Annotated in this window: 54 protein-coding genes, 1 tRNA gene and 1 pseudogene (1 of these 56 running past the window's edge); 18 read left to right on the forward strand and 38 right to left on the reverse strand. The window is 69.9% G+C overall.

The window, feature by feature from the left end; translation table 11 throughout:
• Both ABZ484_RS16145 and ABZ484_RS16150 read right to left on the reverse strand, forming a co-directional pair.
• Nucleotides 1-372: pseudogene (locus tag ABZ484_RS16145) on the reverse strand (hypothetical protein); the annotation flags it as partial.
• A 166-nt stretch (nt 373-538) separates the two neighbouring features.
• Entirely contained in the window at nt 539-1108 is a 570-nt protein-coding gene (locus ABZ484_RS16150; RefSeq protein WP_358866516.1) for a response regulator, read from the reverse strand.
• Nucleotides 1109-1244: 136 nt separating this feature from the next.
• Between ABZ484_RS16150 and ABZ484_RS16155 the strand changes: the two genes are divergently transcribed.
• Nucleotides 1245-1316, forward strand: a tRNA-Arg gene (locus tag ABZ484_RS16155).
• Nucleotides 1317-1488: 172 nt separating this feature from the next.
• Here the strand turns inward: ABZ484_RS16155 and ABZ484_RS16160 are convergent.
• The 14 genes from ABZ484_RS16160 to ABZ484_RS16225 all read right to left on the reverse strand — a co-directional run bounded on the left by ABZ484_RS16160 (nt 1489) and on the right by ABZ484_RS16225 (nt 9584).
• Nucleotides 1489-1872, reverse strand: coding sequence for a DUF6083 domain-containing protein (locus tag ABZ484_RS16160; RefSeq protein WP_358866517.1), 384 nt, complete (start codon nt 1870-1872; stop codon nt 1489-1491).
• Between the two features lie 194 nt (nt 1873-2066).
• Nucleotides 2067-3440: a tyrosine-type recombinase/integrase gene (locus tag ABZ484_RS16165; RefSeq protein ID WP_358866518.1), complete on the reverse strand. Its 1374-nt coding sequence runs from the start codon at nt 3438-3440 to the stop codon at nt 2067-2069.
• Nucleotides 3437-3610 carry a helix-turn-helix domain-containing protein gene (locus tag ABZ484_RS16170; protein WP_358866573.1) on the reverse strand — a complete coding sequence of 58 codons (174 nt, stop codon included), beginning with the start codon at nt 3608-3610 and terminating at the stop codon, nt 3437-3439. The genes ABZ484_RS16165 and ABZ484_RS16170 overlap by 4 nt, the downstream gene beginning before the upstream one ends.
• 11 nt (nt 3611-3621) lie before the next feature.
• Nucleotides 3622-4995 (reverse strand): replication initiator protein RepSA, encoded by a 1374-nt coding sequence (repSA, locus tag ABZ484_RS16175; protein WP_358866519.1) that lies wholly within the window; start codon nt 4993-4995, stop codon nt 3622-3624.
• Entirely contained in the window at nt 4992-5651 is a 660-nt protein-coding gene (locus ABZ484_RS16180; protein ID WP_358866520.1) for an SAM-dependent methyltransferase, read from the reverse strand. The genes repSA and ABZ484_RS16180 overlap by 4 nt, the downstream gene beginning before the upstream one ends.
• A gap of 5 nt (nt 5652-5656) precedes the next feature.
• Nucleotides 5657-5839, reverse strand: coding sequence for a hypothetical protein (locus ABZ484_RS16185; RefSeq protein WP_358866521.1), 183 nt, complete (start codon nt 5837-5839; stop codon nt 5657-5659).
• A 91-nt stretch (nt 5840-5930) separates the two neighbouring features.
• Nucleotides 5931-6248 (reverse strand): SpdD-like protein, encoded by a 318-nt coding sequence (locus ABZ484_RS16190; RefSeq protein WP_358866522.1) that lies wholly within the window; start codon nt 6246-6248, stop codon nt 5931-5933.
• Nucleotides 6249-6269: 21 nt separating this feature from the next.
• Nucleotides 6270-6425, reverse strand: coding sequence for a hypothetical protein (locus ABZ484_RS16195; protein ID WP_358866523.1), 156 nt, complete (start codon nt 6423-6425; stop codon nt 6270-6272).
• Nucleotides 6426-6435: 10 nt separating this feature from the next.
• Nucleotides 6436-6627, reverse strand: coding sequence for a mobile element transfer protein (locus ABZ484_RS16200; RefSeq protein ID WP_358866524.1), 192 nt, complete (start codon nt 6625-6627; stop codon nt 6436-6438).
• 19 nt (nt 6628-6646) lie between these two features.
• Nucleotides 6647-7324 (reverse strand): DUF2637 domain-containing protein, encoded by a 678-nt coding sequence (locus ABZ484_RS16205; protein ID WP_358866525.1) that lies wholly within the window; start codon nt 7322-7324, stop codon nt 6647-6649.
• Between the two features lie 76 nt (nt 7325-7400).
• Nucleotides 7401-7586, reverse strand: coding sequence for a hypothetical protein (locus tag ABZ484_RS16210; RefSeq protein WP_358866574.1), 186 nt, complete (start codon nt 7584-7586; stop codon nt 7401-7403).
• A gap of 2 nt (nt 7587-7588) precedes the next feature.
• Entirely contained in the window at nt 7589-7795 is a 207-nt protein-coding gene (locus tag ABZ484_RS16215; RefSeq protein WP_358866526.1) for a hypothetical protein, read from the reverse strand.
• Nucleotides 7796-7877: 82 nt separating this feature from the next.
• A complete protein-coding gene (locus ABZ484_RS16220) occupies nt 7878-9230 on the reverse strand; it encodes an FtsK/SpoIIIE domain-containing protein (protein ID WP_358866527.1) in 1353 nt (450 codons plus the stop codon).
• A gap of 3 nt (nt 9231-9233) precedes the next feature.
• Nucleotides 9234-9584, reverse strand: a complete 351-nt coding sequence (locus tag ABZ484_RS16225; protein ID WP_358866528.1) for a hypothetical protein — start codon at nt 9582-9584, stop codon at nt 9234-9236.
• A gap of 155 nt (nt 9585-9739) precedes the next feature.
• Between ABZ484_RS16225 and ABZ484_RS16230 the strand changes: the two genes are divergently transcribed.
• Nucleotides 9740-10471, forward strand: a complete 732-nt coding sequence (locus ABZ484_RS16230) for an XRE family transcriptional regulator (RefSeq protein ID WP_358866529.1) — start codon at nt 9740-9742, stop codon at nt 10469-10471.
• 38 nt (nt 10472-10509) lie between these two features.
• Nucleotides 10510-10980, forward strand: a complete 471-nt coding sequence (locus ABZ484_RS16235) for an NUDIX domain-containing protein (protein WP_358866530.1) — start codon at nt 10510-10512, stop codon at nt 10978-10980.
• Here ABZ484_RS16235 and ABZ484_RS16240 read toward each other — a convergent pair.
• From ABZ484_RS16240 to ABZ484_RS16260, 5 genes are all read right to left on the reverse strand, one after another.
• On the reverse strand, nt 10968-11528 hold the full coding sequence (locus ABZ484_RS16240) for an HD domain-containing protein (RefSeq protein WP_358866531.1): 561 nt from the start codon (nt 11526-11528) through the stop codon (nt 10968-10970). The two genes, ABZ484_RS16235 and ABZ484_RS16240, sit on opposite strands and share 13 nt — an antisense overlap.
• A 548-nt stretch (nt 11529-12076) precedes the next feature.
• On the reverse strand, nt 12077-12268 hold the full coding sequence (locus tag ABZ484_RS16245) for a hypothetical protein (RefSeq protein ID WP_358866532.1): 192 nt from the start codon (nt 12266-12268) through the stop codon (nt 12077-12079).
• Between the two features lie 761 nt (nt 12269-13029).
• Complete coding sequence (locus ABZ484_RS16250) at nt 13030-14277, reverse strand: hypothetical protein (RefSeq protein WP_358866533.1); 1248 nt, start codon at nt 14275-14277, stop codon at nt 13030-13032.
• A 479-nt stretch (nt 14278-14756) separates the two neighbouring features.
• Complete coding sequence (locus ABZ484_RS16255; RefSeq protein ID WP_358866534.1) at nt 14757-15836, reverse strand: restriction endonuclease, SacI family; 1080 nt, start codon at nt 15834-15836, stop codon at nt 14757-14759.
• Between the two features lie 18 nt (nt 15837-15854).
• Entirely contained in the window at nt 15855-17027 is a 1173-nt protein-coding gene (locus tag ABZ484_RS16260) for a DNA cytosine methyltransferase (RefSeq protein ID WP_358866535.1), read from the reverse strand.
• A gap of 609 nt (nt 17028-17636) precedes the next feature.
• On the opposite strand from ABZ484_RS16260, the gene ABZ484_RS16265 reads away from it, so the two are divergent.
• Complete coding sequence (locus tag ABZ484_RS16265) at nt 17637-18377, forward strand: hypothetical protein (RefSeq protein WP_358866536.1); 741 nt, start codon at nt 17637-17639, stop codon at nt 18375-18377.
• Nucleotides 18378-18550: 173 nt separating this feature from the next.
• Here ABZ484_RS16265 and ABZ484_RS16270 read toward each other — a convergent pair whose 3' ends face one another.
• On the reverse strand, nt 18551-20590 hold the full coding sequence (locus ABZ484_RS16270; protein ID WP_358866537.1) for a TerD family protein: 2040 nt from the start codon (nt 20588-20590) through the stop codon (nt 18551-18553).
• A gap of 159 nt (nt 20591-20749) precedes the next feature.
• Entirely contained in the window at nt 20750-20950 is a 201-nt protein-coding gene (locus ABZ484_RS16275) for a DUF397 domain-containing protein (protein ID WP_358866538.1), read from the reverse strand.
• Between the two features lie 77 nt (nt 20951-21027).
• Here ABZ484_RS16275 and ABZ484_RS16280 point away from each other — a divergent pair, with 77 nt between their 5' ends.
• Nucleotides 21028-21387, forward strand: coding sequence for an ATP-binding protein (locus ABZ484_RS16280; protein ID WP_358866575.1), 360 nt, complete (start codon nt 21028-21030; stop codon nt 21385-21387).
• A gap of 57 nt (nt 21388-21444) precedes the next feature.
• On the opposite strand, the gene ABZ484_RS16285 is transcribed toward ABZ484_RS16280, so the two are convergent.
• From ABZ484_RS16285 to ABZ484_RS16305, 5 genes are all read right to left on the reverse strand, one after another.
• On the reverse strand, nt 21445-22215 hold the full coding sequence (locus ABZ484_RS16285; RefSeq protein ID WP_358866539.1) for a hypothetical protein: 771 nt from the start codon (nt 22213-22215) through the stop codon (nt 21445-21447).
• Nucleotides 22212-22766, reverse strand: a complete 555-nt coding sequence (locus ABZ484_RS16290; protein WP_358866540.1) for a SigE family RNA polymerase sigma factor — start codon at nt 22764-22766, stop codon at nt 22212-22214. The genes ABZ484_RS16285 and ABZ484_RS16290 overlap by 4 nt, the downstream gene beginning before the upstream one ends.
• Before the next feature lie 73 nt (nt 22767-22839).
• A complete protein-coding gene (locus tag ABZ484_RS16295; protein ID WP_358866541.1) occupies nt 22840-23460 on the reverse strand; it encodes a hypothetical protein in 621 nt (206 codons plus the stop codon).
• A gap of 314 nt (nt 23461-23774) precedes the next feature.
• Nucleotides 23775-26663, reverse strand: coding sequence for an AAA family ATPase (locus ABZ484_RS16300; protein ID WP_358866542.1), 2889 nt, complete (start codon nt 26661-26663; stop codon nt 23775-23777).
• 262 nt (nt 26664-26925) lie between these two features.
• The gene (locus tag ABZ484_RS16305; RefSeq protein WP_358866543.1) at nt 26926-29100 is read right to left on the reverse strand and encodes a M4 family metallopeptidase; all 2175 of its coding nucleotides are present in this window, start codon (nt 29098-29100) and stop codon (nt 26926-26928) included.
• Between the two features lie 703 nt (nt 29101-29803).
• Here ABZ484_RS16305 and ABZ484_RS16310 point away from each other — a divergent pair.
• Entirely contained in the window at nt 29804-31624 is a 1821-nt protein-coding gene (locus ABZ484_RS16310; protein WP_358866544.1) for a beta-ketoacyl-[acyl-carrier-protein] synthase family protein, read from the forward strand.
• A gap of 592 nt (nt 31625-32216) precedes the next feature.
• Here the strand turns inward: ABZ484_RS16310 and ABZ484_RS16315 are convergent.
• Entirely contained in the window at nt 32217-33278 is a 1062-nt protein-coding gene (locus ABZ484_RS16315; RefSeq protein WP_358866545.1) for a Ku protein, read from the reverse strand.
• A gap of 72 nt (nt 33279-33350) precedes the next feature.
• Here ABZ484_RS16315 and ligD point away from each other — a divergent pair, with 72 nt between their 5' ends.
• A complete protein-coding gene (gene ligD / locus ABZ484_RS16320) occupies nt 33351-34232 on the forward strand; it encodes a non-homologous end-joining DNA ligase (protein ID WP_358866546.1) in 882 nt (293 codons plus the stop codon).
• A gap of 53 nt (nt 34233-34285) precedes the next feature.
• Here the strand turns inward: ligD and ABZ484_RS16325 are convergent, their stop codons facing one another.
• A complete protein-coding gene (locus tag ABZ484_RS16325; protein WP_358866547.1) occupies nt 34286-35131 on the reverse strand; it encodes a nuclease-related domain-containing protein in 846 nt (281 codons plus the stop codon).
• A gap of 358 nt (nt 35132-35489) precedes the next feature.
• Here ABZ484_RS16325 and ABZ484_RS16330 point away from each other — a divergent pair, with 358 nt between their 5' ends.
• From ABZ484_RS16330 to ABZ484_RS16350, 5 genes are all read left to right on the forward strand, one after another.
• Nucleotides 35490-36341 carry a hypothetical protein gene (locus ABZ484_RS16330; RefSeq protein ID WP_358866576.1) on the forward strand — a complete coding sequence of 284 codons (852 nt, stop codon included), beginning with the start codon at nt 35490-35492 and terminating at the stop codon, nt 36339-36341.
• Nucleotides 36338-37666, forward strand: coding sequence for a HAMP domain-containing sensor histidine kinase (locus ABZ484_RS16335; RefSeq protein WP_358866548.1), 1329 nt, complete (start codon nt 36338-36340; stop codon nt 37664-37666). Before ABZ484_RS16330 ends, ABZ484_RS16335 begins: the two co-directional genes overlap by 4 nt.
• A gap of 191 nt (nt 37667-37857) precedes the next feature.
• Nucleotides 37858-38421 carry an SH3 domain-containing protein gene (locus tag ABZ484_RS16340; protein WP_358866549.1) on the forward strand — a complete coding sequence of 188 codons (564 nt, stop codon included), beginning with the start codon at nt 37858-37860 and terminating at the stop codon, nt 38419-38421.
• Nucleotides 38422-38503: 82 nt separating this feature from the next.
• Nucleotides 38504-39886, forward strand: a complete 1383-nt coding sequence (locus ABZ484_RS16345; RefSeq protein WP_358866550.1) for an FtsW/RodA/SpoVE family cell cycle protein — start codon at nt 38504-38506, stop codon at nt 39884-39886.
• Between the two features lie 31 nt (nt 39887-39917).
• Nucleotides 39918-41387, forward strand: coding sequence for a penicillin-binding transpeptidase domain-containing protein (locus ABZ484_RS16350; protein ID WP_358866551.1), 1470 nt, complete (start codon nt 39918-39920; stop codon nt 41385-41387).
• Nucleotides 41388-41487: 100 nt separating this feature from the next.
• On the opposite strand, the gene ABZ484_RS16355 is transcribed toward ABZ484_RS16350, so the two are convergent.
• On the reverse strand, nt 41488-42600 hold the full coding sequence (locus tag ABZ484_RS16355) for a ferritin-like domain-containing protein (protein ID WP_358866552.1): 1113 nt from the start codon (nt 42598-42600) through the stop codon (nt 41488-41490).
• 161 nt (nt 42601-42761) lie between these two features.
• On the opposite strand from ABZ484_RS16355, the gene ABZ484_RS16360 reads away from it, so the two are divergent.
• The 4 genes from ABZ484_RS16360 to ABZ484_RS16375 all read left to right on the forward strand — a co-directional run bounded on the left by ABZ484_RS16360 (nt 42762) and on the right by ABZ484_RS16375 (nt 46281).
• The gene (locus ABZ484_RS16360) at nt 42762-43700 is read left to right on the forward strand and encodes a diiron oxygenase (RefSeq protein ID WP_358866553.1); all 939 of its coding nucleotides are present in this window, start codon (nt 42762-42764) and stop codon (nt 43698-43700) included.
• 120 nt (nt 43701-43820) lie between these two features.
• Nucleotides 43821-44477: a TetR/AcrR family transcriptional regulator gene (locus ABZ484_RS16365; protein WP_358866554.1), complete on the forward strand. Its 657-nt coding sequence runs from the start codon at nt 43821-43823 to the stop codon at nt 44475-44477.
• A gap of 10 nt (nt 44478-44487) precedes the next feature.
• A complete protein-coding gene (locus ABZ484_RS16370; RefSeq protein WP_358866555.1) occupies nt 44488-44796 on the forward strand; it encodes a hypothetical protein in 309 nt (102 codons plus the stop codon).
• 105 nt (nt 44797-44901) lie between these two features.
• Nucleotides 44902-46281, forward strand: a complete 1380-nt coding sequence (locus ABZ484_RS16375) for an NlpC/P60 family protein (RefSeq protein WP_358866556.1) — start codon at nt 44902-44904, stop codon at nt 46279-46281.
• Here ABZ484_RS16375 and ABZ484_RS16380 read toward each other — a convergent pair.
• Genes ABZ484_RS16380 through ABZ484_RS16400 form a run of 5 tightly spaced genes read right to left on the reverse strand, consistent with a single transcriptional unit; the run spans nt 46245 to nt 52294 of the window.
• Complete coding sequence (locus tag ABZ484_RS16380) at nt 46245-47507, reverse strand: styrene monooxygenase/indole monooxygenase family protein (RefSeq protein WP_030170380.1); 1263 nt, start codon at nt 47505-47507, stop codon at nt 46245-46247. The two genes, ABZ484_RS16375 and ABZ484_RS16380, sit on opposite strands and share 37 nt — an antisense overlap.
• Before the next feature lie 15 nt (nt 47508-47522).
• Nucleotides 47523-48134, reverse strand: coding sequence for an ATP/GTP-binding protein (locus ABZ484_RS16385; RefSeq protein WP_358866557.1), 612 nt, complete (start codon nt 48132-48134; stop codon nt 47523-47525).
• The gene (locus tag ABZ484_RS16390; protein WP_358866577.1) at nt 48115-48564 is read right to left on the reverse strand and encodes a DUF742 domain-containing protein; all 450 of its coding nucleotides are present in this window, start codon (nt 48562-48564) and stop codon (nt 48115-48117) included. The genes ABZ484_RS16385 and ABZ484_RS16390 overlap by 20 nt, the downstream gene beginning before the upstream one ends.
• Nucleotides 48565-48584: 20 nt before the next feature.
• A complete protein-coding gene (locus ABZ484_RS16395) occupies nt 48585-49088 on the reverse strand; it encodes a roadblock/LC7 domain-containing protein (protein WP_358866558.1) in 504 nt (167 codons plus the stop codon).
• Nucleotides 49085-52294: a nitrate- and nitrite sensing domain-containing protein gene (locus ABZ484_RS16400; protein WP_358866559.1), complete on the reverse strand. Its 3210-nt coding sequence runs from the start codon at nt 52292-52294 to the stop codon at nt 49085-49087. Before ABZ484_RS16400 ends, ABZ484_RS16395 begins: the two co-directional genes overlap by 4 nt.
• 414 nt (nt 52295-52708) lie before the next feature.
• Here ABZ484_RS16400 and ABZ484_RS16405 point away from each other — a divergent pair, with 414 nt between their 5' ends.
• On the forward strand, nt 52709-53497 hold the full coding sequence (locus ABZ484_RS16405; RefSeq protein WP_358866560.1) for a protein phosphatase 2C domain-containing protein: 789 nt from the start codon (nt 52709-52711) through the stop codon (nt 53495-53497).
• 58 nt (nt 53498-53555) lie between these two features.
• On the opposite strand, the gene ABZ484_RS16410 is transcribed toward ABZ484_RS16405, so the two are convergent.
• A complete protein-coding gene (locus tag ABZ484_RS16410; protein WP_358866561.1) occupies nt 53556-54059 on the reverse strand; it encodes a MarR family transcriptional regulator in 504 nt (167 codons plus the stop codon).
• Nucleotides 54060-54341: 282 nt separating this feature from the next.
• On the opposite strand from ABZ484_RS16410, the gene ABZ484_RS16415 reads away from it, so the two are divergent.
• Nucleotides 54342-55160, forward strand: a complete 819-nt coding sequence (locus ABZ484_RS16415; RefSeq protein WP_358866562.1) for a lysozyme — start codon at nt 54342-54344, stop codon at nt 55158-55160.
• 79 nt (nt 55161-55239) lie between these two features.
• Here ABZ484_RS16415 and lon read toward each other — a convergent pair whose 3' ends face one another.
• Nucleotides 55240-56354, reverse strand: partial view of an endopeptidase La gene (gene lon, locus ABZ484_RS16420; RefSeq protein ID WP_358866563.1) — the end only. The gene runs 1309 nt beyond the window's last position; the window shows 1115 of its 2424 coding nt (coding positions 1310-2424); its start codon lies beyond the right edge, outside the window — the gene reads right to left on this strand; its stop codon occupies nt 55240-55242.

The following is a 56354-nucleotide window of genomic DNA, read 5'->3' on the forward strand; positions in this document are numbered from 1 at the left end:
AACGCTCCGCCCGGACCCCTGCTCGACGTGGCCGAAGCGGGCACCGCACTCCAGCACCTCGGCGACGAGACGACCGAAGCCGCCGGCCGAGTCACGAAGACTGATGTTGAGAAACCCTGGCCCGGAGACGGACACGTCGTCGATGCCGTCGCAGGCGACAAGATGCCGGCGCAGCACCTGGGCGACGTGCTGGGCGGGCTGCCCGGCGGGCCGGGCGAGCTGGAGGGCGACGTTGGTGGCGTAGTCCCCGCACCCCCCGGGCCCCGGCGGCCCGACGACCACCCGCTCAGGAACGCTCACCCGCAGATCCCCCACGTCCACAGCACGGCGCACCGCGTGCAGCACGGTACGAGAGAGCTCGACGGGGGTCACGGGACAAGCGTAGGGGAGGAGGGGGGTGGGTAGGCGAACCGGTTTCGCCGGGATATCGGGATGTGGACGCCGGCGCGCGGTACCCGCACGGATCACCGACGACTCACAGACGGCTCGCCGATGACTCACAGACGGATCACCGACGGCTCACCGACGACGGCCGAGCTCACCCACTGCTACTGCCGTACCCGGCCCACTCGCCCCCACCGCCCCCGGAGGACCCACTGGGACCACGGTGACCACAGTGACCACCTGCCCCATTGCCACTGCCACCACAGGACCCACTGGACCCACTGGACCCGACACCGGCCCGCCGCCCCTCGACCAACCCCAGCACCAGCCGGACGAGTTCCGAGGGCTCGAAGGGCTTGGCGAGGAAGGCGTCGACCCCGACCCCGAGCCCGGCCTCGACCTCGTGCTGCGTACAGGCACTGACGATGGCGAGCGGAAGGTCACGCGTACGAGGATCGGCACGCAGTTGGGCCGCAGTCGTGAGCCCGTCGAGCCGGGGCATGACGACATCGAGGGTGACGACATCGGGCCGCACCTGGTGCACGACATCCAGACACTCGGCACCGTCGGCCGCGGTCACGACCTCGAGACCCTCGAGCTCGAGGTTGACCCTGATCAGCTGCCGGATGACCTTGTTGTCGTCCACAACAAGCACCCGGCCGGAAGCCCCTGGCACAACTCGAGAGTAGGTCCAGACCGGCCACCGCGTCCGGGTTTTCCCCACTTCCACCCCCTCCGGGGGACACAACCCCACGGAGTGGACACCGTCCCCACCCGACCCCCCGGAAAACGTTCATGACCACCCCGCGAGAGCTGGTAATGTTCTACCCGTCGCCGGGCGCACACACCGCGCCCGACCCGCCCCCGTAGCTCAGGGGATAGAGCAACGGCCTCCGGAGCCGTGTGCGCAGGTTCGAATCCTGCCGGGGGCACCTCGAAGAAGGTGCCAAAAGACCCCGCCACCAGCGCAAACGCTGAGGACGGGGTCTTCTTGTATGTGCAGCCGTATGCAGCGTTGAGCGGCCCTATGACGGGGTCTGTGGACTATTTGTGGACAGGGTCTTGGAGCATCCGCCCAGGTCAGCCCCCGCATTCAAGGAACCGTTACCCGGCATCCGGCCATTGCTCCGGGGGCTCTGGCGGCTCTGGATCCGCCAATCGCTCCGCTCGCCGCGCGTTCTCGTCACGCAGTGCCGTCAGCCACGGCCAAAGATCCGGCAGCGGTTGTTCCGAGCACGCCAGCCGGTGTTCGACACGGCACCGCTGAAACGGATCCGGCGGACACACGCCGTAGACGGTCACTCGTCCATCGGACAACTCGATCCACCGATGCTCCGCCGGCACCGTGTGGGCCAGCGGGGCCATGTCCGGCTCCAGCAGCACCACATCGTGCTCAAGCGTCAATGCCCGGTCCCCCACCAGCCCGCAGTACGGGCACCGGGACCGCCCACTACCGAGCCGACGCGACCACTCCTCAGAAGCCCCCATACCGTGAGGGTCAACAGCCCAGCCGCGAATGCGTAGACCGCGAATCAGACGGGACTCCTGGGAAAATCGCCTATTGCTGAAACAGAACACGACGCGGCAGGTGCATCTAGCAACCACCGACTGCCGGAATGCGGCTGAGAGACGACGAAGCCCCCGGCCTGTGTGGGCTGGGGGCTGCCATCGTTTGAGCGCGATCACTCGTATTCGCGCAACAGCTCTTCAATCTTGCGGTTGGCGATCTCCTGCCGCCCATCGATGCACTTGGCGTAGCGGCTCAGTAGGACCTCAACACTGTTCCCGGCCCGTTCGGCGACCTCGGTCGGGTCGACTCCGGAGTTGAGCCAGGTCGACAACGCCGAGTGTCGAAGGTCGTACGGACGAGAAGCGAGCGGAGAAGCAACCGCGGCCGGCGGGAGCGCCAACGCCCGAGCCTCCTGCCAGACACGGTAGTACGTCGAGGAGCCGACCACTCCCCCACGCTCATTGGTGAACAATCGCCCGTCCTCGGCAGTCCCGAACGTGTCGAGGTGCTGCCGAAGGATGGCGACGAGCTGGGGTGGGATCGGCACGATCCGGACCTCTTCGGCCGGCCGGTTCTTGAGACCTCGGTCATCGTGGGTCTCTCCGGAATCCGTCCACTGCTTGCCGACACTGGGGCGCGTCCGATTCAGCAGGGCTGTCCCCCAGCCGGTCTCTGGCAGCTTCAGATCTGCCTTCGTGAGGCCGACAGCCTCAGCCGGGCGGAAGGCTCCGTAGTACATGCAAGCGAACAGGCCGACGAGTCGACGACCCCGCGCACGGCGGAACCCACCGACGTACGAGACAGCAGCAAGCAGCGAGCGCGCCTGCTCTGGGTTGGCCACTACTCGGGGATCAACCTCCCCGGCCACCTTCGGTTTCTTCCAGCGGATACCCGTGATCGGATTCTCTTTGAACTCTCCGAGATCTACCGCGTAGTGCATTGCATTGACGAGAGTCCGTCGCTTGCGCCGTACGGTCTCCGCTGCCGCCGCTGTCCCGTCAAGCTTCAGCTTGAGGGAGTCCAGCACAGCCCTACCGATCGCAGGGTCACCGAGGTCAGAGAGAGGGCGCGACGCCTTGGCGACCCAGTGCAACGTGTTCGCCACCTCAGTCGGCAAATCACGACCCTCCGGGCCCGGAAGGACGAAAGCCCAGTTACGAAGCGCCTTCCTGAGCTCGTCATCGGACGGCCGCCCAGGGCGATCGTCGAGGAGAGCTACAGTCACGGCGGTCAACGACTCGTTGATCCCACTGCGGGTGTTCGGTGCCGCGTGTGGCCACTTCATCGCCAGGTAGTCCAGCGCGAAGGCATACCAGGTCTTCGAAGGTGCCTTTTCGACCAGTGAGTCAGGCAGCCCGGCCACCGTGTCGAACTCTTCGCCCTCACGGGTGGCAAGGAGGAGCTTGGAACGGAAATGGTCCGCAAGGCCCTTGGTCCGGAACTGCTCGGAGAACACGCTGCCGGCAACATTCCATCGGACGTCATAGGAAGGCTTCTTGGTGTTCCGCTTCCGAACGCTCCAGACCTTCACGTCGAGTGACTTCATGCCGCAGCCCCCTCTCGGCTGTTGAGCCAGGCGGTGAAGTCGCTCCGCCACACGCGCAGCTCGCCGTTGGGCAGTTTGAAAGCTCGTGGAGCCTGCCCCAACTCTCGCCAGCGGTAGAAGGTCCGACGCGATATCCCTTTGAGTTCGGCGAGGATTTCCGGAACGGTCATCAGCTCGTCTTTCACGCCAGTTCTCCTTCCAAGGCTTCACGAGCGGTTTCGCGGTTGAGTTCAAGGTCCCGCCGGATAGTGGCAGCGAGGACGGACTCGCCGGGCGTATGGCCGTGTCCGGCGAATTGCCAATCGGCGAGGATAAGCACGGTGTCTGGCTCGACATCGTCCAGGCCGAGGGCGGCGCGCTCCTGTGCGGCGCGGTAGTCGGCGCGTGTCTGGCGGAGGGCGCTGAGCGTGGTGGAGTAGCGGCGGGACTTGGTCGAGAAGTGCCCGCGGAAGCCGAGCATGTGAGCCCAGGCCCACAGACGCCGGTCCGGGTACAGCTCATCCAGGTCTCGGCACGCGGTGATCAGACGCCGGGCGTGATCGGGGACGCCGTGGCGGTCGAGTTCGGAGAGTTCGCCGACGCGCCGGTCCAGGGTGCCCGTGTTCTCGGCCGCCTTGGTGGCGTACTTGGCCACGTAGGAGGCAACCGCCTGTTCCGTGAGGTCGGAGCCGTCCCCGAACGCCTTGACCGGCCGTACGTCGAGCTGTCGGCCCCACTGGAAGGTGCGGGCGGGTTCGTCGCCGGCGGCGGGGACACTGACGCGGCTGTACGGGTGTGCGGCGGCAGCGCGGATGGCCTCGGTGAGCAGCTCGGTGGTGGCCCATGACGGCGGGGCGGAGTCGGCTCCGTCGGGACCGTCGAGGCGAATCACGGCATGGAAGTGGACGGTGCCCCGCTTCTGGAACTCGGCGACCTTGCCGTAGGACAGCCGACAGGTCTCGGCGAGTTCGCGCTGTGTCAGCCCGGCCCGCTTGGCAATCTCACGGCGAAGCCGGTTGATGGTGCGCATCCACAGCTCACCCGCGTGGTTGTTGAACAGCACGGCGCCGGCGTAGTCGTACGTGCTCGGGTCGAGCGCCGTACCGAGGGCGGAGTCGTCGGCAGAGTGGCGGGTGCCGCAGCGGCAGGCGCCACGGTCGGGCCGGTTGTGGACCGGGCCGAACGAGGGCGCGGTGAAGGTGGCGAACACCCGCGGGTGGTCGCGGACGGTGGCGGGGATGTCCTTGTCCGGGTCGCCGGCGAGCCCGGCGCGGATCAGGTGGTAGGTGTCACCGGCGTAGGTCCAGGCGCAGGCGGGGCAGCGGGAGGCCCGGCGGTTGCCGCAGGCGACGCGGAGCCGGCCGCCGGGCTCGTTCTCGGTGCTGTAGCGGTGCAGTGTCTCGCCGGTGACCTTGTCCTTGTGGACCACCCAGCCACGCAGGTGGATGGGGTCGGCGCAGCCACCGGTGCGCTTGATCTGGTCTTGCCAGCGGTCGAAGCCGGGGAGCCCGGCCACCCGGAAGAGGTCCCCCAAGGTGACCGGGTCCAGGCCCGCGAAGGTCGCGGTGTCGGTCACGCGGCGACCTCCAGCAGGGAGGCATACAGGGCGGTACCGATCCACTGGGTGTAGGCGGGCGGAATGCACTCGCGGATGCCGTCGCGGTTCATCCAGGGCACCCCCATGTCGGCGCGGGCTTCCTGGACGCCGGAGAAGTTGCCGACGTAGTGGTCGAAGTGCCCCTCAGCCCGGGGGCGGCCCATCTTGGTCAGCGGTGCGGTGTGCCGACGGTGGCGGGGCGGGGTGAAGGTGAAGCCGCCGCCGGTCTCGAACAGCCGGTGCCTGTAGGTGCGCATCCCGAAGACGGCCGCGCACATCGTGACCGGGTCCCGCAGCTCAGGGGCTGCTTCCTCCACGTTCTCGATCACCCAGGGGCGGCCGGTGGCTTCGAGCGCGGCGCGGGTAGGAGCGATCAGGTCGGGGTGGTCGCGGTGCTGGATGCGCTGGGCGAGGGTGTAGCGCTGGCAGGGCGGGGAGGCGTGGATGAAGTCGAACTCTGCTCCGTGCTTGCGTACGAACTCGATCGCGTCGGCCTGGACGAACCGGAAGGGGTAGCGGGGCTGCGCGTCCTTGTCGACGCCGGTTACCTCGAAGCCGGCGAGGTGGTAGCCCCAGGCCGCGCCGCCCTGGCAGCAGTACAGATCCAGTACTCGCAAGCCGTTGGGGAGAGTCACGGCGGTCACCTCCCAGTGCGGGCGAGGGCGGAGGCGGGGGCGGTGTGGCCGGTGCCCTTGCAGGTGGAGCAGTCGACGCGGAGGGTGACGCGGGTGCCGTCGGTGTGGCGGATGCCGATGTCGATGGCGACGGTGGCGAAGCCGTCGCAGTCGCGGCAGATCGGCAGGTTCGGGTTGCTCTGGGGCATGATGGGCCGTGCCTTTCTGGTCCGGTGGATCGGGAAGGGAAGGCGCCCGGAGCGGCGGAAGTTTGGCGACCGAGGCCGCTCCGGGGGCCGGTCAGCGCCGCTTGGTCTCGGAGGCGAGCAGCGAGCGCAGGACGACGGCGACCACGGCGACCGAGACGCCCGTGATGGCGACCGCCAGCAGCATGGAGACCAGGACGGCGCCGACGACCAGGACGACGGCGGTACCGCCGCCGACGAGGGCGAGCACGGTGCCAGGGGTGAGCTGCACCACCGGGCGGGACGGAGCCGGGGCCGTCGGGGCAACCGGCGGGCTCTGAACGCTGGGAACGATGGCGGTCGGCTCGACGACGGCGGGCGGGGTGACGTGCCCGGTCGGGGTGGGCATGGTCGGGATCTTCGGGCGAAGCATCGGTTAACTCCCTTCCGAGGGCTACTTGATGAGGCCGTTGATGGCGGGGGCGAGGACGCTGTCGGCGAGGAGGAAGCCGCCGAGCAGGAGCACGGCGATGAGCCAGGCCGGCGGGCGGATGAGCTTGACGCCGAGGTAGCCGACGACGAGTAGCGCTAACCAGAGCGGGACCTGCACGGGGAGCCTCCTAGCGGACGCGGCAGCGGTGGGTGCGGGCGGCGAGCTGGGCGGCGGACTGGCTGCAGTAGTCGGCGGACCAGCCGCAGTCGTCGGAGGTGCACACGGCCGCGTGTTTGGTATGGCCGTGGCGATCGCGGTGGGTGCCGATCTGCACCGGCCCGATCTGCATCACGGAGCGGAAGAATTCGCGCATGGGCATGGCTGAACTCCTTTTTTATTCAAGCGAGTTGGGCGGCGATGGCGTCGGCCATGGGTGCGGGGACGCCGAGGCGGGCGCGGAGGGTGTCGGTGTCGATCGGGGAGCCGGTACGGGCCTGGTGGTCGGCGGCGACCTTGCGCGCGTGAGCGACCAGCGGAGCCGGGACCGCCACCTCAGGAATCGGAGCGGGGGCGGGGGCGGGGGCCGGGTCGGCGGCGGGTAGTGCCGGGGTGTCGTCGGCGGCGGTCACCTGCTCCGGAGCGGGCTCCGGTTCGGCGGTGGGCTCGGGATCCGGTTCGGTGGCCGGGGCGGGAGCCGCCGTTGCGGGTGCCGGGTCGGTGGTCGAGTGGGCGAGCAGGGTGCCGCCGAGGAAGGCGAGTGCGGGCCATCCGGCGATGCCAAGGCGAAGCAGCGCGGGCGGGTTGGCCAGGTCGAGGAAGCCGGCGGTGGCGACGTTGGCGCCGAGCGAGGCGAACAGCGCGATCAGGAACCAGCACCAGGCCAGCCGGGACGGGCCGCTGTTGCGAAGCCGACGCCAGGCGGCGACCAGGAGCAGGTCGACGCTGATCGGGTAGGCCCATGCCTTCCAGCCGGACTGTCCGGCGGCGGCGGCCAGGTCGTGAAGGTGGGCGAAGGACAGAGCGCCGGCTATGACGGCCTGTACGAGGACGGCGTCCGGGCGGATCGAGCGGGTCATGTCGTCACCTCCCTTTGCGGGTTGGGCCAGGGGCGGGGCGGGGATCGAGGTCCTGCCGCCCAGCCCCGGCAGGGGTTCAGTCGGTGGTCGCTTCGCCGGATCCCCAGCAGGTCAGGCACAGCCCGGTCTGCCGGTCGTCGGTGGCACGGCCCTTACGTGCGCCGACCCGGACGGTTTCGGTGATCTCGCCGGTGCCCTTGCAGTCGGGGCACTTCTTCGGCCGGGGCTTGCGGCGGGCGGCGGGCTTCTTCGCGGTCGGCACGGTCACCACCCCTCGCCGGGGTACTCGGGGCCCTCGTTCGGGTCGTAACCGGGCGGGAAGGAGCCGGGCGACGGCTCGGGCAGCGACGCCGCCAGGCACGAGCCCACGGTGTCGATGAAGTCCTGGTCAGCGCCGATCCTGTCGGCGTACAGGGCCAGGTCGCCGAGCATCACCACGGTGCGGGTGAAGTCCTCGCAGTCGGGGCACATGGCGGGCGATCTCCCTTCTTCTGGCATGGCTCGGGTAGGGACCTGACGCGATGCGGTCGCGCCGACCGTGGAGCGGGAGGGATCAGGCAGTGGCCCGGACGGACTCGACGGCCGGCGCGTCGGCAGGCTTCGGGATGCCGGGCAGGGGCCGGAAGGGGGCCAGGGCGGGCAGGTCCGGGGCCAGGTCGGCGTACCGATTGCAGATGTTGACGGCCTGACGGAGCGAGGTGTGCGGGGCACGGATCCGGGCCCAGCCGCCGGTCGAGTCGCCGGTGATGGCGACACCGGGCATGTCGGTGGGGATCTGGATGGCGGCGAGGACCGCGTCCGGAGCGATGTCACCGAATGCCATGTTGGCGCTGGACTGATCATTGACGCGGTGTGCGGTCCGGCCGGTGAGCTGGGCACGGAGCATGGTGATGCCGTCGCCGAGTTCGGAGCCGAAGCGCTGCCCGCAAATCTCCAGGTAGATGCCGGCGGCTCGACCGAGCTGGGCCAGACGGACCAGGGCCTTGATGATGCGATCGCGGCGCGGGTCGTTCTTCTTCGTACTCAGTGCGAGTTCGGCGACCTCGTCGACCAGGACCACGATCGGCACCGGGCGTAGGTGCTCCGGCAGGTCCCAGATGTCGGCGGCTATCTCCGCATCCGGCACGTCAGCGGTGATGCGCTGTTCGGCACGGATGACCTGGTAGACGTCCCGCATGTGGGACACCAGGGCGTCGAGGAGTTCGGCGGCGGTGTCCTGGTCGTCGGCCAGCGCGGAGAACCGGCGGGCCAGCGGAAACAGTTCCACACCCTGTTTGCAGTCGATGCCGACCAGGGCGACCCGTTGCGGGGCGAGCGCGGCGACGAGGTTGCGCTGATAGACGGACTTGCCGGACTCCGTGGCGCCGAGCGTGAGCCCGTGCGGGATCACCCGGTAGTCGCGGTAGTGCACGGCTCCGTCTTCGCGTAGAGCGACCGGGATCCGCATCGGGCGCGCGTCGGTCTTGGCCGGCATCTGCACCCGCTTGAGCACGTCGTAGCCGGTCATCCGCACTTCCACGACGCTGGAACGCAGTTCCCGCGAGGTCACGCCGTACATGGCGAACGAGTGCCGCAGCCGGTCACACGAGGCCGCCACGTCGAACGCGTCCTGCCCAGGACGGAGCTTGAGCCGTAGCACCAGACCGGTCCGGGTCGGTCGCAGGCGCAGGATGCGCGGAGCGCGGGGGCCGGGAACCGGTCGGTTCGTTGTCCGAGCCAGGGCGAGGCGCCAGCGCGAGGGTGGGACCGTCAGTCCGCAGGCGTCCATCACCGACGCGTACCGAAACAAGACCCGCAGAGTCGCCAGGATGACGCCGAACGTGAGCCAGTACCAAGCGGGGCGCCGCCACCGCAGGAGACCCGCAGCGGCGACGACCAGCACCAGGGCGACGGTCAGCCACGTCATGGCTCAGGCCGCCTTCACGGAGTTGTCGACCAGCGAGGTGACCGCAACCGCGCGGAACGAGATCCCGTGCCGCTTCTGGCCGTTGAACTCGTTCTCCCACGGCCGAGCGACCAGGCCCGTAAGAGCAACGGGGGCGCCCATGGCCAGCTCACCGGAGATGCCCGACTCGGGCACAGCCACGCTGATGACCTCGGCGCTGCCGTTCATGATGAACACCACGTCCACGGTCCACAGGGTCTCGCCGCTGTCACGGTCCACGGCCAACTGACCGGTCTGACGGTTGACAACCTTCTTCTGCGGAGGCTGAGCGACCATCACAGTCGCGCCGGAAGTCTCGACGGGGATCTGACGCATCGTCTGTCTCCAAATCTCGGAGCGGAACCGCCTTGTCCGGCGGTGAGATCAGGAGACCGCGAAAGGTGGTGGACACAGCACGGTCCGTATGGACGTTTAGGGACGTCTGAGCTATCGTCAAAACGTCCCAGGAACGTCCCAGAGAAGGGCACGTCATGGCGAACGAGCGTCTGCGCGCGACGATTTCGGCAAAAGGCGCAACGATCCAGTCGGTTGCTAAGCACGTCGGTGTGGACCCGAAGAGCGTCGAGCGATGGATCACGACGGGCCGTACGCCGCACCGGGGACACCGATGGAAGGCAGCGAGCTTCCTGGGCGTCGACGAGGTGTATCTCTGGCCCTCCGTAGAGAAGCAGGCCGAGACTGCCAGCACCTCCGAGCTGATCACGTACTACCCGCATCGGGGCGCCGTTCCCGCGTCGCTGTGGTCATCTCTGATCGAGAAGGCGACAGACCAAGTCGGGATCCTCGTCTACGCGGGATTGTTCCTCTTCGACAGCCACCCAGATCTGCCGGACCTGTTGGCAGAGAAGGCGAAGGCCGGTGCCCAGGTGCGCATCCTGCTGGGAGACCCGGACTCAGAAGCCGTCCGGCAGCGGGGCGAGGAGGAGGGTATCGGCGGCGATCTGGCGGCGCGCGCACGGATCACCCGTCGCTACCTCGAACCGGCGATGACCACGCCAGGTGTTGAGGTTCGACTCCACGACACGATCCTCTACAACTCGCTCTACCGGTTCGACGATGACGTGTTGGTGAACCCGCACGTCCTCGGTGCGCCAGCCGGACAGAACCCTGTCCTGCACTTCCGCTACCTCCCCGGCGCCCGCACGTTCCGGCACTACATGCGGAGCTTCGACTACGCATGGGAGCGAGGACGGCCCGCGTAGCCCATCGCTTCGGCACCGAGGCATGCGACGCTGGGTGCATGGCACGTGTCGACTACTTCAACGATCCGAACGCCCCAAAGGCGAACAGCATCGTTCCCTCGGTCACCGCGGTGGCCACGAACGATGCTGGGGAAGTCCTCTTGATCCACAAGACGGACAACGATCTGTGGGCGCTACCCGGAGGCGGGGTTGATGTTGGAGAGTCCGCGCCCGACGCCGCCGTGCGCGAGACAAAGGAAGAAACCGGGATCGATGTGGAGGTGACCGGCCTAGTCGGCATCTACACGAATCCGGCCCACGTCATGGCGTACGACGACGGCGAAGTCCGGCAGCAGTTCTCCATCTGCTTCCGGGCTCGAATCACGGGCGGCGAGGTACGGACGAGCAGCGAGAGCAAGGAAGTGGCGTTCGTCGCTCCGAGCAAGCTGGACGAGCTGAACATCCACCCGTCCATGCGCATGCGGATCGATCACGGCATGGCCGACCGGCCCGAGCCTTACATCGGCTGATCAGCGAGACGCGCGCGCGTACGGTCAACAGCGGCACCCAGGTACGGCCGAGCCTTGCTGATCGCGGTGTGCACTTCGCTGCCCGGCTCGTACCGCACCAAGATCTCGTCCATGCGCTCGTCGAAGTCGAAGGACTGCCCCGCGGGACCGGTGGTCATGTCGGCGTAGATCAACGCGTCCAGGACTGGCGAGTCCTCCCGCTCGTACACGGCCAGTTCAGCAGTCAGGCCACGCTGCTCAGCCTCATACACGGCACCGGAGTGGTGGGCGACCAGCCGCACGAGACGTGAAGGCGCACCGAGAGTTTCCAGGTAGCGCGCACCGTCGAGCGGGTGAAAACCGGTGTCCCGCAGTTCCGGGGCGTAACCGATGTCGTGGAGCCATGCTGCAGCGATCAGGAGATCACAGTCATCTTCGGCCACGGCCGGCGAAGCCTCGCGAGCACGTTGGGCGACAGCTTGGGTGTGCAACCAGCGGTTTCCGAGCGGAGGCAACAGGGACTCAGCCAGTTCGGCCGCCCCCTGGGGCGTGTCCAAGGCAGATGACATGGAACGCACGGTAGCCGACGGGGCAGACATACGGACAGCCCTGTTCAGACGCTCCTGATCTTGGCGCGGTGGAAGTTTCACTACATCATCAAGGGCTCGCTCCGCTCGCCGTTGCTCCCGGCCTCCTGAACTGCAAGCAGTCCGATCACAGATCGGAGGTGCCGCGCACAGCGCGGCGGCGCCGGACGGTCGCCGGCGCGCCGCCCCTCCTTGCCTTCGTCACCGGGGCCGCGCGCCGGCGCCCGTCCGCGCCCGCAAGGGGGCGAAGACCAGGCCGGGGTAAGGGTGAGACGGCCCCGCCGAGGTCAGAGAACCGTCGTGGCTGGGGCGGCCGGCTCCACGGCTTTAGGCAGCCACTTTGGCGCGAGCCTCGAAGATCAGGGCCCAAAATCGGGCACTAACGGGCAGGCCCACAAGCCTGCCCGATTCGCGGGCTAGCGTAATGGGCCCTGATCACTCGCGCCAAAGCAGCTCCAGCCCAAAGCCGCTCCGCCGACCTGATGTGCTATGCGGCGGGAGAGACGCATGCACACCAGGTCACTGGCGAATCAGAGCGCCATGGCACCAATCCAGATGAGCATCGACGCCGTAAAGGCGGCGCCGCCCCTGAAGATCGAATTCACCATCGATACGCCCGTCGCGCGCATCATGATCACAGCTACGAGGCCGATGACCAGGGAGAACAGCACTCCCATGAGGAGGAGAAGCACCCTGGCCGGAACGAAGACTCCGGCACCCACAGGTCCGGCACCTTTCTGAACAGGTGGTCGAACCGCGCGCACAAGGGCAGGCTCAGCTCGACCACGCGCGAGATGTGGTCAGAACTGAGGCCCTGCCCGGCAGTCGGGGGCTCAGCGACAGATCATCCTGATCTGCTACTTCTACGCTCAGCTATCAGGTGCTGAGCAACCCGCAGGCCCACGATGGGACCCACAACCGCTACTCCCTCAGGGGGAGTGAATAAGTATGATCTTTCTGGCGCTTCCTTCAGCCTCGGCTCCGCCGGTGCGAAGAAGAGGAAGGTCAGTCCTGATCGTTCGACACCCGGCCGAACCCTTCAGGTAGGAAGCGAGGAATCCCACCTGGGCACTCCCATCGCTCGCCGATCAGGCTACCACAGAAAGATGGCCAGACCCGTACCCTCCACGTGCCCGGTTGACGGGCGCCCCATGGTTATCCACGGTGAGCAATGGCTCCAACACAGGAACTTGCAGGTCACCCTCCCCTCCGGCCAGGCACAGAGCACATACGCGATCTTCCAAGCAGGTGCTCCACGACCTCGGAAGTGCGCTTGACTCGGCCATTGAGACTCCACCGGCCGGTTTCTCTCGCCTGACGCCGCCTCAGAAAAGGCCCAGGAAACAAAGCTCGCGCTTTACCGTCACTCTGTAAGCACAGGCCGTGTAATGTCGTCCTGGCCAGCTCGTCGGTGGTAAGGCGACAGCAGGGAGACAAGCGCCGTCGACCACCGCACATTCATCGATGGCCGACGGTGTCTCCGTTATTCCTCTTCCTCTTCTTCTGACCCCATGGATTCAAGAACGCTCAACGGCACATCAATCAAGTCCAGCAAGTCTTCCTTGTCTTGCTGGACCAACCAAATCAGGAAGCTACGATCCACGATGTTTAGCCGCTTGAGCGATTGATCGTAGTCCAGGACAAGTGGCTTGACTCCTTGCTGCACCTGAAGGCTTGCAACTCCCTTCAGCGCCTGCGTCACATTCCCAGCGTTCAAAGACGAACCTCGCGGATGCACGCGAGAGAGCTTGCGCCGAATGTAACGGTACTGTAGGCCGCTCTCCAGCATATCTGTTGAGGCCGCCACCAAAGGAACCAAAAGCCAGCGATACATCTCCAGGTCGGTCTGCCCGAAGCCGACCGCAAAGTTTGTGAGAAAGTCGCTGAATCTAGCCGACTGCTTATCCACCACCTCTTTAATGATGGCATTTGCGGTGTCGGCAACGTCAACGGTCCGAATTACCCGCTGGGTTTCGTGAATACCGTTCTTAATGCAAGCCTGCAAGCAGGATTCCTGGACGACATATATGCTGTCGTAGCAACTATTCAGCAAGGTCTCACGGAAAGATGAATCAAACTTTATATCAAGCTTCTTCTCGCCGAGATCAATCGCCTCCTCCAGCTCCGAGCGCAGCCATTTGTCGGCATTGATGGTTGTTATCCGCCCACTCAGATCACCGTTGAACTGTACTAGTCGATTTTCTTGCAGCCAGACCCCAACAACGATGAAGGTGAAGCTAGAACTCTCATGAAATGCCTTGAGTGCTACCGCAAAATCCTTCTGAGTCTCCTCTGGGAGGTAATGGAAATCTTCCAGGACGATCCACTTGTCGAAGCCGATTTCTTTAAGCGCCCATATTACGTCATTGACGTCGAATGGGTCCAACTCTAGCGGGGCAGTCGTCAACTCATCTGTGTGCTGCCGACCACCTTCCCCGCCGATACTTCCTTCCAGTCCCTTACCGAACAGTTTGGCCGATATCTTAGTGCTGGCCTGAATCTTGTAGTTGCCACTCGCCGCACGCTTCTCGGTAAGCACAACCGTATATCCAGCCTGCTTAAGAATGGTGGAGTTAAGCTGACCAAGATTCCACCTGTTCGAACAAGTGGCGACGATATATTCATCATCCTTCAAGTGGTACTTGCGTACCGATGTTTTACCCTGCTTCGAGCTGCCATAGATCACAAGATGTTGATCACGAGATAGTGCGGCGACCAGCTCATCGTCCACTGACGGTCGTGTGACATAATTCAGGGGAAGATCACGAGTTATACCGAAAACATCGGTGGCACGCAGGATAGTCTTTCCCATTACCCCCCCAAACGTCACACATGAAGGTGATCGCGTCGGCTGCTAGTCGCTCAATCATACTCGTGTAGGTGCCAACAAGCACCGGTCTCTCTCGGTACTAAGGCAGCGAGGTCCCTCGATCAATCACCTGTGCGTGGCCGCAGAGCGGTGAACCAGTGGGTGGGAACGCGCTGCGCAGTCCTCAAGCCGGCAGCATCACCACGCGCCCGTGGACGTATGCCAAGTCCTCACACACTTAACGTCCGCATGAGGCAGGGCACCGGCCAAACCCCGGCGCCCTGCCTCACTTCCATGACGTGAGCGCCCAGCCATGCGAAGTCGATCATTGGAAGGGCCTGTCTTGTCACTCCATCAGGCCGGACCGAAACGGCTGGCACATAGGCTGCGGCAGCACAAGCTCACGAGTCTTCAGGAAAGAGCTTCGTCCACCGCTCCACCTCGGAGTCACGCACCTCGATCTCGATCATTCGCCGATACATCGCCTCAGGAAAGGCTGACAGGATCGAGTGAGTGTCGCGAGGCGACCAGACAAATACATCACGCAGGAAGCTCGACACGCTCTCGTTCACCTTGACGATGCACTCGTACTTCCGCTCAAGCTCGCTGGCCAGGACATCGGTTGACATGAGCGACACATGGGACGCTGCGTCGACCATGAGCGCGACTCGACGGAAGCCGGCATACGCTGCGCTGCTGACGAACTGCTCAAGCCCCTCCGCCGAAACACTCTTTCCCCGCACTTCCACTGTGAGCAATGGATCGCCGTCCAAAAGCACCTGGACGTCACCGGGAAAGTCACGGGAGGGGTCGTTGATCCTTCGCGAGACGACCTCGCTGTAGACCATATCAAGGCCAGCCGCAACACAGGCTTGTAGCTTCCGCGGAACGTCGTATCCGCTCACGACGAAGCTCTGCGTCTCAGCAATTAGGCTTGCCTCAACGATAGCACTACCGACAGCAACCCGGCGCTTTTTGTTCGCCACAGCGATGCAAACTGCCAAGACAGCAGCGAGCGCTTGGAACGACTCTTCAGTCGAAAAGTCTTCTTCGTCGACCCTAGCGAGCGCATTACTTACTCGGTCCAGATAGGGGCGTGCCTTCGTTGTGACCCTAACGATCTCGCTGTAATGGTCGTAGCGGAAGAACGGCTGATTGTTGATCGGCTCACGGCCCGTCGCCCCCAGATCAAAGCCGAGTTCCACAGACATCGGAACCACTACACCATGGCAAAGGGTACGCAGAGAGAAGGCGCGGTCGCCATACTGCTCTTTTATGGAGCGAGGGTCGACCCTGTCATCGCATGCACGCGCGAGCAATGCCGTCACAAGCGCAGCCGTGTAAGTTCTTGGAGCATCTGCCTCGCGTAGCGAACTTGCCAGAAATATCCAGTCTTCGAGGAAAGTTTCATCCGAAGCGGCCGCCTCGTACGCCTTCCTCAGAACCTGCTCCGCTGTGCTCTTTTTAATTGTTATTCCCACTGCCCCCCCATGTACCCTCTAGATCAGTTCAAGCTGTTCATGGCCAACCTGGTTAGGAATATTGGTTCCGCGACAATCGAGGTATCCGAGCTGCTCCATCAGTGCTCGGGCGACAACCTTCCCCAGCTCCACCGGAACAGCGTTACCAATCTGCCGCTGCACCTCGCGCTTCCCTCCGGTGAAAATGAATTCGTCAGGGAAGGTCATAATCCGCTTCATCTCGGCAACGCGAAAGCGACGGGCCCGCTCTTCTCCGCTGGCGTTCTTCACATTCTCCCAGTGAAATGGTCCGACCCAAGGGCCTGGCTGAGCCTGCAGCGTTGTAGAAGGGCGTTCCGGATCTGATTTCAGCAAGAAGGTCCAATAGCGGCTGCGCCATTTGAACTCATTGCGCCCGCCATATCGATCCGTATGCCACAGGTAGTTTTGTCCGGGAGGAACTTCCGCAGCAAGTTCGGCGTAAGTTCCCTCGATAATTTCTCCGGCCTCGGGAACATCTGGGAGTCCGGCAAGTGCCTCGCGAAGGCTCGTGAATGGAATCTTGGTGTGATCAATCACTCGATCACGCTCCGACTCGCCAGAGTGCGTGGTCTCGGGGAAGTGGAAAGGCTTACCGTCACGTCGCCCCACGACGAATACTCGCCTGCGAAGCTGCGGAACTCCGTACTCGGCGGCAAGGAGCACACGGAACGTCGGGTTGTAACCCGCATCCTTAAGCCCCGAGATGAGACGGTCGAACTGAGCCTGATGGGTCTTGTACGTCAAGCCCTGCACATTTTCCAGGATGAAGGCTTCGGGCTTGCTCTCACGGACTACCCGGACGTACTCGTCGAGGAGGGAGGCATTGGGATCAGCACTGTTGCGCTTCTCCTCGATCCAGAACCCGGACTTGCTGAACGGTGTGCAGGGAGGACCACCGATGACCAGGGTCGGATCGCCGGGCTTCAGTCCGCCGGCTTCCAGCAACTCTGCGGTCGGGATCGTTTGGATATCCCCACACAACGTCTTGGTGTGCGGGAAGTTGGCCGACAGCGTGTCCAGAGCCGTCTGCTCATAGTCAGTGGCAACCGCGACGCGAAGCGGAGACCCAGAGCCGTCCTGGACCAGCGGCGGCTCAGCACAGCTCTCGATGGCACAATCGAGGCCACCGGCCCCAGAGAACAGACTGATCACAGGAAGCTCGTGGTTCACCGCGCCACAGTAACGTATCGCAACCTCCGGGGGGACCGTGATCACTCCAGTGGCGCCAGCTAGCTCGCCACCCTCACCGCTGGCCCCTTCCGCCAGGCGAGTCGAAGGCGCCATGCAGAGATCACTACTACGCCGGTTGCTGCAAGTGGACCTGCCGCTCGAGCGGCCCATGACCAGCCGCATCCCTCCCAGCTCCCGATGGTCGCCAACCTCCTGGCGGTATGGACCGCAGGCGTGGACTATGTGTGGACCAGCACTCATGTTCGTGGGTTGCTCAGTCCCGTGACGTGCACAGACGGCCGGGACACAACCGCCCTCCGGAGCCGTGTGCGCAGGTTCGAATCCTGCCGGGGGCACCTCGAAGAAGGTGCCGAAAGACCCCGCCACCAGCGGAAACGCTGCGGTCGGGGTCTTCGCGTTTGTGCAGGCGTATGCGGCCCGATGCAGGCGTACGTCGAGGTCTGGGGACGAGGCACGGACAGGATCTTGGAGCGTTGCCGCAGGTCACTGCGTCCTTTTGGCGCGCGGATTGGCTTGCCACCATGGCAGGGGCAACTGGCGCGGCCCCAGCCGTGAGGCTTGGAGCATCCGGCTGCTTAGATCGCTGACATGACGGACTGGTCCCAGCTTCACCACGCCTACGGCACGGCAGAAGACATACCCGGCCTGCTCGATGCAGTGAGCCCGGAACCAAGGGATGCGGGGTGGACCGCGCTTTGGTCCCGGCTGTGCCATCAGGGCACCGTCTACTCAGCAAGCCATGCGGCCTTGCCCGCGCTGCGAGACATGGCACGCCAGTGGTCACCCGCGGACAGACAGATGCCACTCATGCTGGCCGGCGCCATCGCAGCCAGCACTGATCAGCCATACGGCGAGCAGGATCCCCACGTGGCCTACGCATCGGAGATGTCCGACCTGGCGGTACTGACCGAGGAAGCTCTTCGGGATCCCGCCCTCGGCGACGACCCCGGCACCTACGTCTACTTGCTGGCCGCACTCCTCGGCTTCGAGGGGGTCGGAGTCTGGGGCGAACAGCTCGACGGACTGAACGACGATGAATACGAAGTCTCCTGCCCCTCGTGCGGCACAGAGAACTTCATAGCCTTCGGCGAATACGGCTACTTCTCGACCACGGACAGCATGTACATGAACGAAACCACGGCACAGAAGATACCGCTGCAGCCTGCCGATATCTCAGCCCTGGAGGGGCTGGCCCAGAGACTCCACAGTCGCGCAGTCGCAGACGGCCGGACCGATGTCGCGCACAAGTTGGCTTACGTTTTCGGCAAAGCCCAGTGCGCCGAGTGCGATGAGCTCTTCAGTGTCTCGGAAGCCATCACCGCTCGCTAGGACTCGTCCGGGTGCCGACCGACGGGGCATCGGTGACCAGGGTGTCTCCGGTGGAGCACCCTGGTCACCGGGTCCGCGGTCCCTCCGGCGGAACCAGCGACCCAGCGACCTTGCCGGCGTTGTGCGCTGTGACGGTTGCGCCGTCTCGGCGAGGTGCCGGGATGCTCTACACCTCAGTCTGTCGGCGTTCCTGCCTTGGACGTGGATCGGCGGGGTGTTGGGCGGTCGAGGTGGGCCACCACTGTGGTGTAGAAGCGCTGCACCGCGTCGTCCACGCTGCGGATGAAGCCGGATTCCGCGTTGCCGCGGGTGCTGCCCATGCTCTTGAGCAGGGACAGGCGGAAGCCGGTGATCCGGGTGCCGTTGTCCTTGGGGAGCATGTCCGCCGGCTCGGGACGGAGTCGTTCCAGGGTGCCCCGTGGGCCGCCTGTCTGCCCTTCGATGAGGGTTTCGACGTGAAGGTCCGCGGGTGCGTCCGCCAAGTGGCGGATGAGCCGTTTCGCCCAGGACAGGGGGTAGCCCTGCTCGGGTGCCGGTACCTCGATGGAGGTGCGCAGTTTGCCCGTGCGGAGGTCCGCACTGATCGCCAGGACGCCCGGTGTTCCCTCGATGCGCAGTTCGGCCTGAAGTCTGCCGTCGACGCAGAGCTGGTCGGCGAGGTGACTGCGGCGGGCTCCCGGATCCGCTCCCCGCTTGGTGCGCTGAACGGGGAGTACCTTCTGGCCCAGTTCGCCGCCCAGCCTGAGACATACCTGCCGGATCAGCCGCTCCCAGCTCTCGACGACCTCCAGTGCGCGCGGGTCTCCCTGGCACAGGGTCTCGTCGTCGATTCCGTTGCGTACGGGTACCCAGGCCGGGCCCATGTTCTGGAAGCCGTGGCAGCCGGAGTTCTCGTGCTGCAAGTAGTACAGCAGTTCCTGAAGGAGCCAGGCATGCGCCGCATTGCCGACTCCTTCGTGACGGATCAGCATCTGTGCCTGGTGCGCGACTTCGGCCCAGGAGAGATGCCGGAGAGCCACCTTGTGCTTGCGTCGGCGGTCGATCTTGACGTCGACGAGTGGGCTGCCCTCCAACGCGACGTCATTGGACAGTGTGATCACGGCTTCGTAGCCACGGCGTGCCGCTATGTCCATGTACGCCTGAACCTGGTCGGCCTTGAGAGCATTGCCGTTGGTCTTTGTCTCGACCAGGGCCGTCCACAGCTTTCCGGCCCGCTCGACGCGGATCACTCCGTCAGGGCGTCGCGGTGTGTCCCCGTGCGGCAGGGTCACCTCGGTGAAGGTCTCCATGCGACCGGCCGGTGCCCCGAACCCGGCGGTGAGTCTCCTGCCGAACTCCGGTACCTGTGCCATGACCGACAGCAGCACCGACGTGGCGCGCATTTCGCGGTCCCGGTCGCTCTTGAGAGCCGACACCGGAAAGAGCCGGGCCGCCCTCCAGGACTCGTTCTCCGCCAAGGTCTTCTTTACCGCCCTGGGCAGGGTGACCTTCTTCTTCGCGGTACGCGGTCGCGCGGCCGCGGCCGGCCTTGACGGCCGGGCGTCGTCGTCGGGTCGACGAGGTGCCGGGACGGCCTCCAGCGGTTCCTGCGGATTCGGCTTGTCGGCACGTGTCGGGTCTGTCATGTCCGCCCGGCCGTCGGTCGCGTCCTCGTCCTGCGCTTCCGCCGCGGCCGCGTCGTCCTCGATGTCGACCCCGAAGTCCGTCGCCAGACCCGCGAGACCGGCGTCGTAGCCCTGGCCGACCGCGCGGAACTTCCACTCTTCCCCGCGCCGGTACAGCTCGCCGAAGATGATCGCGCTCACCGAGTCGGCGTCGTCGATGGCGAAGCGAAGGAGGTCCTCGCCGCTTCCGTCCGCCAAGGACAGTCGTACTCCTTCGAGTTCCCCGAAACGTGCCCCGCCGTACCGGCTGGCAGCCACGACGATGCGGTCGACTTCGGACGGAACCGCGGTCAGATCGAAGCTGATCCGGTCCTCGTCTCCGTCGTCCGTCGGTGCCTTGCCCAGTAGCTGCACACTTCCGTCGGCGGCGACCGGGTTGTTGTAGAAGTAGAAGTCGGCGTCGCTGCGAACCTTGCCGTTCATGTCCAGCAGAAGAACCGAGACGTCCGCGTCGCCTTCGCCGGTCGGGCTCCCCCAGCCCAGACTGACGATCACCGAACCGACGTTCTCGCTCAGGGCCGACAGGGCCACATTCGAGCCCTTGATCATTTCATGCACGAAATCCCCCCAACCAATGCAAGCCGGGCACCCCAGTGTTCACATCCCGGCTGCCTGACACGCGACGCAGTGTGACGCGTCGCACACAGGTAACTGTAGTGCCCACGGAGTGGAGCGCGGGGCCGGACGGGATCTTCGGGGCGCGCGTGCTCAGCCTTGGGCCGCCCCCGCGTACCGCACGAACGCGGTCCACTCCGAGGGGCGGAAAGCGAGTTGGGCGCGGGCGGGGGCCTTCGAGTCGCGGATGTGGACGGTGCCCGGCTCGAGGGCGACTTCAAGGCACGCGCCGCCTTCGTTGCCGCTGTAGCTGCTCTTGAACCAGGCGACGCGCGCGGGTTCCGCAGTACTCATAGCTCTCCCAGGATCTTTTCGATCGAGGCGAGGGGCTCCTGCATGGTAAGCGCCTGCGCCCTGATGCTGCCGTACTGCTGGCCGTACAACAGCTCGACGAGTGGGGCTGGCCGCCCGGCTGCGCGGTGAGCGAGGCTGCGGCGCTGGTCGTCGCCGAGTTGGCCGCGAACGCGGTCACGCACGGGCGCGTGCACGGCCGCGGGTTCCGGCTCGCGCTCGCTGTCGACCGTCCGGACACGCTGCGTATCGACGTGGTCGATCCACGAGGCGAGCGGTGGCCCCTGGCCCCTCGTGCCGCCGGTCCTGCCGTCGAGGCGGGTCGCGGGCTGCTCCTCGTCGAGGCGCTGGCCGCCCGATGGGGCAGTGAGCCATCGCCGCCGTCCGGCAAGGCCGTGTGGGCGGAGATTGCTCTTCCCTGCCCCGCGATCAACGGTTGATCGTGTGGCGAGGAGGGCGGCATGAGGTGGTTACGGCCCTGGTTGCCGTCCGCGGGGTCATCGTGGCTTCAGCTGGGCGTAGGTCCCGCCTTCGGTGTCGCGGACGGTGACCTGGGACACGAAGTCCAAGGAGCCGCCGTTGGGACCGGCGTCGGGATCGGCATCGAAACCGGCGTCGGAACCGACCCGTGTGGTGGCGTACCAGACGCCCCATCCGGGATGGCCGACCAGCTCGATGAGCTTGCCGTGGACCGTTCCGGCCGTCGTCTCGATCTCGACAGCGGACGCCACGCCCTTGCCTCCGTAGTACAGACCGGAGAGGTAGGCGCGGCCATCCGCCATCTCGGACTGAAGGGACACGCCGGGAGTGTTCCGGTCGATGTTGCCGTCCACCGCACTGCGGAACTCCGGCTCGGGCGAGGTGGGTGCCGTCCAGTGCTTGCCCTCGGCCGTGAGCCACAGCCGGAAACCGGGAGCGGCCGTCACACGCTCACCAGGGGCGACGACGCGGAGCGTCGAGGCCGGGGAGGCGGAGGTCGAGGGAGGGGGCGCGGCGGGTGCGGACGCCGCCGGGGGCGTGGTCCGCTCCGTGCCGGAACCCGTGGCGCGCGGCGCGACGAGGGCCAGGGGTACCAGCAGCAGTCCGAACCCCGCGCCGAGTACGGTCGCCCGTCGTCTGCGCCGGAGCCGTCGCCCTTGGTGCTCCACGGCCGCCAGCGGCAGGCGGGACGGCGTGATGTCGTGCGCCACCTCGGCCAGCGCCTCGCGCAGCCATCCGGTTTCGGCTTGCTCCGGGCCTGGTTCTGCTTCGGTCCTGGGGTCGTTCATCGGCGGGCTCCGGAGACGGGGTGAGAGCGGTCGAAGGCCGCGAAGGCAGGGTGAGAGCGCAGAGCCGCGAGACCGCGCCGCGCATGCGTTTTGACCGTTCCGAGCGAGCAGTGGAGCAGCTCGGCGATGTCGGTTTCGGCGAGGTCCTCCCAGTAGCGCAGCACCAGCACCGTCCGCTGCCGGGCGGAGAGCGTGGCAAGCCCCTCTGTGACGGCTGCGCGGCGCTCGACCGACTCGGCGTGGTCGTTGTCCGGCTGGTGCACCCGCTCGGGCAGGAACGGCATCAGCAGATGAGTGACGCGTCTCCTGCGGATCCGGCTGAGGTTGTTGTTGACGAGTGAGCGCCGTACGTAGAAGTCGACCTCGTCGGGCGGGATGCGTTCCCAGCGCGCGTACACCTTGGCCAGGGTGGCCTGCACCAGGTCCTCGGCCTCATGGAAGTCTCCGGTGAGCAGGAGAGCCGTCCGCAACAGACGGGACCAGGCCGCGCCGGCGTAGGTGGCGAAGTCGGGAGTCTCCGGGGAGCCTGCGAATGTCTCGTACTGCGGCACGGACGCCGTTCCTCTGGGTCGGGTGTGGGGGAGGAGAGCCGGGGCGGGGACCGTACGGCCCCCGCCCGCGGGGTCACTGTGTCTTCAGCTGGGCGTAGATCCCGCCTTCGGTGTCGTGGACGGTGACCTGGGACACGAAGTCCCGGGAGCCGCCGCCCGAACCGACCTGTGCGGTGGCGTACCAGACGCCCCATCCGGGGTGGCCGGCCAGCTCGATGAGCTTGCCGTGGACCGTCCCGGCCGTCGTCTCGATCTCGACACCGGACGCCACGCCCTTGCCTCCGTAGTACAGACCGGAGAGGTAGGCGCGGCCGTCCGTGATCTCGGACTGCAACGACACACCAGGAGTGTTCCGGTCGATGTTGCCGTCCACCACACTGCGGAACTGCGGCTCGGGCGAGGTGGGCGTCGTCCAGTGCTTGCCCTCGGCCGTGAGCCACAGCCGGAAACCGGGAGCGGCCGTCACCCGCTCACCAGGGGCGACGACGCGGAGCGTCGAGGCGGTGCTCTTCGTCGCCGGCCTCATCGTCTTGGCGGCCCGGGCCTTCCCGGCCGGAGCGGCCTCGATCTTCGCCGCGGCCACCTTCCTGACGGTCTCGTGCGGTGCCTTCGCCGGTGCGGCGTACGACACCGTGGCCACCCCGGCCACAGCTACCGTGACGGCCGCGCCGGCCAGGTACTTCGTCCACTTCATGTGCGGGTGACTCCTTGCGGAAAACGGACCCTGACGGGGTCCGGGCCGGCTGGTGGATGGAGGGCGCCTCTCCACCCCTATGAACTCCCGCACGTTCTCTTCCGGATGACACCCGCGCGAAAATTCTTCGCGGGGGCTGCGGCCCGGCCCGTGTTCGTGGCTCTCCGAACTCTCCAGCAGCCGGTCCCTCAGCCTCCGGCCAGGGCGACGAGAAGCCGTTGGAGAGGAAGGCGCGTTCGGCGATCTCGGCCTGGCGTTCCCAGTCGATGCGGCGGGCTTCGTGGAGCGTCGTCCGGTCGCGGCCGTCGCGGTGGTCACGCCGTCGGGCGGGTCATGACGATGCGGGTGATCTCCACCCGCGATCTGGCGCCGAGCTTGCGGTAGGCGCGGGTGAGGGCCGCCTCCACCGTCTTCACGCTGAGGAGCAGACCGGCCGCGATCTCCCGGTTGGTCGCGCCCTGCGCGACGCGTGCGACGACGCTGCGCTCGGTCGAGGTGAGCCGTTCCGACCAGGAGCCCAGGTCGGGGAGGCGGGCCGAGCCGTCCTCGGCCCGGTCGCGCTCGGCACGGGTGGCCAGGACCCAGGCCCGGGCGCCCGCCTTGGTGAAGATCCGCAGGGCCTGCGCGAACGCGGCGTGGGAGGCGACTTCGTCTCCTAGGCGACGGCGGACCCTGCCCAGCGCCACTGTGGTGCGGGCCTCCTCCAGGGGGTATCCGGCAGCCCGCAGCCGGGCCGCGGCGTCCTCGAATCCGGCTGCCGCCCGGCCGAGTTCGCCGCGGGCCTCGCCGACCACGGCGGCCGCCCTGTCGAGCGTGGCGAGGACACCGGGCCGCCGGAGTCGTTCGGCCTGGCGGCGGGCCCGGTTGACGACCGCGTCCGCCTCCTCGGTCGCGCCGCTGCGGGCCAGCGCCTCCGCGAGGTCGGCGTGCCAGCGCCGCGTCGCCGGGTCCCGCTGCCCCTGCGCGGTCTCCAGTTCCGCTGTGCGTCGGAGCAGTTCGGCGGCCTGCTCGTGCTGCCCGCTGAACAGTCGGATCCTGCCCTCGGCGTGCAGCGCCCGGGGCAGGAAGAGCCGGTCGTCGTCGTCCTCGCTGTGCTGCCTGGCGGCTTCCGCCGCGGCGAGCGCCTGGCTCAGGCTGCCGCCTGCCGTCTCCGCGAGCGAGACGGCGTACCAGGCGGGTCCCTGGCTCAGCCCGACCTGTTCGACGATGCGCAGGCTCTGCTGGGCGATGGTCAGGGCCGGCCGACAGCGTCCGCGCAGAATCTCGACCTGTGCGAGGCCGATCAGGCACTGGCTGAGGCTGTCCGCCGAACCGCGCTGCCGCAACCTGTAGATGAGGGTGCGCAGCTCGGCTCTGGCCTCGTCCAACTCGTCGCGCACCAGGTGGAACCGGTGCTTGAGGTAGATGGGGCCGTTGTGGTGGATCATGGCGTGGAGGTCGTGCGGTGCGCTGAGGGCCGCGGCCAGTGTCTCCTCCGCCTCCGGGAGCCCCAGGAAGAGTTCCAGTGCCGCCTGCTGGCTCAGTGCCATGAGTTCGGTCCGCCGGTCGCCGGTCCGCGCGGCGAGCCCCGCGGCGCGGACGGCATGGCCGTGCGCGCGTGCCGCGGAACCGCCGACCATCCACTCGCGCCAGCTCATCCGGTAGTGGAGCTGGGCCAGCAGCCCGGGGTCCCCTGCGGCGTCGTGCACGGCCTCCGTGAAGACGTCCGCGATCTCGGCCATGGCCTGACCGCAGGAGTCGATGACCACGTTCCAGGCGCGTACCCGGTCGGCGGGCCGGTCGGCGTCGCTCAGCACCTCGTGGGCCAGTTGCCTGGCGAAGTCGAGGTCGCCGGCGTCGAGACCGTCTTCGGCCGCGGTGAGCAGCCGGTCGGTGTCGGCGTGTGTCCCGCCGGCGGGGGTGTACTCGGCGGCCAGCCGGCCGAGCCTCGCCGCGGTTCCGGGAGCGCCTCGCCGGCGGGCGGCGGAGGCCGCGTCGGCGAGCCGCGCGGCCACCGCGGGATCGGGGCCGGCCGTGAGCCGGGCGATGTGGTGTGCGCGTTCGACCGGGTCCTCGGACGCGTCGGCCAGCGCGCGGTGGGCGTTCGCCAGGGCGGCGTACGGGGTCTCGGCCTGGAGCACCATCGGTGTCAGCGGATCCAGGAACCTGATGGTCCCGTGGTCCGACACCTGCAGGATGTCTCGCCGGACACAGGTGTCGATGTCGGCCGGAGCACGGTGGCAGCCCGCGCGCCGCAGCAGTTCCACGGTGGGACGCACGGCGGCGCCGGCGATGACCAGCATCTGCCTGGCGCTCGCGGGCAGGGCGTCGATCCGGTGGAGGATCGGCAGGCGCAGGGCGTCCGGGACGGGGAGTGGTTCCGTCGAGTCGGGTAAGTCCCCGCCCTCGATGCGGACGCGCTCGTCGAGCGCGGAGCTGAGTTCCAGCGCCGTGCGGGGGTTTCCGCCGCTCGCCTGATGCAGGCGTGCGACGAGTGGCCGCGACCAGGCGGGGTGGTCGTGTCCCTCCAGCAGGGTGGCGACCTGGTGGGCCGTCAGGGGCGGCACGGGCACCTTGCGGACCGGCCGCGGACACAGCTCCAGGGCGCTCTCGGAGCCGTGTGCCCGGTCGGAGGGGTGCCCCGGCTCCTCCTCCGTGACGCCGCCCGTGCGCAGCGCGGCCAGCACCGCGGGGCCGGGGCCCGCCCGTCTGGCGAGGAACGCGAGGATCGCGGCCGTCGGTTCGTCGAGCCACTGTGCGTCGTCGACGGCCAGCAGGAGCGGGCCGGCGGCACCCAGCCGAGCGAGCACCTTGCGCACGGCGATCCGCAGGACGAGCGCGTCGCGTCCGGTGGCCGGGTCGGTCCCCGTGGGGGGTGTGCTGCGCAGCAGGGCTCCTTCGAGCACCGCTCTCTCGTGGGCCGCCAGTTCGGCGAGGGTGTCGTCGCCGACCGGGGCCAGCAGGTCGATGAGTCCCAGGTAGGGGGTGTCGCGTTCGGACGGGGAGGGGGAACAGCTCAGGACTCGATGGCCGCGGGCGCTCAGTTCGGCGGTGAGCCGGGTCAGCACCGTGGTTCTGCCGATGCCGGCCGGCCCGGTGAGGAGGACGCCGCCTCCGCCGGTGAGGTGGGTTCGTACGGTGGTGCACAGAGTGTCCCGTCCGACGACGGGTGGTTCGGGACTTTCCGGTCTCTTGGCCAGCAGGGTGCTGGTCGGCTCGGTCATCGCAAGCCCCTTTGGACACAGCCGCGTTCGCGCCGCAGGCGCACATCATGAACCTGCCATCGATCGGTGCCGCGCCGAATGTAGGACTCCTCCGGATGGGAGGTCAAGACCACTGAAGATCTGGCGCCGACCCCTCGGAGATGCGAGCCGGGCCGCCGGCAGAGATGCCGGCCGGGCCACCGACGGAGGTGCCGGCCGGGCCGCCGACGGGGATGCCGACGGCCCGGCCGTTCAACGGTGTCGTGCCGGTTCTCGGCGATTCTCAGCAGGCGCCCTCGTCCGTCCAGACGGCCCAGGATCCGGGCGCGTCCGGCTCGGCACCGGTCGAGTACCACGTCGACTTCCACTTGTGGCCGTTGTACGAGACCTCGTCACCCGGCGTGTAGGCGGTGGTCGCGCTCCAGGCAGGCAGGTTTCCGCAGCCCTGCGGCGGAGTGCCGTCACCGTTGACGGTCCAGGTGAAGGTGGCCGAGCCGGTGGCGTTGTCGGTGTTCCTCGCCGTGACGGTCACGGACGAGGTGCCGGCGGTGGTCGGCGTGCCCGTGATGCGACCGGTGGACGAGTCGATCGACAGCCCCGCGGGCAGGCCGGTCGCGCTGTAGGTGAGGGTCTTGCCGGCCGGGTCGCTCGCCTGGATCTGCAGGGAGACCGCGGTGCCGACGGTTCCGGTCTGGTTGCCGGGGCTGGTCACCGAGGGCGAGCCCGGCTGGCTGCCGCAGGTGCCGGGCACGGGGTCGGTGCCGGTGACGCTGACGGCCGCCCAGGCGGCGTCGACGGTGTTGTACTCGGTGCAATGCGCGCCGTAGAGGTCGGCGGCCGCGCGCAGTGAGTCGATGCGGGCCTGGTGGTAGTTCTCGCTGCTGTTGGCGTAGGAGGCCAGCGCCTTGTACCAGATCTTGGCGGCCTTGTCGTTGCCGATGCCGTTGACCGTGGAGCTGTTGCACGTGGGGCTGTTGCCGTAGCCGTGGTCGCCGCTGCCGACGGCCAGCAGGAAGAACCAGTGGTTCAGGGGGCCCATCGAGTAGTGCGGGTCCAGGCTGCCGTTGCTGCTGTTCCAGCAGTTGGGCGAGCGGCCGTCGAGGGAGGGGTTGTACATGTAGCGCAGCGGCCGGCCGTCGCCGCTGATGTTGATGAGTTCGCCCATGGTGTAGTCGGGGGTGTCGACGGGGTTGTCGGCGTAGAACTCGACCATGGTGCCGAAGATGTCGCTGGTGCCCTCGTTCATGCCGCCGGTCTCGCCGGTCTCGTCCCAGCCGGTGAGGGCGCCGCTCACGCCGTGGCTCATCTCATGGCCCGCGACGTCGAGTTCGACCAGCGGGCGGGCGTTGCCCTGGCCGTCCCCGTACGTCATCTGGGAGCCGTCCCAGAAGGCGTTGACGTACGCGTTGCCGTAGTGCGTGCGCGAGGGGACGCCCCGGCCGTCGCCGAAGATGCCGTTGCGGCCCTGGACGTTCTTGTAGTAGTCGAACGTCATCGCCGCACCGTAGTGCGCGTCCACGCCGGCGGACGCGGGGTCGCTGTTGGAGCCGTTGCCGAAGTTGCCGCTCGAACTGGTGAAGACCGTGCCGGTACCGCTGGTGGCGTGGTTGAGGTTGGTGGTGTAGCCGTTGCCGTGCGAGGGGTCCCGCATCGAGTACGTGCCGCCGGACTGGGTGACGTCGAGGGAGACCCTGCCGCTGTAGATGGACTGCCCGCTGCCGGCGACGGCGGGGGCGGCTCCGGCCTTCGGGGTGGCGGCGGCGACCGGACGGGCCCGGTCCGCGGCTCCCTCCGCCGCGAAGGTGTCCACCTCGTCACTGGTGCGTACGACCTTGCCGCTGCGGGCGTCCACCAGAACGTGCAGGCGGCTCGGCGTCCGGTCCGGGCGCACACCGCTGACGACGCTCTCCCAGACCAGGGTGGCCCGGTCGCCGTTCATCTGTACCGCGAGGTGCGGGGCGGCGACCGACGCGATGCGGCCGTCGAAGGCGGCCTTGGACACCTCGGTGGCACGGGAGGCGGTCAGTTCGGGTTCGGTGGAGACCGCCGCCGAGGTCCGCGAGCCGGTGACGAGCGACTCGTACGAGCCGTCCTGCCTCAGGTGCACGATGACGTCGCCGCCGTAGGCCGGCAGCCCCTTGTAGGTCCGGTCGAAACGGACGGAGGCGGAGCCGTCGCGGTCGACCACCAGGTTGCGGACGGAGAAGGCGTCTCCGTCCGCCTTGTGGGCGGCGGCCGGGTGGGCCGCCAGCGCCTTCTGCGCGTCGTCCACGACGCGCGTGCGGACGGCAGCTGTCGGATGGGTGGTGTACGGGGCCGCGGCGAAGGCCTCGGGGCCGGCCGGCGCGGGGTGCGGGGGCGGCGCGGGCGCCGCCGTGGCGGCGGGCAGGGCGATGGCGGATGCGGCTGCGCAGGCCAGGGTGACCGTCAAGAGTCTCGCGACTCTTCGTATGGACATAGGGCCGGGAATTCCTTTCACCTCATGCGTGGGGGGCGCCCGCCGCTGGGTCGCAGGGCGGTGAGGAGGGCAGCGGACACCTGCGGGTGTGCTGAAGGCACCGCTCGTGGATGGAGGGGTGCCGACGCATGAGTGTGGGGAATCGGTGGTCGCGGCTGCCAGGCACTGCGTGAAGGGAGGGGGGTTTCCCTATCCGGCCGAGCGGCGGTGCGACGAACTCCGGGTGCCGCTGGGGAACGTGCGGTGTCCGTCCGGTCGGCCGGCGGAGAGGTGACGAGGCGGAGAGGTGGCGAGGTGACGAAGTGGCGAAGTGGCGAAGTGGCGAGATCCCGTCACAGTGCTGTGCCGGGGCGAGTGAGCCACACCACAGCCGGCTCCCGCTCGCCGACGTGTACCGCCCGCTCAGCCGCGGGTATTCACCCGGGCCATGGCTGCTGACGCCGCCCGCCGTGCCGCTGCCGTACCGCGTCATCACCACGGCGATGGTCCGACGCCCGCACGGCGGCTGAACGTGCGTGACCTGCCGCACATCCGGTCGGCAGCGGAATCGGCCAACTCGGCGAGATTCCGGGCGGATTGAGGGTATCTGAACAAGTGCCCCATTTGGACCCTGTGTCTAGCACCATATTTTTTCGGCTGTTTGTCCCTTTCACTCTGGATGGTCCGCCGAACGACACCTCGGGCCACAGGAAGCAGTGCCGATATGTCCAATTCGTCCGAGATGCCTAAAACCCCCATCCAGCCCCACGCGGTTACCGCCGGCGAGGTGGTCCCCGGCGACCTCGTCGCCCTGTCGCAGGAAGAGGTCGAGCGGCAGCAGTGGTGTGTCGTGATGCACACCCTGCCCGAGTCTCCGGGGACGATCCGGGTCACGCTGCGGCCGCCGCTGGGTGGCATCGACCGCGAGGCCGTCCTGGCACGGGAGCAGCAGGTGGTCGTCGCCGGACGACGGGTGGACGAGGCCGCCGTTCCGGCCGTGTCGTCGCCCCGGCTGGACGCCGTCCGGTTCCGGGACGGGGACCGCGTCACCCGGCTGCGGGCCGTCGACCCCGAGGGCGTCGAGGTGACGTACGAGCGACGCTGGGGGGTCTGGCACCGGGACCTCGACGACAGGACCGGCGAGACCGTGTCCGACGACGTCGTACGCGGGTGGGCGGCCGACGCCGACCGGGCCGGGTATGTCGTACGTCACCACTCGCGGCCCGCCCGCGAGCCCTCGTGGGCCGGGCCGCGCCGGGTCGTCGTGACCGGGCTCGGGGCCATGACCCCGCTCGGTGTCGGGGTGGACGAGCTGTGGCGGGGACTGCTCGACGGGCGCCACGGCATACGGGAGCTGGAGGGGGAGGAGTTCCAGGAGCTGCCCGTGCGGGTCGCCGGGGTCGTGCCCGTGGACCCCGCCATGCTGCTGCCCCGGGCCGCCGCCCGGCGGATGAACCGGGCCGCGCAGTTCGCGGTGCTCGCCGCCCGTGAGGCCTGGGGCGACGCCGGGTTCGCCACGGGCGGGACCCGGGAGAGCGGGCTCGACCCCGAGCGGGTCGGGGTGAGCCTCGGGGCCATCCTCGGCGACGCCTCCGTGCTCGTCGGCGGGGACCGGAAGCTGCGGGACAAGGGGCCACGCGGTGTGTCCCCGCTCACCACACCCATGACCGTGCCCTCGCAGGCCGCCTCCCAGGTCTCCCTCGACCTGCACATCACCGGCGAGGCCCGCACCGTGACCAGCGCCTGCGCCTCCGGCACGGAGGCCATCGGCGAGGCCATCGACCGCATACGGTACGGCCGCGTCGACGTCGCCCTGGCCGGTGGCGCCGAGGCGGTGATCACCCCGGCGATCATGGCCTCGTTCGCCTCCATGCGAGCGCTGTCCGACCTGGGGCTGGACGGCGGCGCCACGCCCTCGCGGCCCTTCGCCAAGGACCGGGCCGGGTTCGTCAACGGGGAGGGTGCCGGGGTGCTCGTGCTCGAGGCCGAGGAGCACGCCCGCGCCCGGGGCGCCCGGATCTACTGCGAGGCCGCCGGATGGGGACTGTCCGCCGACGCCCACCACATGGCCGCGCCGGATCCGTCCGGCAGCGGCGTCGCGCTCGCGCTGCGGCGCGCCGTACGGGACGCCGGTGGACACGTCGTCGACGTCGTCCACGTCAACGCGCATGCCACCGCGACCGTGGAGGGCGACCTCGCCGAGGCCGGCGCCCTGCGGGCCGTGCTCGGCGAGGGCGAGGGCCGGGGCGGCGGCGCGGGTTCGAGCGCGAGCGCCGGCGGCGGGGTGCCCGTCACCGCGCTCAAGGGGAACCTCGGGCATCTTCAGGGCGCCGCCGGCGGTGTCGAGGCCGTCGCCGCCGTGCTCACCCTGCACAACCGGCTCGTCCCGCCGACCCTCGGGTGCGCGGAGCTCGACGAGGAGATCGGGCTCGACGTGGTGACCGGCGCACCGCGCACACTGCCGGCCGACGGCGACCTCGTCCTCAGCAACTCCTTCGGCTTCGGCGGCCACAACGCCGTACTGGCCCTGCGCCGCGTGGCGTAGGGACGGGCCAGGGCGGGGCAGGACGAGGCGGACCAGGTGGCCGCCCCGGCTCCGGCGGGCGGCGGCAGGTCAGACCCGGCAAGGCAGACCAGGAAGCCGCCCCGGCTCCGGCGGGGGCGGCGGGACAGACCGGGCGAGGCTGCTGTCCAGGTGGCCGCCCCGGCTCCGGCAGGCGGCGGCAGGTCAGACCCGGCAAGGCCGCCGTCCAGGTGGCCGCCCCAGCTCCAGCGGGCGCGGCGGGACAGACCGGGCGAGGCTGCTGTCCAGGTGGCCGCCCCGGCTCCGGCAGGCGGCGGCAGGTCAGACCCGGCAAGGCCGCCGTCCAGGTGGCCTCCCCAGCTCCAGCGGGCGCGGCGGGACAGACCGGGCGAGGCTGCTGTCCAGGTGGCCGCCCCGGCTCCGGCAGGCGGCGGCAGGTCAGACCCGGCAAGGCCGCCGTCCAGGTGGCCGCCCCAGCTCCAGCGGGCGGCGGCAGGTCAGACCCGGCAAGGCTGCTGTCCAGGTGGCCGCCCCGGCTCCGGCGGACAGCCGCAGGTCGGACCGGGCGAGGCTGCTGTCCAGGCGGCTGGGGCGGGCGGCCCCGGGGGGGAGGTCAGGCCGTGCGCTTGCGGGCCGCCGCCTTCTTCGCCGGGGGCTTCTTCGTCGTGGACTTGGTGGTCGCGGCCGTCTTCTTCGGCTGCTGGGCCGACTTGGACGCCGACTTCTTCGTCGAGGACGCCGTCTTCTTGGCCGCCGTCTTCTTGGCCGAAGCGGCCGCCTGCTTCTTCGCGGGCCGCTTCTCGGGGGCCTCGCGGGTGGTCTTGCGGCGCGGGAGGTGTCTGACCTCGGCCTCCGCCGGCTCCTTGGCCGCGGCTTCCTCCGCGCCTCCCACGTCCTCTCCCCTGGACTCCCTGGCCGCCCGGACGCTCTTCTCCAGCGCGGCCATCAGGTCCAGGACCTTGCCGCCGGGGGCCGGTTCGGGGGTCTCCGGGGGCGCCTCGCCGGCGGCCTTGGCCGCGATGACCTCCTCCAGGGCCTCGCGGTACTCGTCGTGCAGATCCGCCAGGTCCACCTCGCCGAGCGTGTCCATCAGGGCGTCCGCGAGATCCAGTTCCTTGTCGCGCACCGTGACGTCCGCCTCCGGAGCCACGCCCTGGGGGGCGCGGATCTCGTCCGGCCAGAGGAGGCCGTGCATGGCGATGACGTCGTCCACCACGCGCAGCATGCCCAGGCGCTCCCGGCCGCGCAGCGCGAACTTCGCGATCGCCACCTTCCGGCTGCGCTTGAGGGCCTCGCGCAGCAGCGTGTACGGCTTGGCCGCGGGCGCGCCGCCGGCGGCCAGGTAGTAGGCGTTCTCCATCTGGAGCGGGTCGATCCGGTCCGCCGGGACGAAGGCCACGATGTCGATCGTCCTCGCGGTCGGAATCGGCAGGTGGGCCAGGTCGTCGTCGGTGATCGGGATGATCGTGCCGTCCGCGTCCTGATAGCCCTTGCCGATCTCCGACTGCGCGACCTCACGGTCCTCCAGTTCGCACACCTTGCGGTAGCGGATGCGGCCGCCGTCCTCGGTGTGGATCTGGCGGAAGGAGATGGTGTGGCTCTCGGTGGCGTTCACCAGCTTGATCGGGATGCTGACCAGGCCGAACGAGATGGCGCCGTTCCAAATGGATCGCACGTGCAGCACCTTCCGGATCGGTTCGGGACGGTTTGGAGCGGTTTGTTGTGAATTCCGTGGTTTTCTTATCGTATGGCGCCGATCACAGAGGTGGAGGGGCGACGGCTCGCGCTCAGCAACCTGGAGAAGGTGCTGTATCCCGCGACCGGATTCACCAAGGCCGAGGTGCTGCACTACTACGCGACGATCGCCGAGGTGCTGCTCTCCCATCTGCGGGACCGGCCGCTGTCCTTCCTGCGCTATCCGGACGGCCCGGACGGACAGGTCTTCTTCGTCAAGAACGTGCCGCCGGGTACGCCCGAGTGGGTGACGACCGCGGAGGTGCCCCGGTCGGAGGGGCCGGCCCGGATGGTCCTGGTGCAGGACCTCGCGAGCCTGATGTGGGCGGCCAATCTGGTGACCGAGTTCCACACCCCGCAGTGGCTGATCGACGACCCGGGCGAGGCCGATCGCCTGGTGTTCGATCTCGATCCGGGGCCGCCGGCGACCGTGGTGGACTGCTGCCGGGTGGCGCTGTGGCTGCGGGAGCGGCTGGCGGCCGACGGGGTCGAGGCGTACGCCAAGACCTCCGGGTCCAAGGGGCTGCACCTGCTGGCCGCCGTGCGCGGATCGTCCAGCGAGCGGACCTCCGAGTACGCGAAGGGGCTGGCCGTGGAGGCCGAGAAGGCCATGCCGCGCTTGGTGCTGCACCGGATGACGCGCAGTCTGCGGCCGGGGAAGGTGTTCGTCGACTGGAGCCAGAACGCGGCGCGCAAGACGACCGCGGCGCCTTATACGTTGCGGGCGCGGGAGGTGCCGATGGTGTCGGCGCCGGTGTCGTGGGAGGAGGTCGCGGAGTGCCAGGGGGCGGAAGGGCTCGCGTTCCGGGCCTCGGACGTCGTGGGGCGGGTGGAGAGGTACGGGGACCCGCTGGCACCGCTGCTGGATGCGGAGCGTGCCGCTGAGCTGCCGTAGCCGGGGGGGGGGAGCCCTTGCACCCGCAGCTACACAGCTGTGCAGCGGCACAGCTACACCCTCCCCCACGTGTGTCTGTCTCTCGCCATTGCGTAGAGGGCCTCCACATCCGCCGGTTTGAGGACGCCCCCCAGGCTCGCCAGGCTGGTCAGGGTCTGGTCGTCGAGGACGCGGACGTCTCTCGGGGGGGCCGTCAGGCGCAGGTCGGCCGGGGTCGTGAGGGCGAGGAGAGGGTGGACCTCGGCGGTGAGGGCGTAGGAGGCACGGTCGGCTGCGGCGCGGGCGCGGCGCAGCAGGGGCTCCGGCTCGTGGCGGCCCAGCGTGACCATCGGGTCGTCGATCCGCACCCGTTGCTTGCGGGCGTACACGGCGCGGACGGCGAACAGTCCGCCGGGCCCGATCACCAGGTGGTGGATGCGGTCGCCGCCGGGCAGGGGTATCGAGTGCAGGGTGCGCCAGCCGGCGCCGTCCAAGCCGTCGAGGGCGTCACCGACCGTCTGCTCGGCGGTGAGCGCCCGGCGGCGTGGATCGGGACGCAGGAGGTGGGTGTGTACGTGGCCGGGTTCCCGGTCCAGGGCTATCAGCAGGGCCTCGCCGGGGCGGTTCGGGGCGAGGTCGTCGTCGGGGTGCAGACTGAGCCGGGCGAGTTCGGCGGCCGTCGGTACCGGGGGCGGGCCCACCGCGACCGGGCCCGTCAGATACGGGCCCAGGGCGTCCAGCACGTCCTCCTCCTCGTCCGCGCTGAGCAGGTGGACGCGGGCGGCCTCCCGGTCGTACCAGGCGATGTTCCTCCCGTCGGGACGGCAGACGTAGAGCCGTTCCTGTCCGTGGCTCCAGTTCGGTATGACGCGCAGACGGCCGGGGCCGGGGTGGCCGGGCTGTCGACGTGGTCCGCTCATGCACCATCACCCCTATGACCATGGAACAGGCGTGGCGCTTCCGCGGCAAGAAGCGGGGAGGGAACGCCGAGCGGCGCCGGGTGACGAGGGCGGTCGACCGAACAATCGTTTTACCTTCGGTGCGTACGCTCTGCGCAGCCCCGCCCCCTGGCGCTTCACGGCCGCCTCGGGCGGGGAGATGAGCCGCTGTACAAGAAAGGCCTCCGCACAGAAAGGACTTCCGAAGAAGCAGGACTCCCGTACGAAACGAATACTTCCGTACGAAACGAATATGGTGTACGACGCTCAGTCCGGCCACGACGCTCAGTCCGGCCCCCTCGTCCAGCCCGCCCTCGCCCACCGGAGACACCGAAGAGCCGTGTTCCGCAGACGTCCCGCCCTTGTCACCGCCCTGGTCGCGCTGCTGCTGGCCACGGCGGCGGGCTGCGGTGACGCCGGCGGGCTGCGGGCCGCGGGCGCCACGCCGACCGCGATCAGCCCGGCCCGGCTGTGGCCCTCGCTGCGTCCGGCCGCCAGCCCCGCGTGGCCGTACGACGAGGTGCAGATCGAGACGGTGAAGGGCGTCACGGCACCCGGTGACGACATCCGCAAGGTCGACCCGGTGGCCGTCGTACGGGCCGAGATCGCCGCGCACCCGGACGACTACACGGCCGCGAAGGCTCCGTACGGCGAGACGGCCGTCCGGCTGGCCGACTGCGGCAAGGGCGGGAAGCGGGGCGCGCGGTGTCCCGTCATGCGGCCGTACTACCGTGATCTCACCGGTGACGGGCACGACGACATGACGCTGGGTTTCCGGCTGTATCCCACGAACCAGACGGCCGTGCGCGTCTACACCTTCGAGAAGCACCGGCTCGTGCAGGTCTTCGCCAACGACGACGCGGTGATTGGTGTGGAGCTGGCCGGACGGGCCGTGATCATCCGCTCGCCGGCCGGGATCTCCGGATACGAGTACCGCACGACATGGTCCTGGGACCCGGAGCAGCGGGCGATGGTGTTCTCCCGGGACGAGTTCCTGCGCACCGGCCGGCACAAGCCCACCCGAGCGCACACCCCGGCGGCCACCGCGTCGCGCTCCCCCGTCCCCCGGCCGACGCCGACCACCGGCCTCACCGCCCCGGCCGGCTCCTCGACCCCCGACCCGGCCGCCTTCTCGCCCACCCCCTCTGCGAGGCCCACCCTCTCCGCCGCCCTCTCCGCGAGTGGGCGATGAGGGTCGCGCTCCCCCGGTGGACCGGGACCCTCGCCGCCAAGTCCGCGGCCTTCATCACGGTGATGTGCTGTGCGCTCGCCGCGCTGCTCGGTGTCCTCGTGCATGTCTCGGTGACCGACCAGACCGTCGGGCAGGCGCGGGAGCTGGCGCTGTCCCGGCTGAAGGACGCCACGAGCGCGTTCGAGTCCGGGGACACGCTGCTGCCGGGCGCGGGCGTCGACCCGGAGGGGCTGCCTCCGTCGCTGAGGCGGCTGGCGGCGCGTGGCGAGCGCGGCACGATGGTGGACCGGCACCACGGCCGGCCCACCATGTGGGCGGCCGGACCCGCCGACCGCGGCCGGACCCTGGCCGTCGAGGTCGACTACTCGCAGCAGGCGCGCACCATCGCCGGGCTGGACAACGCGATCCTGTGGTCGTCCGGGCTGGCGATCGGGGCGACGCTGCTGGTGGGCGCCTTCGCGGTGACCCGGGTGTCGCGGCGGCTGCACGCGACGGCGCGGGTGGCCCGGCGGATCAGCGCGGGCGACCTGGACGCGCGCGTCGACGACCCGCTGGCCCGGGACGCCACGCGCCCCCAGGACGAGGTGGCCGCCGTCGCCGTCGCGCTGGACTCGATGGCGGCGTCGCTCCAGGGCAAGCTCCTGGCCGAACAGCGGTTCACCGCGGACGTGGCGCACGAGCTGCGCACTCCGCTGACCGGGCTGCACGCGGCGGCCGAACTGCTGCCGCCGGGCCGCCCGACGGAACTGGTCCGCGACCGGGTGGCCGCGCTGCGCACCCTCACCGAGGACCTGCTGGAGATCTCCCGGCTGGACGCGGGGCGGGAGCGGCTGGACCTCGACGGCGAGCACCTGAGCACGGTGGCGGAACGGGCGGTCAGGGCGGTGCGCGCGGCGGGGGCCGCAGGCGCGGGGGGCACGGACGGGGGCGCCGGGGCGGCCGACACACGGATCAGGGTCGTACGGGACGTGTACGTGGAGACCGACCGGCGGCGGCTGGAGCGGGTGCTCGGCAATCTGGTGGCCAACGCGCACAAGCACGGGAGGCCGCCGGTGGTGGTGACCGTGGAGGGGCCGGTCGTCAGCGTGCGGGATCACGGCGAGGGCTATCCGGAGTACCTCCTGGAGCACGGTCCGCAGCGCTTCCGCACGGAGGGCGGGGCGACCGGGCACGGTCTCGGTCTGACCATCGCACTGGGACAGGCCGAGGTGCTGGGGGCCCGGCTGGAGTTCGGCAACGCCCCGGACGGCGGCGCGGTGGCGGCGCTGACGCTGCCTCAGAATCCGCCGGAGGCACCCCCGGTCGGGGACACGGGCCCTTCCTGACGGCCACCCCCTCCCCCACCCTCGCATTTGCCTGACACCCCATCAGGTGACGCTGTCCCCGATGGCGCAGTGCGGCGGGCGTACGGCGAGCGACGCTCCTAATGTGGCGGTTAGTCAGATTTGTCCACTGCGGGCTCACCGAAAGCCCACCGCGAGCCCTCCACGCCCCCACACCTCAGCCGGAGGTTCCCATGCCGCCCCTGCCCCTTCGTTTCCTGCTCACCCGGCTGGCCGTGGTGACCGCCGCCGGGGCGCTGCTGACCGCGGCCGCCGTCACGCGTGCCGTCGGCACGGACGGCGCGGGCGACACTCCCGCCCCCTCCCCGACCGCCGCCCCGGCCACCACCACACCGACCGCGGGAACGAGCACTCCGAGCCCCACCACCCCCGGGAACACCGGCCGGCCTACGACCACCCAGCCCACGACCCCCCAGCCCACGACCACCCAGCCCCCGGGCGACGGCCCTTCCGGCGGCCCTTCCGACGGCCCCGCCGACGACTCCGCCGCCAACAGCCCCCGCTTCTACCGGGGGGTGGTCACGGCCCGCGGCGGCCTGGCCCTGCACGCCCGGCCGGACCGCGGCAGCCCGGTCGTACGGGTGGCCAGGAAGGGGGAGGTCGTCTGGATCCACTGCAAGACGCCCGGACAGGACGTCAACGGCAACCCCTTGTGGTACCTGCTCGCCGACGGCGGCTGGACCTGGGGCACGGCCCGCTACATCGACAACATCGGGCCCGCGCCACGCTGGTGCTGACGCGCCACGCTGGTGCTGACGCGCCACGCTGGTACCGGCCTCCGCGACGGCCCGGGATGCCGGTTTTGGGTAGGTTCCCGACATGACCAAGGCCGGACCCACCGCGGCGGCGCCACCCCCCTCCGCGCCACACCCCTCCGCACCGACCGCCGCAGTCCGTCTCCCCCGTCGCCGCGGCGTCGAACTCTCCCTCATCGTCCTCGCCGTCCTGCTGTCCGTGTACGGCTACTGCGCCGTCGGCCTGGCGAAGCACGGCACCGTCCCGCCCGGCGCCGCCGGCTACGGCGCCGGGCTCGGCGTGCTCGCGCTGCTCTCGCACACCGCGGTGCGCCTACGGGCGCCGTACGCCGACCCGTTGCTGCTGCCGATCGGCGTGCTGCTCAACGGGCTCGGTCTGGTGCTGATCTACCGGCTCGACCTGGAGACGCCGGGCGAGGAGGCCGCGCCCGCCCAACTGGTGTGGTCCACCCTGGGCGTGGCCCTGTTCACCCTGGTGGTGCTGGTGCTGCGCGACTACCGGTGGCTCCAGAGCTACTCCTACGTCAGTGTGGTCGCCGCGCTCGCCCTGCTCACACTGCCCATCCTCTTCCCTCCCCTGAACGGCGCCCGCATCTGGATCCGGGTCGGGGGGTTCTCCATCCAGCCGGGCGAGTTCGCCAAGGTGCTGCTGGCGGTGTTCTTCGCCGCGTACCTGGCCGCGAACCGCGGCGCGCTGACGTACACGGGCGGCAGGAGGTGGTGGCCGCGGCTGCCGCCGGGGCGGGTGCTCGGGCCGGTGGTCACGATCTGGCTGCTGAGCGTGGGCGTGCTGGTGCTGGAGCGGGACCTCGGGACCTCGCTCCTCTTCTTCGGGCTGTTCGTCGTGATGCTGTACGTCGCCACCGGCCGCACCGGCTGGATCGCGGTCGGGCTGATGCTCGCGGCGGCCGGGGCGGTCGCCGTCGGCTGGCTGGAGCCGCATGTGCACAGCCGGGTCGCGGAGTGGCTGCACCCGTTCGCGTCCATCGAGGCCGGACAGGGGCCGGGGCAGGTGGCCCAGTCGCTGTTCTCGTTCGCGGCGGGCGGGGTGCTCGGCCGCGGGCTGGGCCTCGGCCACTCGATCCTGGTCGGTTTCGCGGCCAAGTCGGACTTCATCCTGGCCACCGCCGGGGAGGAGCTGGGGCTGGCCGGGCTGTCCGCGGTCTTCCTGCTGTACGCGCTGCTCGTGGAGCGCGGCTACCGGGCGGGTCTCGCGCTGCGCGACCCGTTCGGCCGGCTTCTCGCGGTCGGGCTCGCCTCGATCGTGGCGCTCCAGGTGTTCGTGATCGCGGGCGGGGTGACCGGGCTGATCCCGCTGACCGGCATGGCGATGCCGTTCCTGGCGCAGGGCGGCTCGTCGGTCGTCACCAACTGGATGATCGTGGCGCTGCTCATCCGGGTGAGCGACGTGGCACGACGGCAGTACGACGGGAAGGTGGCCCCGTGAACCGCGGGGAACGCCCCGGGGAGGCCGTCCGGTGACCCGGTACATCCGGCACGCCGCCGCCTTCTGCGTGCTGCTGCTGGTGGCGCTGCTGGTGAACACGGCCTGGCTCCAGGTGCTCCAGGCTCCCTCGTACGGCGTGAACCCGGCCAACCGGCGCCCCACCATCGCCCGTTACGAGCAGCCGCGCGGCGACATCCTGGTCGGCGGCCGGGCGGTGACGGGGTCCCGGGACACCGGCGAGCAGCTGCGCTACGAACGCACCTACGCCGACGGTCCGTTGTACGCCCCGGTGACCGGGTTCGCCTCCCAGCGGTACGGGACGACGTTCCTGGAGCACTCCGAGGACGAGGTGCTGTCGGGCACGGACCCGATGCTGGCCGGATTCCCGCTGTGGGACGGCTTCACCCGGGGGCAGAGCCCCGGCGGCAACGTGGTGACGACGCTGAACCCGGCCGCCCAGCGGGCGGCGTTCGACGGGCTGGGCACGCGCAAGGGCGCGGTGGTGGCACTCGAGCCGACGACGGGCCGGGTGCTGGCCCTGGTGTCCACGCCGTCGTACGACCCGGCGGAGCTGTCCGGGAACGGGCCGGCCGTGGCGGCGGCCTGGGCGCGGCTGAACGACGACCCGGAGAAGCCGATGCTGAACCGGGCGGTGCGGCAGACGTATCCGCCGGGTTCGACGTTCAAGGTGATCACCGCGGCGGCGGCGCTGGACGCGGGGGTGGTGCGGGATCTCGACGCCCGGACCGACTCCCCGGACCCCTACCGGCTGCCCGGCAGCACCACGAGGCTGGTCAACGAGGGCGAGGGCTGCCGGGACGCCTCGCTGCGCTTCGCCTTCGAGTGGTCGTGCAACACGGTGTTCGCCAAGCTGGGCGTGGACGTGGGCGCGGCGGGCATGGAGGCGGCGGCGCGGAGCTTCGGCTTCGACGACCCCACGCTGGGGATCCCCTTCTCGGTGGTGCCGAGCACGTTCGACGCGCCCGAGGACCGGGCGCAGCGGGCACTGTCGTCGATCGGGCAGTACAACACGCGGGCCACGCCGTTGCAGATGGCGATGGTGGCGGCGGCGGTGGCCGACGGGGGGCAGGTGCGCACGCCGTATCTCGTGGAGCGGACCACGCGCCGCGGCGGGAGCACGGTGTCGGCGGCCGGTTCACGGGCGGCGCGGCAGGTGATGCGGCCGACGACGGCGGTGCGGCTGCGGGAGCTGATGACGGACGTGGTGGAGGAGGGCACCGGCCGCAACGCAGCGATCGCGGGCGCCACGGTGGGCGGCAAGACCGGTACCGCGCAGCACGGCATCGGCAACCAGGGCACTCCGTACGCCTGGTTCATCTCCTGGGCGCAGGGCGACGAGGACCTGGATCCGCGGGTCGCGGTCGCCGTGGTGGTGGAGGACGCGTCGGCGCGGCGCGGCGACATCAGCGGCGGCGGCACAGCGGCGCCGATCGCGAAGGCGGTGATGGAGGCGGTGCTGCACTCGCCTCCGGCGCGCTGACTCCCGCACCCGCCTCCGGCAGGCCGGCTCCCGCACCCGCCTCCGGCAGGCCGACTCCCGCACTCACCTGCGGCGGGCCGCCTCCTGCCCGCCCGCCCGATCACTCGTCGAGGCGTCGGCCCTCCTCGATGGCCTGTTCCACCTCCGCCACCCGTTCCTTCTCCTCCGCCGCGAAGCGCTCGGCGTCGAGTCGTTCGGCGATCTCCTCGTCCTGGGCCATGAGCAGGTCCAGGTTGGAGTCGCCCAGTTCGAAGACCCCCATGTCGACGTAGGCCTCCTGGAGGCGTTTGCCCCACAGGCCGATGTCCTTCACGCAGGGGACGATGCGGCTGAACAGCAGCCGGCGGAAGAGCTGGAGGAACTCGGAGCGCTCGCTGAGCTGTTCGGCCTCGGCCTTCGGGATGCCGAAGTTCTCCAGGACCTCCACCCCGCGCAGGCGGTCGCGCATCAGGTAGCAGCCCTCGATGACGAACTCCTCGCGTTCACGCAGTTCGGCGTCGGTGAGCTGCCTGTAGTAGTCGCGCAGGGCCATGCGGCCGAAGGCCACGTGCCGGGCCTCGTCCTGCATGACGTAGGCGAGGATCTGCTTGGGCAGGGGCTTGTTCGTGGTGTCCCTGATCATCCCGAAGGCCGCGAGGGCCAGCCCCTCGATGAGGACCTGCATGCCCAGGTAGGGCATGTCCCAGCGGCTGTCGCGCAGCGTGTCGCCGAGCAGGGCCTGGAGGTTGTCGTTGATCGGGTAGACCATCCCGATCTTCTCGTGCAGGAAGCGGCCGTAGATCTCGGCGTGCCGGGCCTCGTCCATGGTCTGGGTCGCCGAGTAGAACTTGGCGTCCAGGTCGGGGACGGACTCCACGATCCGCGCGGCGCAGACCATCGCGCCCTGCTCGCCGTGCAGGAACTGGCTGAACTGCCAGGACGCGAAGTGCCGCCGCAGCTCGCCCTTGTCGGTGTCCGTCATCTTCGCCCAGTACGGCGTGCCGTAGAGGGTCATCGCCTCCTCGGGCGTGCCGAGCGGGTCGTGGGGATCGACCTCCAGGTCCCAGTCGATACGTTTCTGCCCGTCCCACTGCTTGTCCTTGCCCTTCTGATACAGGGCGAGCAGCCGGTCGCGACCGTTGTCGTACTCCCAACTGAAGCGGGCCGCCCCGCTCGCGGGCACCTGCCAGTGCGCGTCTCCCGGGTCCCTCGCGTACAGGTCGTAGGTCGGCATACCTCGCAGGCTCACACGTAGACGCCGAGTCAACAAGTCGTGTGCGAGGGATTGACGGGCTTGCTGACAGGCAGTCTTATAAGAGGCGGGTGATCTGACCCGCGAGTAACCACGTAACCGGCCACGCCGGCCACGATCCCGTACGACGAGGTGGGACAGCCATGACGACCGTGACGGAAGCCGACGCGCTCGCCGGACTGCGCGACGCGCTCGGTCTGCTCAAGGACCGCGAGCAGGTCGCCGAGCGGCTGCTCGACTCCTCCGCCAAGCACTCCTTCGACCCGGACAAGGAGCTGGACTGGGACGCTCCCTTCGAGGAGGGCAAGTGGTTCTGGCCGCCGGAGCTGGTGTCCCTGTACGACACACCGCTGTGGAAGCGGATGAGCGAGGAACAGCGGATCGCGCTCTCCCAGCACGAGGCCGCCGCCCTCGCCTCGCTCGGCATCTGGTTCGAGCTGATCCTGATGCAGCTGCTGGTGCGGCACATCTACGACAAGGCCGCCACGAGCGCGCACGTGCGCTACGCGCTCACCGAGATCGAGGACGAGTGCCGGCACTCGAAGATGTTCGCCCGCGTGATAGCGCGCGGCGGCACGCCCTGGTACCCGGTCAGCCGCGTCCACCAGAACCTCGGCCGGCTCTTCAAGACGATCTCCACCACCCCCGGCTCCTTCACCGCCACCCTGCTCGGCGAGGAGGTCCTGGACTGGATGCAGCGGCTGACGTTCCCGGACGAGCGGGTGCAGCCGCTGATCCGCGGGGTCACCCGCATCCACGTGGTGGAGGAGGCGCGGCACGTGCGCTACGCCCGTGAGGAGCTGCGCCGGCAGATGCTGACCGCTCCGAGGTGGTCGAAGGAGTTCACCCGGGTGACCTCCGGCGAGTTCGCACGGGTGTTCTCGGTGGCCTTCGTCAACCCCGAGGTCTACACGAACGTGGGCCTGGACAAGCGGGAGGCCATGGCGCAGGTGAAGGCGAGCGGGCACCGGCGCGAGGTCATGCAGACGGGCGCCAAGCGGCTGACGGACTTCCTGGACGACATCGGCGTGCTGCGGGGTGTCGGACGGCAGCTGTGGCGGTCGTCGGGGCTGCTGGCGTAGCCGGGCCGGCCCGGACCGCGAAGATCCTGGACCGCGCAGGTCATGAACGGGGAGCGGGGGCGGGGCCGCGCGGGCGGGACGCCCGGCTGGAGAGGCCGGTCAGCGATTACGCTGCCCGTCATGAGCCCTGCCGCGTCCACCCCCGCCTACCGCCGCCTCAGCGTCGAGGAGCGGCGTGCTCAGCTGCTCGACGCGGCGCTGTCCCTCTTCGCGCACCGGGCGCCCGAGGACGTGTCGCTGGACGACGTGGCGGAGGCAGCGGGGGTGTCGCGCCCGCTGGTGTACCGGTACTTCCCCGGCGGCAAGCAGCAGCTGTACGAGGCGGCCCTGCGCTCGGCCGCCGAGGAGCTGCGGCACTGCTTCGACGAGCCGCGCGAGGGCCCGCTGCTGCCCCGCCTCGCCCGTGCCCTGGACCGCTATCTGCGCTTCGTGGACTCGCACGACGCCGGCTTCACCGCGCTGCTCCAGGGCGGCAGCGTGGTGGAGACGTCCCGGACGACCGCCATCGTGGACGGTGTGCGCCGGGCCGCCGCCGAGCACATCATCAGTCACCTGGAGGTCACGGACCCCGGGCCGAGGCTGCGGATGACCGTCCGGGTGTGGATCACGGCTGTGGAGGCCGCCTCCCTGATCTGGCTCGACGAGGACAAGCAGCCGCCCGCCGAGGAGCTGCGGGACTGGCTGGTCGAGCAGTTCGTGGCCGTCCTGAACGTCACCGCCGCCCGGGACCCGCAGACCGCCGCGCTGGTGCGGGCGCTCGTGTCGGCGGATGGCTGACACTGGTGGCGTGAAGAGCGAAGACACCCCGTTCGAGGGCGGCCCCATGGACGGCCGCGTGCTGCCCGTGCTGGTGGGGCCCACCGGGAACCCTCCGAAGACGTATCGCATCCCGGTCCCGGACGCGGCGGGCGGGCCGCCGATGGTGCTCGTCTACCGCCGGGTGCCGCGGGGGCACGGCAAGAGGCTGGGCCTGGTGCGGGGGTGGAAGTACGAGTTCGATCCCGAGGGGGAGTCCGGGCCCCGGCTGAAGTGGCCGTGGTCCCGGCCGGCGCCCCGAAGCGGCTCGCGGAGCAAGCCGGGTGACACGGACGGGTGATCGCGGTGCGCCGCATGGCGCAGACCTGACCCACATCGTCGGTTCATAGGCCGAATCCTCACGGGTGGGGAGCGGAAAGACCGCCCCCGCACCGGAGGTGATGACGTGTCAGGACGGGTGCTGCGACTGGTGTGCACGGCGGCGGTGGCGGCGCAGGCCGCTCTCGCTCCGACGGCCGCCACGGCCGTACCGCAGCCGCTGCGACAACCCCAGCCACAGCCACAGCCCCAGCCACAGGCGCTGTTGCAGGCGCAGCCATCGCGCCCCTGGCCGTACGGCCCGGCCGGCCCGCTCCGACAACCCGGCCCGTCCGGCCGGCCCGGACCACAAGCGGAGCCGGGACAGGCGGGGCAGGCGGGGCAGGCAGGGCAGGCAGGGCAGGCAGGGCAGGCAGGGCAGGCAAAACAGAACGGCCGGCCCGCGCACCGGTCCACCGCCGGCCTGCTGAGCGACTTCCAGAAGCTGTACCGGCAGGCCGAGCAGGCCGCCACGGCCTACAACACCCTTGCCGCCCGGCTGAAGAAACAGCGGATCGTCGTCGAGCGGCTGGACGCCGGCCTCGCCCGGGCCCGGTCCGCCCTGCGCGGCAGCATGGGCGACGCGGGACGGCTCGCCCGCCTCCAGTACCAGGGCAGCAGCGACTTCTCCCCCTACCTGCGGCTGCTGCTGGCGCGCGATCCGCAGGACGCGCTGGAGGCGGGGCAGATGCTCGGGCGGCTGTCCCGGGAACGGTCCCGGACGGTGGGGCGGCTGGCCGCGAACGAGCGGAAGGCCTCCGAGCTGGCCCGCGCGGCGCGCACGGCGTACGACGCGCAGCTGATCCTCGTCCGGAAACAGCAGCGGGCCCGCGACGAGGTGCGCAAGCGGCTGCTGGAGGTGGAGAAGCTGCTCGCCTCGCTCAGCGCCCGGCAGCTGGCGGCGCTCACCGCGGCCGAGCGGAGCGGGAAGAGCGGTGAGGGCGGGATCAGCGAGGCCCAGCGGGAGCTGCTGGCCGCGGGGGCGCTCGTGGCCGGCAGACAGCCGACCGCGCAGGGCGAGAAGGCGGTGCGGTACGCGGTGCGGCAGCTGGGCAAGCCGTACGTGTGGGGTGCCGAGGGCCCGGACGGGTACGACTGCTCGGGGCTGACCTCGAAGGCCTGGGAGCACGCCGGGACACCGATCCCGCGGACCAGCCAGGCGCAGTGGGCCCGGCTGAAGCGGGTGCCGTTGAACGACCTGCGCCCCGGCGACCTGGTCGTCTACTTCCCCGGGGCCACGCACGTCGCCCTCTACCTCGGCGGCGGCATGGTGGTGCAGGCGCCCCGGCCCGGCGCCCGGGTGAAGGTGTCGCCGGTCGGGTCCAACCCGGTGCTGGGGGCCGTGCGGCCCGACCCGGGCGGGAAGCCCCTGCGGCGCTATGTGCCGCCGAGGCTTCCCAAGAGTGCCCTGCGTGGTTCGGACGCGGGCTACTACGCGGCCGGTCCCCCTGCGACCTCGGCCAGGTAGGCCTCGGTCCTGGCCGGCTCGTAGAAGAAGTTCTCGAAGTCGGCCGGGTCGTTGAAGGCGTTGGCGAAACGGTCGGCGACCGGCTGGAGCTGACCGGCGGCGCCGATCAGGTTGAGGATGTGCTCCGGCGGCGGGGCGAGCATGGCGTTCGTCCACTTGGTCACGTGCTGGGCCGTGTTCCAGTAGCGGTCGAACGTCTGCCCCATCCACTCCTCGTCGAACGGCTTGTCGCCGTGTTCGAGGATGGACGCCAGGTAGGCGGCGGCGCACTTGGAGGCCGAGTTGGAACCCTGGCCGGTGATCGGGTCGTTGGCGACCACGACATCGGCCACGCCCAGCACCAGGCCGCCGCCGGGCAGCCGGCCGACCGGCTTGCGCACGGTCGGGGCGTAGCGGCCGGCGAGGGTGCCGCCGGCGTCCGTCAGCTCGACCTTCGTGGCCCGCTCGTACTCCCACGGCGTGAACGTCCGCATCAGGTCCAGGGTCAGGGCCAGGTGCTGGTTCGGGTCCTTCACGCCCTGGAACGCGTCGAGCGGGCCGCCGGGGATGCCCTCCCAGAACAGGATGTCGGCGCGGCCGGAGAGGGTGTACGTCGGCATGATGAACAGCTCGCCGACGCCGGGGACCAGGTTGCAGCGGACCGCGTCGAACTCCGGGTGCTCCGGGCGCGGGCCCAGACCGTGCACGTACGCCACCGCCAGCGCGCGCTGCGGCTCGCTGTACGGGGACCGCTCCGGGTCCCGTTCGAACATCGACACCAGCTCGCCCTTGCCCGCCGAGACCAGGACGAGGTCGTAGGCGCGGGAGAAGTAGTCGAGGTCCCCGACCGCCGCGCCGTGGATGACCAACTGGCCGCCGCGCTGCGCGAAGGTCTCCATCCAGCCGGCCATCTTCACCCGCTGGTCGACCGACTGCGCGTACCCGTCGAGCCTGCCCACCCAGTCGATCGCGCGTGCCGCGGGGCCCTCGCTCCAGGAGCCGGGGGCGGCGACCGAGACGCCGAGTCCCTCGATCCTCGGGGCCTGGGACTCCCAGAAGTTGAGCTGCAGGTCCCGCTCGTGCTGGAGCGCGGTGTGGAACATGCACTGCGTCGACATGACCCGGCCGGAACGGATCTCGTCCGCGGTCCGGTTGGACATCAGGGTGACCTCGTACCCGTGCGACTGGAGGCCGAGGGCGAGCTGGAGACCGGACTGGCCGGCTCCGACGACGAGTATCTTCCGCATACGGGTGCTGTTCTCCTACTCGGGTGTTTCGTCCAGCGCGTGGCCGACGAGGGACAGCAGCGTCTCGATCACCGAGATCCGCCGCCTCGCGTCCATGATCATGACAGGTATGTGTGCGGGGATCGTCAAGGCCTCCCGCACGTCCGCCGGTTCGAACAGCTCGCTGCCGTCGAAGTGGTTGACCGCGACGACGTACGGCAGCCCGCAGCTCTCGAAGTAGTCGAGGGCCGGGAAGCAGTCCTTCAGACGGCGGGTGTCGGCCATGACGACGGCGCCGATGGCACCGCGCACCAGGTCGTCCCACATGAACCAGAACCGCTGCTGGCCTGGCGTGCCGAACAGGTAGAGCACCAGGTCGTCGTCGAGCGTGATGCGGCCGAAGTCCATGGCCACGGTGGTGGTCAGCTTGCCGGGCGTGGCGGTGAGGTCGTCAGTCTCCGCGCTGGCCTCGGTCATCAGCGCCTCGGTCTGCAAGGGCGTGATCTCCGAGACCGCGGTGACGAGGGTGGTCTTGCCGACACCGAATCCCCCGGCCACCACTATCTTCGTGGCGATGGGGGCCCGGGTGCGGTCCGTCTGCCAGGACCTCAGGTCCTCATCGGTGTCTTCAAAGACGACGGAGTCCACTCAGCACCCTTTCCAGCAGAGCGCGGTCCGGACGGCCGGTGCCGTGACCGGTTCCGGTGCCGTACACACGGATCTTTCCCTGGTCCGCCAGGTCACTCAGGAGCACCCGGACCACGCCGAGCGGCATCTTCAGCAGCGCGGCGATCTCGGCCACCGTCCGCATACGGCGGCACAGTTCGACGATGGCCCGCATCTCCGGCATCACCCGGCTGCTGAGGTAACCGCCGCTGCTCAACGCGTGGGCGGTGCCCCCGGTCAGCTCCTTGCGCTCCTCGGGGGCTTCCAGCGCGGCCGTGCTCCCGACGAACGTCTCCACGAGGAGGACATGGCCGAAGCGGGTACGGCCGCCGGTGAGCGAGTAGGGGCGCACGCGGGCGGGTTTTCGGTCCCCGCCGCGGACCGGGAGCTGGTGTTTGGGCCTACCGCTCATCGGGCTGCTCATGGCACTGCTCATCGGGCACTCCCCGCCGACTCGGACTCCAGTGACCTCCGCAGTTCGCTGCGGAGTTCGGGCGTCAGGACGTGTCCGGCGCGGCCCACGAACAGCGCCATGTGGTACGCCACCACGCTCATGTCGCACTCGGCGGAGCCGTGCACGCCGAGCAGCGAGCCGTCGCTGATCGACATCACGAACAGGCTGCCCTCGTCCATCGCGACCATCGTGTGCTTGACCCCGCCGAACTCCATGAGCCGGGCCGCTCCGACGGTGAGGCTGCCGATGCCGGAGACGATGGTGGCGAGGTCGGCGGCGGAGCCGCGCGGGCCGCTGCGGGCCGCCGTACGGCTCTGGCGGGCCTCCTCGATACGGCCCTGGTCGGAGGAGAGGAGCAGCAGACCGTCGGAGGAGACCACGGCGACCGACTCGATGCCGGGCACCTCCTCGACGAGGTTGGTCAGCAGCCAGTGCAGGTTGCGGGCCTCACTGCTCAGTCCGAAGGTGGTGGACGCTGTCAACTGCTTGCCTCCTCGACTGTGCCCCCCGTGGCTTCCTCGGCGTGTGTACGGCTGGAGGCCGGTGCTGGCCGCTGGTGCTGGGCCGTCCGTTCCGCGATCTCGGCCTCCACGTCGCGGTGGCCCGCCTGCGCGCCCTGGCGGAAGCCGCCCAGGCGGCGGCGGAGCGCCTCGGCGTCCACCGAGCCGGTGCGCTGGCGCGGGGTGTGGGTGGGGGTGGTGAGCTTGGGGGTGCGCTTGGGGAGCCCCTTGGCGGTGACGGGCTCTTCGGGGGCGCGGGTGTGTTCGGCCTCGGCTTCGCCGCCGGCCGCGATGGTGCTCCCGACCGCACCGCCCGTGCGGGCTTCGTGGCCGGGTGCGGGTGGAGTCTGGGGGGCCGGCTCGCGGCCGGCGGCCTCGCGGTCGACGGGCTCGCTGGCGACGGCCTCGCGGTCGACGGGCTCGCGGCCGGGGGCCTCACGGCCAGCGGGCTCACGACCAACGGCCTCACGACCAACGGGCTCACGACCAACGGCCTCACGACCAACGGGCTCACGACCAACGGCCTCACGACCAACGGGCTCACGGCCGACGGCCTCACGACCAACGGGCTCACGGCCGACGGCCTCACGACCAACGGGCTCACGGCCGACGGCCTCACGGTCGACGGGCTCGCGGCCGGCGGGCTCGGGTCGTGCGGGCCGTGCCTGCGCGGGGCCGGCGTCCGGCTCGGGGCGTGCCTGCCGGCCGTCCCGCTCGGCCGACGGGGACGGGATCAGCAGGGTCATCGTCGTCTCGGCCGGGGACTCCGGTGGCGTTTCGACGACCGGAGGCTGCGGCTCCCTTTCGGTGACCGGGGGCTGCGCCGCCGACTCGGCGACGTGCGGCTGTGGCGCCGTCTCGGCCGGCGCCTCCGCCGCTGAGCCGGCCGCGGCCTCCGCGGCCTCCGACTGCCGTACCGTCCGCTCCGCCAGGGCCACCAGTGGGTCGGTGGCGCCGTCCTTGGGGCGGGCGTGCAGGACGTTGGAGTTGACCTCGGCGTCCGCGCCGGGGAGGGAGAAGGTTCCGGTGCCGCCGTGGGCCGGTCCCGTCGCGGGCGCGGCGGAGGCGGGGGCCGCCGCCAGGAGCGGCTGGGGTACGACGACGACCGCCGCGATGCCGCCCTGCTTCTGCTCGCGCAGCCGCACCCGGACTCCGTGCCGGTGGGCGAGGCGGGCCACCACGTACAGGCCGAGGCCCAGGCCGGTCTCGCCCTCCTGGTCGTAGGGGGCCTCCGGGTCGAACTCGGCGAGGCGGTCGTTGAGGCGGCTCAGCCGGTCGCCGGCCATGCCGATGCCCTCGTCCTGGACGGAGAGCATGATCTCGCCGTTCTCCAGGAGCCAGCCGGAGACCTCCACCGGCTGGTCGGGCGGCGAGAACGACGTGGCGTTCTCCATCAGTTCGGCCAGCAGGTGGGAGAGGTCGTCGGCGGCGAAGCCGGCCACGTGCGCGTGCGGCGGCAGCGCGGCGATGCGGACGCGCTCGTAGCGTTCGATCTCGCTGACCGCGGCGCGTACCACGTCGACCAGCGGGACCGGACCGGCGTGCTGCTGGACGTGCTCGGTGCCGGCCAGGACCAGCAGGTTCTCGCTGTGCCGGCGCATGACCGTGGCGAAGTGGTCGAGCTTGAAGAGGGTGGCCAGGCGGTCCGGGTCCTGCTCGCGCTCCTCCAGGCCCTCGATGACGGCGAGCTGCCGCTCGACCAGGCCGAGGGTGCGCAGCGCCAGGCTGACGAACGTGGAGCCGATGCTGGTGCGCATCCGCTGGAGCTGGGCGTGCGCGGCGGCGAGTTCGGCGCGCAGCTCCTCGCGGGCGTCGGCCATCTTCTGGCGCCCGCCGATCAGGTGCTTGCGGTCGGCCTCCAGGGTGGCGACCCGTTCGGCGAGGGCGGCGGCCTGCGTGTGCAGGGTGTTGACGGAGCGGACGACCTGGGCGAACTCGTCGTTGCGTCCGGTGAACCTGATCGGCTCCTCGACGCTCACGTCCTCGGCGCCGGCCAGCCGGGCCGAGCCGAGGCGGAGCACGGCCAGCGGGCGGGTCAGGGTGCGGGCGAGCGCCGTGGCGACGCCGATGGCGACGAGCAGCAGGGCGCCCAGGAGGGCGATGCGGATCTCCAGTGCGGTGACGTCGTCGTCGCGGAGCTTCGCCAGGTCCTTGGTGCGGTGGTCGTAGAGGGACGCCTCCACGCCGCGCATCAGGTCGGCGCGGGCGCTGAGGGCGGCGTCCGCCTTCTTGGTGCTGGTGGCCAGGTCGGAGTCGGACAGCGTCGGCTGGTCGGTGAGCTTGGCCAGGTAGCTCGCGGCCGAGTTCACCTCGGGGCCGGTGACGGTGGAGTCGTAGGAGGCGCGGGCCTCCTCGGGGGCGGTGGCGCGGAACTCGGCGAGGGCCGCGTCGGAGCGGACCCGGGCCTGCTGGGCGGCGGCGGTGAGCGCGTCGCGCTGCTTGGTGTCGGCGTCGGTGGAGCTGGTGACGGTCGTGGGCAGGCCGGTGACCGGGCTGATCACGGTCTGTGTGGAGCGGGGCACGTTCAGGGCCGCGAGGAGCAGCCCGCGGGCGGCGGCGGCCTGCTGCACGGCGGTGTCGAGCTCGGCGAGGGCGTGCGCTCCGGAGCCCGCGCGCGGGGGCATCTGCTCGGCCAGCTGCTCGGCGAGCTTGTGCAGCTCGGCGATGGTGGCGGAGTACGCCTGATGGGCCTGGAGGGCGCTGCTCTGACCGGTGAGCGCCGAGCGCCGCACGGCGGCGATGCCGTCCAGGTCCTGGCGCAGCCAGGCGGGTGTGTCGGTGGCGGTGCGCAACTCCTCGACCTGGCGGTCCACGCGGGTGCTGCGCTGCTCCGAGGGCGCCTTGGACCTGGGGCGGCCGGCGGCGACGTAGGAGGTGACCTCGTCGCGTTCGTCGGCGAGCGCGTGGGCGAGGGCGAGGGCGTCCTGGGTCTGCCCGGCGAGCGTGACCAGGTCCTGGGAGTCGCTCAGCTGCCCGGAGGCGGCGATCACGGAGGGGGCGCCCGCCCCGGCCACGGCCGCGGCCACGACGGCGACGGCGGCGATGAGGCGGTTGCGTACGTGGGTCGGGCGGCCCTTGCCCACCGGGACGGCGGGCCGGTCGGTGGCGGCGGGGGTGCCGGGCGTGCTCTCCGGGCTCCTCCCGGTGGCCGTCTGCTTGCCTGTGCGCCGAGGCCGCGTCTTCTGCACCGGTGCTCGCATTCCTGTACTCGTGTACTCATGGGCCCGGGTGGCGCCCCGTCACCTGGTGCGACTGGTGCGTACACCCTCCCCCGGCTCTCGGCTGCGCCCGAGCAGGGGACCTGCGTCGGTCTCCGACCCTCCCAGTGCCGGTGGGCAGTGGGCCCGCATCGTCCGACCGGCCACCCGAAGGAGTGAACATCGGAGGGGAGTTGGCGGGCAAGTTCCCCTGGCACGGACGCGGTATGCCCACGGCGGGCCGGTTGGACGTCGGCGGCAGGCTTTGACAGTATTCGCCGCCACGCCTTCCCGGAGCGCTCCATTCCCTCCCAAACCAGGCGCCTGACCTGCGCGGCTGCATCAATTCCAAGGTGATTGGCCGCCTTTGGCGAACCATGTGAAGGCCTCGTGCAGACTGGCCGGATGCGTATGGAGGTTGTTTCGGAGCCGGGCGCTGCGGGTCGCCCGAACGAGGACTTCGCCGCCGTCGGAGTACCCGCTTCCGGGCAGGGCGGCTGCCTTGTCGTGCTGGACGGGGTGACACCGCCGCGGACGGAGACGGGCTGTCTGCATTCGGTCCCCTGGTTCACCGCACGGCTCGGCGGCGCTCTGACCGAACTGACCGTTTCCCGCCCAGATCTGACGCCGGCGGAGATTCTCGCCCGGGCCATCGCGCGAACCGCCGAGGCACACGCGCTCACTTGTGACCTTTCTCACCCGCGCACGCCGCAGGCAACCGTGGTGCTCGTCCGCTGGTCGGCCGGGAGCGTGGAGTATCTGGTGCTGTCCGACTCGGTGCTCCTGCTGGAGTCCGCGGACGGCTCGGTCGTGCCCGTCGTGGACGACCGGCTGGCCCTCCTGCCCCGGGCAGCGCTCGCCACCGACGCGCTCGTCGACGCCACGCTGCGCAACAAGGAGGGCGGCTTCTTCACTGCGGCGGCGGACCCGTCGGTGGCGGACCGGGCCGTGACGGGCACCGTGCCGGCCGACGAGATCCACTCCCTGGCGGCGCTGACGGACGGGGCGGCGCGGTGGGTGGAGAAGTTCCACGAGGGCGGCTGGGCGCAGTGCCTCCGCCTGGTGCGCAAGGAGGGCGCGCGAGAGCTGGTGGACCGCGTACGGGCCCTGGAGGCGGCGGACCGTCAGGAGCGGGCGTGGCTCGGGCGGAGCAAGACGCACGACGACGCGACGGTGGTGTTCGTGGAGCCGTGAGGAGCGGAGCAGGCGGCGGGACGTCGGGGCGGCGGGGCCGCGCCACCCGGCTGCCCGGCTACTTGTCGTGCTTCTCCATGACGCCGTTCAGCTCGTGCAACAGCCGTGCCAGTTCCGACACCTCGCGGCGGTCCCAGTGGGCGAGCCGCCGGCCGTAGCGCGCCCGGCGGGCCTCGCGCACCCGGCCGACGCGGCTGCGGCCCTCCCGGGTGAGGGCCACCAGCCAGGCCCGTCCGTCCGCGGGATCGGGCTCACGGGCGACCAGGCCGAGCTCCTCCAGGGCGCGCAGCTGGCGGGACATGGTGGCCTTGCCGACACCGATGTAGGCGGCGAGCTCCGTGGCGCGCTGGCTGCCGCACTCCTCCAGACGGATCAGCAGTCCGTACGCGGAGGACTCGAGGTCCGGGTGGACCTCGCGGGCCATCTCGCCCTGGCTGGCCCGGGCGCGGCGCAGCAGCACCGTCAGTTCCCGTTCCAGGGCCAGGAACTCGCGGTCCACACCAGTGGGCGAGGCATCGCCGGATGCGGCGTCCCGCCCGTCGCCTCTTGGGTCTTCGTGCACGTCAGCCCCTGCCTGAAAGTTTTCCCGGTCCTGAAAGTTTCCGCCCGTCGCCGCCATCGCCGCAGCTGAGTCAGTATTTCGCAGGCGTAGACCAACGGCAGCCCCCGGCCCCCCTTCCCAGGGCGCATCTACGTGCGTAGCTTCGACACCAGGCACTGAATGGCATGCCCACGACATCACCGCTCCCGGCGGGTCTACCGTGACCCGCTCTTCCCTTGTGCAACGGTGGGCATGCCCCCCTGTTTCCCCCCACCGAGCACCACCGAACTTCGGAGGCACGTCATGCCCGTGCACAGATCCGGAACGGCCCGCGCGCGGCGGCTCACCGTCGCGGGAGTCCTGCTCGCAGCGTTCTCGGTCTTCTTCACCGTCCCTTCCTCGGCCGACACCACCCCAGCCCGCGGCTCCGCGTACATGGGCATGGGCGTCCTGGCGCACGACGGTCGCAGCGGCACGCCCACCAGCGCCGACGCCACCCAGACCGAAGGCGTCGACGTCAGCGGCTACCAGGGCAACGTCGCCTGGTCCACGCTGTGGAACAGCGGCGTGCGGTGGGCCTACACGAAGGCGACGGAGGGGACGTACTACACGAACCCCTACTTCGCGCAGCAGTACAACGGCTCCTACAACGTCGGCATGATCCGCGGCGCGTACCACTTCGCGACCCCGGACACCACCAGCGGCGCCACCCAGGCCAACTACTTCGTGGACCACGGCGGCGGCTGGTCCCGTGACGGCAAGACCCTCCCGGGCGCCCTCGACATCGAGTGGAACCCCTACGGCGCCGCCTGTTACGGCAAGTCCGCCAGCGCGATGGTCAGCTGGATCGCCGACTTCCTCAACACCTACAAGGCGCGCACCGGCCGTGACGCCGTCATCTACACGGCCACCAGCTGGTGGACCCAGTGCACCGGCAACTACGGCGGCTTCGCCGCCAACAACCCCCTGTGGATCGCCCGCTACGCCTCGACGGTGGGCACCCTGCCGGCGGGCTGGGGCTACTACACGATGTGGCAGTACACGTCGTCCGGCCCGACGGTCGGCGACCACGACAAGTTCAACGGGGCGCTGGACCGGGTGCAGGCCTTGGCCAACGGCTGACACCCACCCCCGAGCACGCGGGGCGAAGGCCCGGGCCTCCCTCACGGGACCCGGGCCTTCGCTCGTCCGGCAGCGTCCGTCACGCCGCTACCGGAATCTCGGGCTCCGCGCCGTTCACGGCCGGCGCGAGGGCCAGTTCCAGGACCTGGCGGACGTCTGTGACGGCGTGGACGTCGAGCTTGTCCAGCACCTCCGCCGGGACGTCGTCCAGGTCGGGCTCGTTGCGCTTGGGAATGATCACGGTGGTCACCCCGGCCCGGTGCGCCGCGAGCAGCTTCTGCTTGACGCCGCCGATGGGCAGGACGCGGCCGGTCAGCGAGACCTCGCCGGTCATCGCCACGTCCGTGCGCACCAGGCGGCCCGACAGCAGCGAGGCGAGCGCGGTCGTCATGGTGATGCCCGCGCTCGGACCGTCCTTCGGCACCGCGCCCGCCGGGAAGTGGATGTGCACACCCCGGTCCTTCAGATCGCCCACCGGCAGCTCCAGCTCGGCGCCGTGGCTGCGCAGGAAGCTCAGCGCGATCTGCGCGGACTCCTTCATCACATCGCCCAGCTGACCGGTCAGGGTCAGGCCCGCCGCCCCCGTCTCCGGGTCGGCCAGGGACGCCTCGACGAAGAGCACGTCGCCGCCCGCCCCGGTGACCGCCAGACCCGTCGCCACACCGGGGACGGCCGTACGGCGCTCGGCCGGGTCCTGGGCGGACTCGGGCACGTGGTGCGGGCGGCCGATCAGGCCGCGCAGATCCGCCTCGGTGACGGCGAACGGCAGGGTCCGCTCCCCCAGTTCGTGCTGGGCCGCCACCTTGCGCAGCAGCCGCGCGATGGACCGCTCCAGGGTGCGCACGCCCGCCTCGCGGGTGTACTCGCCGGCCAGCTTGCGCAGCGCGCCCTCGTCGATCGTGACCTCGGCCCGGTCCAGGCCGGCCCGCTCCAGCTGGCGCGGGAGCAGGTGGTCGCGCGCGATGACGACCTTCTCGTCCTCGGTGTACCCGTCCAGGCGGACGATCTCCATCCGGTCGGCCAGCGCCTCCGGGATGGCCTCCAGAACGTTCGCGGTGGCCAGGAAGACGACGTCCGACAGGTCGAGTTCGACCTCCAGGTAGTGGTCGCGGAAGGTGTGGTTCTGCGCCGGGTCCAGGACTTCGAGCAGGGCCGCGGCCGGGTCGCCGCGGAAGTCGGAGCCCACCTTGTCGA

This window comes from Streptomyces sp. NPDC006393 (genome assembly GCF_040628575.1).
GTDB lineage: Bacteria > Actinomycetota > Actinomycetes > Streptomycetales > Streptomycetaceae > Streptomyces.

Coding starts and splice junctions, on each gene's coding strand:
- ABZ484_RS16160 (WP_358866517.1), bottom strand. CDS start 1,872: ATGGGGGCTTCTGAGGAGTGGTCGCGTCGGCTCGGTAGTGGGCGGTCC.
- ABZ484_RS16165 (WP_358866518.1), bottom strand. CDS start 3,440: ATGAAGTCACTCGACGTGAAGGTCTGGAGCGTTCGGAAGCGGAACACC.
- ABZ484_RS16170 (WP_358866573.1), bottom strand. CDS start 3,610: ATGACCGTTCCGGAAATCCTCGCCGAACTCAAAGGGATATCGCGTCGG.
- ABZ484_RS16185 (WP_358866521.1), bottom strand. CDS start 5,839: ATGCCCCAGAGCAACCCGAACCTGCCGATCTGCCGCGACTGCGACGGC.
- ABZ484_RS16190 (WP_358866522.1), bottom strand. CDS start 6,248: ATGCTTCGCCCGAAGATCCCGACCATGCCCACCCCGACCGGGCACGTC.
- ABZ484_RS16200 (WP_358866524.1), bottom strand. CDS start 6,627: ATGCCCATGCGCGAATTCTTCCGCTCCGTGATGCAGATCGGGCCGGTG.
- ABZ484_RS16205 (WP_358866525.1), bottom strand. CDS start 7,324: ATGACCCGCTCGATCCGCCCGGACGCCGTCCTCGTACAGGCCGTCATA.
- ABZ484_RS16215 (WP_358866526.1), bottom strand. CDS start 7,795: ATGTGCCCCGACTGCGAGGACTTCACCCGCACCGTGGTGATGCTCGGC.
- ABZ484_RS16220 (WP_358866527.1), bottom strand. CDS start 9,230: ATGACGTGGCTGACCGTCGCCCTGGTGCTGGTCGTCGCCGCTGCGGGT.
- ABZ484_RS16225 (WP_358866528.1), bottom strand. CDS start 9,584: ATGCGTCAGATCCCCGTCGAGACTTCCGGCGCGACTGTGATGGTCGCT.
- ABZ484_RS16230 (WP_358866529.1), top strand. CDS start 9,740: ATGGCGAACGAGCGTCTGCGCGCGACGATTTCGGCAAAAGGCGCAACG.
- ABZ484_RS16235 (WP_358866530.1), top strand. CDS start 10,510: ATGGCACGTGTCGACTACTTCAACGATCCGAACGCCCCAAAGGCGAAC.
- ABZ484_RS16240 (WP_358866531.1), bottom strand. CDS start 11,528: ATGTCATCTGCCTTGGACACGCCCCAGGGGGCGGCCGAACTGGCTGAG.
- ABZ484_RS16265 (WP_358866536.1), top strand. CDS start 17,637: ATGACGGACTGGTCCCAGCTTCACCACGCCTACGGCACGGCAGAAGAC.
- ABZ484_RS16270 (WP_358866537.1), bottom strand. CDS start 20,590: ATGATCAAGGGCTCGAATGTGGCCCTGTCGGCCCTGAGCGAGAACGTC.
- ABZ484_RS16275 (WP_358866538.1), bottom strand. CDS start 20,950: ATGAGTACTGCGGAACCCGCGCGCGTCGCCTGGTTCAAGAGCAGCTAC.
- ABZ484_RS16285 (WP_358866539.1), bottom strand. CDS start 22,215: ATGAACGACCCCAGGACCGAAGCAGAACCAGGCCCGGAGCAAGCCGAA.
- ABZ484_RS16295 (WP_358866541.1), bottom strand. CDS start 23,460: ATGAAGTGGACGAAGTACCTGGCCGGCGCGGCCGTCACGGTAGCTGTG.
- ABZ484_RS16300 (WP_358866542.1), bottom strand. CDS start 26,663: ATGACCGAGCCGACCAGCACCCTGCTGGCCAAGAGACCGGAAAGTCCC.
- ABZ484_RS16305 (WP_358866543.1), bottom strand. CDS start 29,100: ATGTCCATACGAAGAGTCGCGAGACTCTTGACGGTCACCCTGGCCTGC.
- ABZ484_RS16310 (WP_358866544.1), top strand. CDS start 29,804: ATGTCCAATTCGTCCGAGATGCCTAAAACCCCCATCCAGCCCCACGCG.
- ligD (WP_358866546.1), top strand. CDS start 33,351: ATGGCGCCGATCACAGAGGTGGAGGGGCGACGGCTCGCGCTCAGCAAC.
- ABZ484_RS16325 (WP_358866547.1), bottom strand. CDS start 35,131: ATGAGCGGACCACGTCGACAGCCCGGCCACCCCGGCCCCGGCCGTCTG.
- ABZ484_RS16335 (WP_358866548.1), top strand. CDS start 36,338: ATGAGGGTCGCGCTCCCCCGGTGGACCGGGACCCTCGCCGCCAAGTCC.
- ABZ484_RS16340 (WP_358866549.1), top strand. CDS start 37,858: ATGCCGCCCCTGCCCCTTCGTTTCCTGCTCACCCGGCTGGCCGTGGTG.
- ABZ484_RS16345 (WP_358866550.1), top strand. CDS start 38,504: ATGACCAAGGCCGGACCCACCGCGGCGGCGCCACCCCCCTCCGCGCCA.
- ABZ484_RS16355 (WP_358866552.1), bottom strand. CDS start 42,600: ATGCCGACCTACGACCTGTACGCGAGGGACCCGGGAGACGCGCACTGG.
- ABZ484_RS16360 (WP_358866553.1), top strand. CDS start 42,762: ATGACGACCGTGACGGAAGCCGACGCGCTCGCCGGACTGCGCGACGCG.
- ABZ484_RS16365 (WP_358866554.1), top strand. CDS start 43,821: ATGAGCCCTGCCGCGTCCACCCCCGCCTACCGCCGCCTCAGCGTCGAG.
- ABZ484_RS16380 (WP_030170380.1), bottom strand. CDS start 47,507: ATGCGGAAGATACTCGTCGTCGGAGCCGGCCAGTCCGGTCTCCAGCTC.
- ABZ484_RS16390 (WP_358866577.1), bottom strand. CDS start 48,564: ATGAGCGGTAGGCCCAAACACCAGCTCCCGGTCCGCGGCGGGGACCGA.
- ABZ484_RS16405 (WP_358866560.1), top strand. CDS start 52,709: ATGCGTATGGAGGTTGTTTCGGAGCCGGGCGCTGCGGGTCGCCCGAAC.
- ABZ484_RS16415 (WP_358866562.1), top strand. CDS start 54,342: ATGCCCGTGCACAGATCCGGAACGGCCCGCGCGCGGCGGCTCACCGTC.